Here is a 57671-nt window from a genome sequence, read left to right as displayed (position 1 = left end):
ACACAAACGAACGGATTCATATCAAGCTACTATGGATGCAATGCAGAGAGGGGTAGATATCATTTACCAAGCTCATTTGGAATTGGTACCGTTTAGAGGATATGCGGATTTTTTAGTTAAGGTTGAAGGGAAAAGCATTTTTGGGAATTATTGCTATGAAGTTTGGGATACCAAGTTAGCTAAATCTGTTAAACCCTATTTTCTGATACAACTATGTTGTTATGCCGAAATGCTTGAGGCAATGCAACTTACCAGCGCTGAACACATCACCATAGTCTTGGGCAACAAAGAACAAAAGCGGTTCAGGATTAATGATTATTTTTATTTCTACAAGAATCTTAAACATAAATTTTTAACTGAGCATCTACATTTTGAACCAACTAAATGTCCAGATCCAGCTTCATCAAGAAGTTGGGGAAGATGGAGCACATATGCCGAGAGTCTGCTATTAAAAGCCGATCACCTGATTCAAGTCGCTACCATTACTTCAGGCCAAATCAAAAAATTGAATAAAGCCGGTATCAATACTATGACTGCTTTAGCTGAAGCAAATGGTAACACTGCAAAAGGCATAAAGCCTGAAATATTCGATCGGCTAAAAGCTCAAGCCAAAATCCAAAAAGAAAGTATTGGGAAAGAAATACCAGCTTACCAATTAATCAATAATGATGATGGAAAAAAGCAGGGATTGGCTTTACTACCCCCACTATCCAAAAATGATATCTTTTTTGATATTGAAGGATTCCCGCTGGAAGACGGAGGTTTGGAGTATCTTTGGGGTGTTACTTATTTTGACGATAATAACCAGCGTCAGTACATGGATTTTTGGGCGCATAACAGAGATCAAGAACAAGAGAGTTTCAGAGCATTTATTGAATGGACTTATCAACGATGGCAACAAGATCCATCCATGCACATCTACCACTATGCCAGTTATGAAATTACAGCTTGTCGTAAACTAATGGGCAGATATGGTGTGTGTGAATATGAAGTTGACCAGTTGCTACGCAATGAAGTATTTGTTGATTTATATAAAATTGTAAAAGGTGCCTTGTTAATAGGCGAACCACGTTATTCGATTAAAAATGTTGAGCATTTATACCGTGCCAAACGAGATACGGAGGTAGGTTCTGGAGGAGACTCGGTTGTTGTTTACGAACGGTGGCGAGAAAATCCTGACGGTGATACTTGGCAAACCTCCAAGGTATTAAATGATATCCGTTCTTATAATATTGATGATTGTAATTCTACTCAAGAGTTAGTGGTCTGGTTACGAGACAAACAGAAATCCAGCGGCATTTGCTTCCTTGGTAAAACAGAATTAGTTGAGCCTGAAATTAAAGAAGAAATTAATGAGGGTATTAAGCTTCGCAATAACTTGCTGGCACGAGTCTCGCAATTAAAAGATGAGGGTAAGGAACAATTATCTAAAATTAATACTGTGATGGCATGGTCAATCGAGTTTCATAGACGTGAATCAAAACCCGTGTTTTGGCGTCTGTTTGATCGATTAGGGTTAAGTGAAGAAGAATTATTAGATGATATTGATTGTCTGGCCTTTTGTCATAGAACTGAAAAAATACCTTACAAGCCAACTCCCAAAGCTCGTAATTTAGTCTATGAATATTCATTTGATCCAACTCAGGAATTCAAGGGTAATGCAAAAGATTACTATTTGTTAGGCAATGAGACTCCAGATGGTAAAAACATTAAAGCGGCTTACCATGCAGAAGGCAGTGACTTGGATCATGGGATTATTGCATTGCAGATAAAAGATGAGCCTGATAGCCCAATTACTTTAATTCCATATGAATATGTAAAGCCTGATCCGATACCTCAAGCAATTACAAAACAGGCGGAAGCGTTTGCAAAAGGGGAGCTTGCGCAAACAGCTATAGTTGATTTTCTGAGTAAATCTATCCCCAGAATCAAGGGACATAATCCAGGTCAGCCAATCGCTCCTAGCCACGATCCGAAACAACGATTGAATGAAATCATTCAGGCAGTTATTAATCTGGATAACAGTTATCTGACGATACAAGGACCACCAGGAGCTGGTAAGACATACACGGGTAAACATTTAATTGCTGAATTGATTAAACGAGGTAAGAGAGTAGGCATATCTTCCAATAGCCATAAAGCGATCAATAATTTATTGATTAGCACTGCCCAATACTGCCATAAAGAGGGAATTACGGGATATTTTGCTTGTGCAAGTAATACTGACCCAGCTATTGATGATTTGAAGATTAGTGTGCTGGAAAATAAAGATATTGCTGGCTTTTTGCAGGCTGGCTGTGTTGTAGGAACTACCGCTTGGGGTTTTTCCAGAGATGATCTTGAAAATGCCTTTGATTATCTGTTTATTGATGAAGCAGGACAAGTTAGTGTTGCCAATTTAATTGCTATGAGTCAATCAACCTCCAATATCATCTTAATGGGGGATCAGATGCAATTAGGTCAGCCTTCACAAGGAAGCCATCCAGAGGGCAGTGGCTTATCGATTTTGGATTATCTGTTACATTCGACCCCAACTATACCTGATTCCATGGGTGTATTTTTGGGAACAACATACCGTATGCATTCGGCTGTAAACCACTTCATTAGCGAAGCTATATATGAGGGTAAATTGGAAACCGCTCCAGAGAACAATGAGCAATTAATAACTGTACCTGCAGGGTATCATGGTGTATTAAACAAGGAAGCTGGAATAATCACTGTACCCGTGATGCATGAAGGTAATACGCAAGCTAGTGACGAAGAAATTGAACAAGTTGTTGTTTTGGCCCAAGAATTGTTGGGAAGGACTTTTAATGCTAAAAACGGTCAACAAAGAATAATTGGTTGGAACGATATATTGTTTGTTGCTCCATATAATTATCAGGTCAATAAACTCAAAGCGGCTCTTGGAGATAAGGCTAGGGTAGGGAGTGTAGATAAATTCCAAGGGCAAGAAGCGCCTGTTGTGTTTCTAAGCATGTGCGCAAGCAGTGCTAATGAGTCTCCTCGCGGGTTAAATTTTCTTTTTGATAAAAATCGTATTAATGTTGCGGTATCAAGAGCACAATGTATGGCAATTGTGGTTTATTCTCCAGCGTTGCTGGATTCCATACCAAATAACGTCGATCAAATCACTATGATGAATTTGTTTTGCCAATTAGTGAAAGAGTAACAATTTGTTTGATCTAAATACAAACAAAATACGAGATAAATAATCATTTTGTGGGTTTATATGGATCATAGTGTAAAAAAACACGCCGCAATATTATTGTTTTGGTGAAATAATAAAATTATAATCCGAATCTGTTATTCAAGGATATTAATAAGGAGATGTTATGAACGTATATTATTCTAATAGAATTGATGCCGATGAAGATAAGGATGAATATATGCCTTGGTAAATAAAGGAGATGCTTATATCTCCTTTCATAATTTTATATTGATATGAAATTAGTTTTAAACAATGATGTTCTTGCTGTAATTGATGATTTCTTAGAGCTATCAGCTTTTGAAAAAATTTGGAATTTTATTCAAACTGAAAAATTCAAGTTTGTTCACTCTTCTAAATGGGTAAATGCTTTTAGTCTTGAGGATGGATCTCCTTTATGGGGCAGCGTTACTATTTCTCATCCTAGGCCTGAAGCCTGCACAACAGAGCAAATTTACCCTACAAACACAACCATTGATTTATTTATAAATGAATTAATTGCAAGATCCTCTGATTATTCTCATTTAATTGGTTTCAAAGATAGAGATTGGGATTTTTTCTATGCTAGACCTTATCTATATCCTAGAGGCTCAGGTCTTTCCTGGCATACTGATGGTAAGTACAAAATTTCAGGTGCCTATGTATATTACTGCCATCCCATTTGGGACATAAATTGGGGAGCTGAATTATTGATTAATCCTACACCTCAACTTGACTTCGATTATCCTGAAGTGACGTTAATCAATAATAAGAAGAAAAAGGTAGGATACCATCTTAATAGCGCTGAATTGAATAAGTATGCTGATGACGGAATTGGATATTATATTGTTCCCAAACCCAATAGATTGGTTATTTTTAAAAATAATATTCTGCACTGCATAAAAAAAGTAGAAAATGCAGCAGGAAATCATGTAAGGGCATCGATAACAGGGTTTTTTATGAGTAATGACAAAATACATGAAACGAAAGAGGCAGAAAAAGAACATTCAATCTGACAATTATTTGAATTAGTCTAGTCCCGCCAGATTATAGATAACTATCAATCTTAATATATATGATTGGAATTAATTAATGAATTTAGTGCATGAAATCACACCTACACTAGCTCAAGAAAAGGTAAATTTTGTTATTTTGGTACCCAATACTGATGAGGCAGTTTTATCTAACTTTATACTTAGAGTAGAGGATATTCCTTATAATGAACAACCTGGTCATTATCAATTTAAAAAATGGTCTGCTTGGTGTTCTGCTCATTTCTCTTCTTATTACTACTATATTAAGTATAAAAATGCTCTCTTAAGATGTAAGCAATTTTTGTATGACTTTGGGCCTTTATCAACATTAGATCACGCCGCTCTATACGATCATTGGATTTGGGAAATGAAACCCCACGTATTGAATCAGGAAAATATTTGTTGGATTGGCTATGACTATTCAAAATCGAGAACATTAAGTTTTTTATCCCATGGGACTAATATTGAACTCCGTCTACTTGAAGGCAACTTGAACGATGAAGAGTTCTTGGAACTGTGTAAATTTTTTTCTCCTCTTCCATCATCAAATGAAATCTTTAAAAAGAATTTTTTTGAACTATCCTATTGGTCTCGTTACAACAACTGCCTAGAAAATGCATGTATTAATAGAAATGAATATAAACCACCTTCAAGTATATGGAATTTAAGATGGCCATTACATAATATCCTTAGAGGTAGCAAACCGGATCTCAATATAAAGTATTTAAACCTGCTTAACTTAGATTTTAATCTGGATAGTCAAATTATTTATGGTAATGGAAATCAAATAGAAGAGATTCAACTTGTTATGTTTCCGAAAAATGGAAAGAAAAACCAAATTGCGTGGTTTCGTGTTTTTAATAAAGCCTCCTTTCCAATAAAGAAACCAGCACTTTCTAGATTGCCTAATATGAACTCATTTAGTGGATATAGTAATTTTAATTTAACAGTCCTAAACCCGAAGAGTGGTTTGATTTCGAGCAATATATACATTGCAAGTTTTAATAATTGTTATGGACCACATGATGCTCTTTGGTGGGATAATGAAAATGCTTATCTACTGCAACTAAGCGCTAATGCTAATAATTCTATAGAGTATTTTAAGGGAGTTTTTTGTCAACTTATAGATGACAAATGATTATTCTATGGATAGCAACTTAGGAGCAATGGATTATGTGCCCCTCAATGCTAAAATAAGAAATTGATTTTATTATAATTGTAATCGCAGGAATCCACTACAATTATCCTACGATATATAACAATGTCTTACTCAAATACTCAAAATCTTCACAGTCGATTGGGATCCCAAATTATATACTATTGGTGTTAATCCTGAACTTTCCTTGATAATGAAATTTAACTTTTCATTTTTTGCTTTGTTTGCCTCCATTCGTGAATGAAAAGATGTATATTTTTGAATGGGTTACTCATTTTATTAATTTCTTCCAACGTATATTCTTTATCTTCTGTAAATCCAATATAAACAGGCTTTAAAATTTTATTTATTTCCTTGTTATTTTCCAAATAAGTTACTTTTGCGCCATTAAATAAAGTTAAGAATTGCAAAATGCACCCTAATGTATTGGGGGAAATATAAGAAAAATTATTGAATGCTTCTTCTTGAATCTGCTTAGTACCTTTACTTGCATAATCTTTTACACCATAGAAGAACAGGTAATTATCTATTTTTTCAAGAGTTTCATATAGTCTAGTTATGTATGATTCCAGCTTTGCAATATAACATTTCCGAAGGGTTTTATTTTTGATATTTATCGATAAATTATGAAAGGAAGAAAGTTGTTCAGCAGCGGTATTCCAAACTAATGACTTGTTTTTATGATGACTGTCTATATTTTCTATAGACTCTATGGCTGAATGTATGTTTGATGATGCAATGTTAAATAAAATTTCATCTTGTTTTTCCTTGGAGCTTTTCCTGATCAGATATAAATTTATAATGCCCAGTATAATTGCAATCAAAACAGAGAAAGTTGTTATATTTTCCATATTGTATAGTTGTTTCATATTTTGAATGGAAGTGAAAATAAATTTATCCATATATTTACCCTATTAATATTTCTAGATTTTAGTCGTTCTCTATACTAATTCTTCCATATGTCACACCTGATTTTGAATTAGGTGGCGCTCACTTTAATGCCTAGTAATTATTTACGAGGCTTTTTCACCTTGATCGTCTCAACAACCGCAGTAGTTTTACGGCGTTCAGCGACAGCAACTGGGAGAAATCTCCCATTTTTTGCGTCTCGACCAATTTTAAAGGTATAAGTCATACTTATCTCCTCTATGGTGGATAGGTAAAAGCCTATCTTCTCGACAAAGCTGATTTGCCTGCCTGCATCAATCAGGTCAAACTCAAACCTTGTTGTAGAAGTGACCGCCACAATATAATTATAGAGTTAAAAGTTGGTCCCAAAAAAAAGCCCCACAAAAGGGGCCTTAATAAATTGAAAAAACATGAGCTTGTCCATCAAATTCTACCGAACAGTAATCATTGATAAAAAGATCCCGAGCAAATGCCTCAAAATCAAAGTAGCAGATCAAACTATCCGGCATTTGATGAGCATAACAGTCATCAAATAACTGCCTGGCAAAATCAATCTCTGAATCATAACTACCTTGGTAGTGCTCCTCCAACATAGTTTGTGCATCATCTACCGGATAATCACAGAGAAGGGCTAAGCCTAGCTCTCCGTATTCTTGAATAAATGAGGCATACTCCACAATATTGCTTATTCCTTCGTACTCATGGATTTTGATGCTGCCGAATCCTTCATAATCATGTATGGCGTATTCTTCAGCATTGGGTTCAGGGCTGTTATCCAGCATTTCCCATATTTCTTCCATGATGTCATCTTCGCTTTGTGTGGCATCTATCCAGACACCATGTAGAATGGCGTTGTTGTAAGAAGCTAAACAGGCGACGTAGATTGAAGGGGTGTTCATGAGATTATCTCCTTATGTAAATGGAGCAATCCCATACGGGAGCTTGCTCCCGTGGTAGGGTATGATTAAAACGGAATTTCTTCTGAATCGGGTTGCAACATTTCACGCATTTGAGCCATGTGCTGTTCTGCGGTTTTGTTGCTCGATTCATCAGCTGATTTAGGCGAGCTGAGTAGCTGAATATGACTGACAACAATGCTTAATGCTTGACGAATTTTGCCTTCGTTGTCTGTCCATTGATTAGAACGCAGTTTACCTTCTAGGTATACTTGCGAACCTTTCTGTAAATACTCTGCGACTTTGGTTAGCTTTCCAAATAGTATCAGCTGATGCCATTCCACTCTGGTTTGCCATTCATCATGTTGTTTGAATGACTCATTGGTAGCTAAAGTGGCTGTGACAAAAGATTGTCCATCTTTTCCGGTGATGCTTTTAGGATCAGCACCGAGATTACCGATTAATTGAACGCGGTTTAAAGATGCAGTCATTGTATTCTCCTGTTTTTGTTAAATGTGAGCCGCATAACAGAAAAATATCCACATAAGCAGATGGTTTTCTGTTATGCGGATAAGACTTAATTTGTTTCAATTAACAAGCAATCCGTTGAGTATCGAACTGTTTGACAAAAGAAATCAGAGTCTCCAGTTTGTGCAAACTTAACTCTGCTTGCTGAATGTCATAGACATTGATTTGCAGTCGGTGACGACTTAAATCATTGACACAACAATTCAGCTCAAAGAGCAAATGTTCAATCTCAAATTGTGCTGGTTCCAGTTGTTGCATGGTATGCTCCTTAGGGGTAGGGAGGATTAGCCCCAAAAGGACTATTAATCCCAATTGGGTTATGCAAAAAAGATCACCGAAACATCAGTTGATTTACCTGGTTATTAATGATGACGTGCTTAAAGCACTCCTCGGGCGTAAAGCCTTAAAGATATCTCCTAATGGGTTTCCCTGCTAAACGCTTTGCCATGGAATTAGGGAACAAGATGGCATATCACAAGACCTAGGTTTCGTCAGAATTGCACTGACTCATCAGTTGTGTTGATTTCAGATTATCAAGCCAGTATGGGAAATCAAGAACTTTTTCCTGTTGATATTAAATGAACGTAATTGAATCATGATTAACTTTAATGTATTAGATATAAAATATTTATTCAGAGGAAATAATGAACCAACTTTACATATTAACTGGACCTCCAGGCAGCGGTAAAACATCAATTTTAGCTGAATTATCAAAGCGAGGTTTCCCCATTATTGATGAGCCTGCCAGGTTGGTTTTAGCACAGCAAAGGCTCATTGATGGAGATGGTGTTTATGACAAAAATCCCTTTTTGTTTAAAGAGTTGATGTTATCGCGGATGCTTTATGATTATGGGAGTGCTCCCAAACATGATTTGGTATTTTTTGACAGAGGCCTTCCTGATCTGATTGCGTATAGTAAATGCTTTAATTTAGATATCGGTTCTGAGCTAAAAGCTAGCCATGCTCATCGATATAATCCAACAGTGTTTTTTGCTCCGGCATGGGAGAAGATTTATATCAACGATGCGGAGCGAAGACTTACTTTTGATGCGGCTCAGGTATTTGAAAATGACTTGAGACAGGCATATGCAGAACTGGGATATCAATTAATAGATATTCCTCTGTTGTCGGTTTCTGAGAGAGTGAATTTTATCTTGAATATTATTCAAAGTGTTTGAATAACAATTTATCATCGGGTTTTTTTTAATAATATCATGTTACGTATTACCTCCAACAAGGTCTCATTTTAACAAGGCCAATCGATACTTTCCAATTTCATGAAAACCAAGGGCAAGGTATGCGCATATAGCGGAATTATCATTAGTGAACAAAATTGCTCTTTTAACTTGTTGTGTGGCTGCTTGCTTTAAACAGAGATACACAGCAACTCTGGCAAAACCTTTATTTCTTAAAGAGGGAGGGGTATAAACGGGACCGAGCTGTACAATATCAGGTAGATTGGCATTAAATCCACATAAGGAAACAGGAGTGTTATTTACAAACAAAACCCATCGATTTTGGCTAAGCTGTGTATCTTCAATTTCATCAATAATGGATTGTTCAAGTTTGGGATTATTCGCATCGTCCCCAAGTGCTTCTATATGATAAGCGATAAGCCATTCTTTGATGACATCGATGTCACACTCTTGCACTGTTTTGAGTGTGTGGCTGTATGAATGAATTGCTTGAGGTATTATCATTTTTTCAAGATTAAGGGAGAATAATTTTTCCTGATAATTAATAGCAAACAGTGCTGATTGTAAGCCCAGCTTTTCGATGACAAAATTGGCTTGAGAGTCTTCACCCAGTATTCCAGCAATTGGTCTTGACCTTTTAAGTTTAAATTCATCTATTAATGATGATGATAATGCAGAAAAATTTTCAGCTTGCATCATCACATTACCATTCCAATAATGAGCTAAAACGCCATTAAGCTGTTTGTTCTCAAAGGAGCCATAATATTCTCCGTGAAATGGTGCATCTTGGTAGGTAATTCCCGAGTGGTATAAATTATTCCTAATGAACATGGTCGTTTCTTGATAATGATTGAGATAGGATGACAATTCATCTACATGCAATTCGTCTAGTTTTTTTATCGCAATCATTTTTTCCTCGGTATGATGAATATTTTTAATACACTTTTAAGACCTATGTTAAGATAGCCCACTATTGATTATTATTAAATACAAAATCTTAGAATATGATTACCTTAGAGCCTCATAATCCTGCATGGAAAGCTGCATTTGAAGTTGAAAAAGAACAGCTATTACAATTGGGTATCAGGAATATAACCCAAATTGAGCATATTGGCAGTACAGCTATACCTGGCATTTGTGCAAAACCAGTGATTGATATTTTAATTGGTGTTAAGTGTTTGAGTGAATTTACTTCCGAATATATCCAAAAAATTGAATCATTGGATTATCGTTATAACCCAGTTTTCGAAACAGTTTTTCCACATCGGCGTTATTTCCAAAAAGACAATGAACAGGGTGAGCGAACGCATCAGATTCATTTGGTTACTTATCCCTCTTCTTGGTATGCGAAGCATCTGTTGTTTCGCGATTATTTGTGTCTTTATCCCAATGTTGCTAACGAATATGAAGTACTTAAGCTCAATTTGAGCAAAATATATGATAATACGATTGATTATGCCAATGCCAAGAATGAATTTTGTCAGCTTATAGATAAGAAAGCCTTTTTACATTTTGGCGTTAATAAACCATTCATTGAAACAGCCCGTCTTATTGCATTTATTCCCCAAGTAGCTTGTCACAAAGACTATGCAATAATGCTTTCAAATCCTGAGTTTATTCAATGTTATGGTGTTTCATACAATGAGGACCAGGCTTTAAATCGTTTGGAATCGGATATGACGCATTACAACCAATATGGTTTTGCTCCCTGGATGTGGTATGACAAAGAAACCCACAACTACGTTGGGAGAGGGGGATTAAAGACTTTTATATCTGAGGGAAAAGAGGAAGTTGAGTTAACTTATCAAATAGCTCAAAGCTATTGGGGAAAAGGTTTAGCATTTGAAATAGGGCAAGCATCCTTGGAGTATGCCGAAGAGCACTTGGATTTGGCTAGCACTATTTGTTTTACCGCATACAATAATTATCCATCATTGCGCGTTATGGAAAAATTAGGTTTTAAATTTGAGTTTGATTTTGAGCATGCAGGTATTACGCACAAGTTTCATAGAAAATCTACAATAAAGAAACTATAGAGGGCTTAATGGATAAAATAAAAATTGACACAAATTTAGTCCAAAAGCTCATTGCCGAGCAATTTCCACAATGGAAATCACTACCAATACATCCAGTTGCGCAAAGTGGTTGGGATAATCGAACGTTTCATTTAGGTGAAGAAATGGTGATTCGGTTGCCTAGTGATAAGGAGTATGAGCCACAAATTGATAAAGAATATCGATGGTTGCCATGGCTCTCCAAACAGCTTTCATTCCAGATTACACAACCTATTGCACTAGGAAAACCATCACCAGCTTATCCTTGGCATTGGAGTATCAATCGTTGGATTGAAGGGGAGTCTGCTTCAAGAGAGAATATTCATGATATAAAATGTTTTGCAGAAGAATTAGGGAAAAGTTTAAAAGAATTTCAATCTGTAGATGCTACAGATGGGCCTTTGGCTGGCGCACATAATTTTTATCGGGGCGGTTCATTAAAGGCCTATGATCATGAAATGCAACTTGCAATTCCTAAAATTAAAAACGTCCATGAACAAAGAGCTGCAGAATCTTTATGGAAACAGGCGCTTTCTTCTGAATGGCGTTTAAAGCCAGTTTGGGTTCACGGAGACATTGCTGTTGGAAATATTTTAGTTCGTAGCGGAAGACTATGCGCTATTATTGATTTCGGCCAGCTTGCTGTAGGTGATCCTGCGTGTGATTTGGTAATAGCATGGAATTTTTTTTCCAGCGAAGAACGAGAAGTATTTAAAAATGCAGTTCAAGTGGATAATGATACCTGGATACGAGCTTTAGGATGGGCATTTTGGAAAACCTTATGTTGGCCAATTAAGGGTACTGATGTAAGAAGGGTTTTGCATGAAATTTATTCGGATTATGATACGATTAAATAACCCTGTCGGAAGTATTCAGTATTTAAAATGTGGGTATACAAATACAAACCAATCTTTTATCCAAGCTATATGAGTTATTCAATTATGAACATGAATATTGAGAGCAGATTTCATTTTAAACCAGTGAATAAAACACAAGAAGACCTTGTTCTTGACTGGATTAGTCAGCCACATATTAATGAATGGCTTCATGGTGATGGTTTAAGTAATACAATAAAAGACATTCATGAATTTTTGAATGATGGAGAATCTTGGGCTACTCATTGGATAGCATATGATCAGGAAATCCCCTTCGCTTATTTAATTACTTCTGAAATAGAGAAATCAGGAGAATATCCTGATGGTGCGGTTACATTAGATTTATTTATTTGCAGGTTGGATTATATTGGGAAGGGATTATCAGTACAGATGATACATGAATTTATCTTAAGTCAATTTTCTGATTCTAAAATCGTACTTATCGATCCTGAAATTTCTAATGAGCGTGCGGTCCATGTTTATAAAAAGGCTGGATTTAATATCATTGGGGAATTTATAGCTTCATGGCATCTCGTACCGCATTATAAAATGCAATTGTGTATTGATGACTTAAAAAAGCAAAGATTGTCAGCCTAAGTAGATCTAATGAAAAGCTTTTCATTAAAGTTATTTAGGAAAGTAAGTTGTTATGTAAAGTTTCAGATAAAACCTCATTAAAATCAAAATACGATCTCCCAAAATACTTTACATAATATCTCCGATAATTAACTCAGGCGGCCACAAAGGTCGTCACTCATTAACGGAGGATTATGTATGATTACTCGAAAACCTAAATCAAAAGGGTTAACACTAGAAGAGCTGGTATTTGCTGCTTTAAGTCAGTTGCAAGTGCTTCATTATGATGAACGTTCAATACGTCGTTATCAAACTGTGTGGCGAAAATTAATCGATTTTGCTAAGCAAAACAATTATAAAGGTAAATTGACCGAAAAACTCATGATGGATTTTCTAGCTTACTACGACATTAAGCATGAGTTGCCAACCTATACCTACAAAGACTGGCGAAGACATGCGGAATATGGTCTTACTATTTTGTGGCACTATGCACGGTTTGGCTATTTTGAACGATGTAAAATCGTTTTAAGTAAACTTAACATGCCAAAATCGATGCAGAAATACTTGGAAATATATAAAGAGTATTGTGAAAAAAAGCGGTACTTACGTCCTTATACTGTACAGGAGTGCTTGCGACAACTGGGTCTGCTTTTTGATTTTTTAGGGAAACGTAACATAAGCACCTTTGATCAAATACGGCCACAGGATTTATCGGATTATGTATGCTCTTTATCTCGCTTTAGCCAAAAAACAGTGGCAAGCATCGTTTCGCACTTACGTGTGTTTTTCCGATTTCTTCTTTATAAGGGTAAATTGGAAATCGATTTAAGTGAAAAGATGCCTAGCGTGAGTTTTTGTCAACAAGCAAAAATCCCATCAGTATGGGATCGAGGATTAGTCACGCAGTTATTAAATACAATTGACAGGGGTTCACCAAGAGGTAAACGAGATTATGCGATTTTATTGCTGGCTTACCGATTAGGATTGCGCCTAGGTGATATTCGTACATTGAAGTTTGATGATATTGACTGGGAATCTGAGTCAATTTCTATCATACAATCCAAAACTCAAACACCTTTGGTACTGCCTTTAACGAATGAGGTAGGAAACGCACTTATTGATTACATAAAGCATGCACGTCCTAAAGCACAGTATCGTGAAGTATTTTTACGATTAAGACCGCCGGTTAAACCATTTAATCAAAATTCTCATCTTTACCATATCGTTGCCCAATGGCGACACATGGCTGGTATTGAGTTTAGAAGCCAACAGAAGCAGGGTTTGCATTCACTGCGGCATACCTTAGCTACTCATTTGTTAGAAGACAATACGCCGTTTTCATTGATTGCTAATATTTTAGGTCATGCTTCAATGAATTCAACTATGATCTATGCAAAAGCGAGTGTCGAAACTTTACGACAAGTAGCATTATCTATAAAGGAGATGGATCATGTTCGCTAATCACAAGCTGTTTCAGTATGAAAGTCCACTTGCTCCATTGATAAAACGGTTAATTAGAGAAAAACGTACCGCTGGGCATAAATATGATACGTCTGCTCTAGTATTAAAAGATTTTGATCACTTTCTCTGTCAGACGAGTATCAACCCAAACGAATTGCCTAAAAATCTTGTGCTACAATGGTTGGATCAACAGCCTAATGAAAAATCTTCAACTAGGCAACGGCGCATTGTATTGATACGCCAGTTAGCCCGATTGATGATCAGATTAGGTTATTCAGCATTTCTGCCACCTTATGGTATTGCTCCTAAAAGATCATTCGTGTTCTCACCACGCATTCTAACGCATGAAGAAGTTCGTAAAATTATTCAAGCTGCCGATCAACTTAAACCAAACGCTAAGTCCCCCTGGCGAAACATCGTCATACCAGAAGTCTTTCGTTTGCTCTATAGCTGTGGTTTTCGTGTTAGTGAGGTCTTAAATTTACGTATCCGTGACATTGATTTAAAACAGGGCGTTATTATTGTCAGAAGAGGCAAATTTGGCAAAGATCGACTTGTGCCTCCGGCATTGGATATGGTTGAGAGACTTCGGGTTTATGCACAACGCATGGAAAAAGAGTCCCTAGAAAAGCGTACAGAAGAAGCTTTTTTCTTTCCATCAAGTCGCAAGCAAGGAGGCTTGAGTGGGTCAGGAATTTATAGCTTATTTCGTCAGCTATTGTATCAGTGTGGGATATCACATGGTGGTAGGGGTAAAGGGCCTAGAGTTCATGATCTACGCCATACTTTTGCTGTACATCGATTAATTCAGTGGTATGAAGAAGGGGCTGATCTAAATGCTAAATTACCTTTTCTAGTGGCATACCTTGGTCATAAAGATTTTACAGGTACACAAAAATACCTGCATCTGACTGCTGAATTATTTCCTAATATAACTAAACGTATGAATGAACAATTTGGCGGTGTGATACCGCAAGGGAGATAGTTATGAAACCTACTAATTTCTCTATTCACTTAAGTTATTATTTGACTCATTACTTAGCAGGAAAACGTCACTTAAGTCCCAATACTATCAAGGCTTATCGTGATGTTTTTATAGTACTGCTTGGTTTTTGCCGCGACGTTAAAGGCATAGTGATTGAAAAGTTAGAGCTTGAGCAAATTAATGTTACTCTAGTAGATGACTTTCTTACTTATCTTGAAAAAGAACGGCATTGTTCTCATCACACATTAAATCATAGACTGACCACGTTGCATGCTTTCTTTCGTTACATCCAGATAGAAGAGCCTGAACTTTTATTACAATGCCAACAGATTTTAGCTATTCCATTGCGCCGTTGTGTTCGATCTGAAGTTGGTTATTTGTCAAAAGAATATTTAGAAATACTTCTGGCTCAGCCTAATCTTGAAAAACCTGATGGTCGGCGAGATGCCGTATTATTGAGCGTACTTTACGATACAGGCTCACGTGTTCAGGAGTTGATTGATCTTACCGTTGGTGATGTGCGATTAGAATCACCTGCTCAGGTTAGAATATTAGGTAAAGGTAGAAAAATACGAACAGTACCTTTGATGGATAATACTGTTAAGTTACTAAGAAATTATTTACATGAACATGGCCTAACCTCTTCTGAACAATTTGATTACCCATTATTTCAAAACCGTCAAGGCAATAAATTCACACGAGTTGGTGTGAATTATATTTTGCAAAAATATGCGCGTATGGTTCAGAAGCATCATCCTCAATTCAAACAGAAAATTAGTCCGCATACATTGAGACATACAAAAGGAATGCATTTATTACAAGGCGGAGTTTCTTTGGATATTATCCGCGACTTCTTAGGTCATGTTGATATTAAAACCACAGAAATTTATGCTAGAGCTAACCTTGAAATGAAACGCGCAGCTATCGAAAAAGTAAGTACTGCACCGACACCCAAAATCCCCACATGGAAAGAAAATAAATCTCTGTTGAAATGGCTCCAATCGTTATAAGGGACACATTTATGAACTACTACTCTAATAGAAGTCCACCGAAATAGTAAGAATATTATGTAAAGTATTTTGGAGATCATATTTTGATTTTAATGAGGTTTTATCTGAAACTTTACATAACAACTTACTTTCCTAAATAGATTTTTGTAATACTCAATCTCGAATGCCCAAGGGACTGGCTAATAATTTCCCTTGCGGTTCTATCCCAATATTTTTCAAGGGGATTCAGTTCTTTATATATTCTGCCTCCTTGAATTGGACATATAAGTCCATTGCCAGTTTTGTCATAGGATTTTGTAATTTCGTGATATCTTCTCTGGGCATAAGCATGACGAAGCCCATGGCATTTACTTAAACCCATTTTTTCTATGACTTCATGGTACTGAGCTAGATGATTTTTATAGGTTTTTTCTTTAGGGATAAGCGATTGTCCAGCAGGAACTTGCTTTATAGCATCAAGTAGCCATTGCCGTTGTTGCTCATTCGTTAGTTTAATATCGCGCCCGATCCCACCTTTTGTCCAGCTGGACTTTATAACCAATTTATTTCCTTGCCAGGCATCACTAAGTACAATCTTCATTGATTCTTCACGGCGGAGACCAAAAAGGGATTGAGCTTCCAAGGATAAACGGATCATTGGGTCTGAGCATTTGGAAAAATCGATGTTGTTGATTGCTTTATTATATTGAGGAACGTAATTACGTTTATTGATTTGATAGCTGTCGTTGCCTTGTTTAACCAGTTCTGGCTTGTTTAGCACCGAAGCTACTTTTCGCAGTTTAGCCATGTAATTTTTTATTGTTGCAGGATTTTTATTCTGGGCTTTCCAGTGATCAACCAGGATGTGAATGTGCTTTGGCTTTAATCCTTTAATGTGCGTGACCATGTAACCTAATTCGTGTAAATCTTTAACGCATCGATTCAACATGTGTTTCATATCTGCTCGGCTGGCGTGGGAGTAGTTTTGGATTTTCTTAATACATTCATTGATTGAATACTGGGCATTTTTAAGTTTGGACTTACTCATTAAGATACCTCCATAATGAATCACGGGATTTGATGCCCATTTCGCTGCGAATAACCCAAAAGGCTTCGTATTTCCCCAACAGTGGTAAAAGATACTGAGCCATCTGTTTTGCGTAGAGATAACGGTAGGCTTTGTTAATTGGTAGGGCATGTTTTTTTAAAGTCTTTCGCCAGGCAATTTTGGTGTCTTCATAATCATTAAATTCAGCAATGGATTTACCGTCAGTCAGCTCTTTGATTTCATCGAGGATTGCTTTTTGCATTTCAAATCTGATAGGAATTGTTCTATCTAAGGAATTAAATGCAATATTCCTGGTTATCCAGATGCTGTCATCTTGGATGTTAATTTCAGGTTTGATATAAATGGCCTCTTTGAAGGTCAGACCAAATTCTGTTTGTAATGCCATGATGAGACGTTGTATTGGATTGTCCCATGAGTGCCAGTGGTCGTGCTGGATTTTGAGTTTTCTTTTACGTTTCTTGGTAACTTTGCTGAGTTGCAGGGATTTATTGTCTATATTGGGAATGGGGCAATCTATGCTGGTTAGATAATGCCTGACTATAGTCATGTGATTCATTATAGTGCTGGTACGTATTTTACTCTTTTTCCAATGAGCTACCAGTTGGTGAATATGATGCGATTGGATGCTCTTCCAGGAAGATGGCACATCACCAATGCTATAGAGATCATCGATCATTTTACGAATAACATATGCCCGTTGTTTTTTGACTTTGTAGCTGCCTTGATTGCCGAGCTTTAAGTATTGATTGGCAGTTTGTCTTAAGCTGTATTTTCTCATCATCCCATCCGATAAAAATTTATTTGCCCTGTCTTTGGTTTAGTGTTGAACGAGCGGCTCACTCAAAGATGAAACCTGGCCAAAGCCATTAAGCTCGAAGTGGGGGGCAAATCAATCGTTATAAGGCAAACGATCTCGCCGATTTACAACAGTTTTTGGGTGCTTATTTTCTCCTTGTTTTGATGATTAATAAAAACGACAAGACAATGGCTCTTGTCATACAAGTCCATGGTCAAATTGAAATAAATTGACTTAAACTCCCGAGGGAGTTGCCCTGTCGGATGACAGAGATTCCTAGATGGTTTTCCCTACTGAACGTCCAGCCACGGGGTTAGGGAATGAAGTGGCTTAGCATAAGACGTCGGTTGACGTTTCGCCGGAATTTCACAAGCTCATCAGTCATGCTTGATTCCAAATTAGCAAAGCGGTGCTTGCTTCGCAAGGTATTTTGGAAAGAATTTTGTCCAATCCCGATTGGCGGGATCGGACAAAATGCTGAAATGTGTTGATTTTACGCGGTAAAATCAAGGTGATTTTTCTGCGTCACTGCTGGGAAATTGCAGTGACGCAGCTAGGTACAGCAAATATTTATATTTAGTCCTTGCTTTTGATAAATGTATCCTGTGAGATGAATTGAGATCCTGGGCCTTCAGTAATGCTAGACATTTGGTGTGCAATAATTGCAATTGTATCAATTTTATCTTTATTCGAATTAATATGCCCTGTCAGGGTAACCACGGAACCACATGTTGGGTAGTTAACACTGAAGGTTATGGCAGTCCCATCAATATAACCAATGATTGGTCTTGCTAAACCAATTACATCCTGACATTCCTTGGAGGCAACAGCAGTTGTAAAGGCCCCTGTTAGAGTATTTTGTTTATTAAAATTCAGTTCTAGTATTGAACCACGCGTATTTTGATAAGTTATAGTGTTTTCTGCAAATGCTATATGGCTTGCTAATGATAAACTCATCATGACTGCATAAGTTCTAATGTTTAATTTCATAGTCCTTAACTCCCATTTTTTTTATTAATAAATTTATAACCTAGTGTTGTAGGCAGAGTAATTTTAAGGAGTGGTGAAATAATTTTAACTTCGTGAAATCACGGATACACACGTGAAAATTGAGCTATTAATTCCGCACGCGTTTTAACACCTAATTTTTGTTTCGAATTATTAATATGAGCTTCAACAGTTCTTGGAGAAATACTTAATTTCTTTGCTATTTGTTTATCAGTATAACCATCAGATAGTACCGATAATATCTCGTACTCCCTGGGAGTTACGACCTTTATAATGTTCGATTGAGGTAATTCAATACTAAAGCCAACAAGGCCAATTATATTGAGTCCTTTATCAAATAGAGGACTCTTCTTACTGATTATATTAACAATCCTTCCATCATGACGTAATATTTGTTCATAAGCACTTAAACTCTCACCATTTTCAAACAGCATTTGATCATTCTTTCTAAGTTGATCTGCATAATGGTGCCATACAAAATGATGGTCTTGCTTATAATAAATTTCGCTAAGCGATTGAAATCCAGCTGATTTGCTAATAAAAAAACCATTTCCCCAGAGATAAGATCCGTTCAAATTTTTTACGAAAATTGCGAAATTTAAATCTTGGTAGGCATGAACTGGCAATGATTCTAAATACAATATCTGTTGCGTCATGGAAATTACCCTACCTACCAAATTATAATTTTATTCAATTAAAAGAGGCAAATAATAGCACAATTCATAGGTTGTACCCAAATTTCAGGGGATTAAAAACTGATTAATGGGGGTCAGGTAACTCGTTTTTATCGTGCCGTTTCGGTAAGCATGCGCATGCTTGCTTATCCGGTGGGTCAGGATAAATGGCTTTTTGAGGCTCGGTAGGGAAGGCCCAAAGATGTTGGATATTCCTACGTCACTGCTGGGAAATTTGCAGTGACGCAGAAAACATCAGAGGCACACTAGCTATTTGCTTGCCTGCTGCAAGAAGCTTCTTAAACAACCTGCTATCGAGCCAGGATGTTCGTCTTGGACGGTTTTTGATTGGTTGGCCGTTGCCTCATACATGAACTTGTACCCTAAGGCAGCGAAAACACCCAAAAGCTCATTGGCGATGTTAAAAGCCGTTATCAGATCGCGTTTTTCATGGTTGCCTAACCAGGGCGAAATGCAGATTTGTTGCAGTGCTTGATACTGCATGTCATCTTGCTTCATATTGTGGAAATAAGTCAGATTCCATAAGCAAGTATTAAGCGAGAAAAATGGGTGGCTAATCACAGTTTCTCCCCAATCGATGATGCTTATCTCGTCGCTGTCGCGAAATGATTTGCTTACAAAATAATCGATAAATCCTAATTTAACGCATTAACGCCTGGCTAAAATCAGAGTGAACCCATCCATCTCAATCATGCCAATTGCATGCTCATTTTTTCGATAATATTTGCATTATTTGCTGCAATATTATTCACTACATCAACTTTTGGACGTACCTCGCCTGCAAGACAACGAGTAAGCTGCCTTAAATTGAATCCAAATACAGCGGCGTAACCAGCGCTTTTAGTGGTTGCATCAGATTTCATGCGGCTTCTGCCCAATTGGCCGCCCTGTTTCGTGTGACCAATCAAAGGCTCAATACCAGCACGTCGATGATGCAATAACTGCCTGATTGTCCATGGCGTTGTTTCACGAGCCGCATTGAGCGTCCTATCAGGACGGGGTAATTGAATATCAAGGACGCCTTTTTCAATCAATAGTTGTTCGTTGTTCAATGAATAATATCCTTTATCTGTCGCAACCGATGCCAGCAACCCCTTTCCAAAAAGATACTCATGAGTATTGAGCATCATCGGTAAAGACTGGGCATCTGGCATATAAGTAGACGTGCATTCGCCAACAAAAAGAAAATTACCCCCAATACGTCCTAATTGATAAGCGCGACCAAACTGCACTCCTTTATTTAATTTACCTTTGTTAAAACAGCCGACTTCATAAGCATGCAATGAAGAAATCGATGTATTGATAATGCCTTCAAAAAGATAACCATGTACATTCTGTAATAACATAGTCCCGCGCCAGCTCAGCGTCTCGACAGAGCGGCGAAGCGACCAATATTTACCCGATGCCAACTGATTACCAAACAAATAGATATCATTTAAGATAGGCAGTACATCGGCATACGTTTCACGCCATAACCGCTGAAGCACCACGGATAATATACCCTCACCAACATCCTTACGTTTCAAATTAAAATAATACAGTGCGATTTGTTTTAAATTGCTTAGCCCAACATGGTAACGCTTTATGCCACCACAGCACAATTGATTCAGTCCTTTTCCAACCTTTGACGCAAGAACAGCAACCTTGACCAATAAATTGGCAATTGCGGGATAGGCTATATTAGCTTCTTGCACGGTAGAGTCAATATCAAGCACCTGGGGATTAGCGTAATTTAGTTTAACGGCTTGTTGTGTTATCAAATTGGCAAGTCGGCGCTGCGTTTCAGGGCTTAATCGAGAACGAAATGCCTCAATTTTGGTATGGTCTGGCGCATGCCATTTCTTGATGAGGCCATAACCACAAAACAATTGAAAGGCGGCATTATCTCGTACTTGTTGTTCTGTTGCACGGTCAGTGAGATTAAACATCTGTTGTAAAATATAAACACCAAGATGAATGCGTATGCGCAAGGGCCTACCCATCCACCAATGTTTTCTATCCGTACGTTGTAAATCGGGCAATACTAATTTCAGCATCTCCTCCCAGGGAAGTTTCTGGGCCAGCTTCATCAGGCGATGGTCATTGCTGATTGCAATGGTGACGCTGTCACCTGCGACCGGTTCATCGAAGCCATCTACATCTAAACTCATTGTTTACTTATATCCTCTTTATCGTGCCGTTCTTTGTTTAGCCACCAACTTGGCGCATCCGCCACTGAAAAACATCAAATTCCACCACCAAATGGATAAGTGCTTTTTGAGCATGCCTTTTCTTAGGCGATACGTCTGGTAATGACTTAAAATCCCAAGATAAGAGTTGATAGAACATAAAAAGGCCATTTGCTCCTCTTTCGTGGGTTTATGGTCTTTAGCTACTGCATTATGCTTTGTAATGGCGTCATAAAAGTTTCCTTTGATGCGACGACCGGCATAGATGCAGTGTGGTTTGAGAATCACCCCAAGAAAAGGAATGCCTTTGCAATAATGCTGCAGGTATCGCTTGCGCGGATGAAGCTCGAGTTCGAGCTCTTCTTGCAAAAACCGCTCCATTTGAGGTATGAGTGATTTTAAAAACATTTTATCTTCGTGCACCAGAAGAAAATCATCGACGTAACGGCCATAGAAACGCACACCCAAATCGTGTTTGATATAATGGTCAAAAGGATTTAAATAAAAATTGGCAAACACCTGGCTTGTGAGGTTTCCAATCGGCAGTCCGCAGTAGTGTCTGGCATAAAAAAGGCTCTTGTCTTTGGGGAAATCCTGCCAATCACGCCGTTTCCCCTTGATAAAACAGTGGCTTGTTGGCTCATTTTCAACGATTTTTCTGGCTACCTCCAGGATTAATTTCTTATCGGATTGGTTATAATGCCTCTCGATAAAGCAGCGAAGGCCTTCCCAGAGAATACGTCGATTAATGCGGATGAAAAAACTCATGATATCGAGTTTTAGCACGTAGCAGTCTCTTTGGTAATTTAAGGAGCATTTGCGGATAAATTGTGCGGCACGTGCAATCCCCAGATGCGCGCCTCGTCCTTTGCGGCTCGCATAGCTGTCATAAATAAAGGTTTTCTCAAACAGCGGATTCAATTGATTAATTAACCAGTGATGCACCACACGGTCACGAAAGTCTGCTGCAAAGATTTCGCGTTTCACCGGTTTATCAATCACAAAAGCAATGGAGCGTCCAGGATGCCAGGTGCCGGAATTGAGCTCCTCTCGCAAAGCGATGATATTGCTTTCATAATCCGTTTCAAAGCGGAGCGCATTCATGGTATTGCGTTTGTTCTTGCGGCAATCAAAATAGGCCTGGAACAAGGATTCCGGTGTCGCGCCGTGCTCCCTATGGTTATGCTCTTTTTCTCCCATAGCTTATCCCAATAAAGTGGTGTGGGCCTGTTAATGCCCACACCGATTGTGACTTTGCTTTGTTTAAAACCCCGGACACACCTAACCCGAAGATTGTTGTTCTTATTGTCGTCGTTCTGGTTGCCATTGTTGAAGTTCTGGTTCCAGGCGTTATTCGTAGGGTTGCCGGAAAACTCGGTAGAACTCCAGTAGTTGTCATTGGAAAAACCGCCCTAAACAATCAATAAAGGCGTTTTGGTCAGCACAAGGCTCCTTGTACTGACGCGAATCAACTGCCGAGGCAGTCCCTTTATCGCTTTTAAACAAAAGCATGCTCGCTCATGAATGCCATAACACCCATGATTCCGGCTTATCGACTGGCATTACGCCAGCCGGTCACCTGTTTGCCTATGCGTGTCAAGAGTTCACTTAACAGGGCTTGCCTTTTAAGTGATATCAGTTTCATCTCAACACAGAGGCGAATTTCCAGTTTCAATAACTCCAACTCATCTAAAAACGCCTCCAAATGCTCTACTCTGTTTTGATGCTTGTTGGCCCGGTAAATACAACGAAGCAAATGAAGGGCATCGCGCTTCATGTCCTGGCCCAGGGTGTATTTGTATTCCCTTGGGAAATTCTTTGTTTCTTCAAACACCTTTAACACCAGCTGGTAACTGTCCTTGTAAACCGGTAACTCCGTATAGAAAGCCATTCACAAAATCCAACTCATTCATCTTTTAAAAAATCATGAGGCAGCTAAGCTGCCTCAAAAGAAAAGGGATAAAGGGTTTAAGGGGTAAAAGCCCGGACACACCTAACCCGAAGATCGAAGAACTTAACGTCGTCGAGCTGGAAGCCACTGTCGAAGAACTGGTCCCAGGCGAAGAACGTAGGGTTGCCGGAAAACTCGGTAGAACTCCAGTAGCCGACATCGGAAAAACCGCCAATGGCATTTCTGTTAAACCACAAACAGTCTAGCTGGGATGTTGGGTTTGCCGGAATACCAGATACAGCCGGTGATGCTGGCAAAAACCAATCGTCATAGCAGGTGTTTCCTGCCTGACAAGGGGTATTGCCTTGAGAATCCACTTCAAAGTTACTGCAAATTCCCGCAGCGTAAGTGTTGGCATTAATATTCATTGGACAGCCTGCGCCACCTCCAGGCCCTGTTAAGCAGGCAACAATGGCTGCGGTATTACTGGCACCGTCGGTATTGCTTTGCGCCACAGCACCAACAGCCACACCAAATCCTCCCCATTGAATAGCTGTGCTGTTATCGGCAGTGGCGGCAATCAGATTGTTCAATCCCCCGTTCAGGCAAGCAATCGTGCCACCAAAAGCCGACTGTCCGACTGCGGTGGCCATATAAGTATAGCCATTAGCCAGTGTGGCACCACCCGCCGGCGTATTAATCACGACATCGACAGCTCCTGCAACATGGGCAGGCGTGACCCCGGTTACCGTCGTAGAGTCGACGACATTAACACTGGTTGCTGCTACTCCATCAAAGGTGACACTCGTGGCACCTGTTAAACCAGTCCCCGTTAAGGTAAAACCCGTTCCCCCTGATGCCGTTCCTGAGTTTGGGTTGATGGCGGTCAGCGTACTGCCTGATTGAATGGCAATGGCTGCTGCCAGTGCATTGGTATTGGTGCCCTGGATGGTGAAATTCGTTTGCGGTACCACCGTGTTGCCTGGCGTGTAAGTCAGTGTACAACTGCCTCCTGGCGGCACATTCGCACAGGTATTGCCTGTTTCGGTGACATTGCCATCCAACGCTGTCCCTGTGAAATTGGAGGTGATGTTGGTGGCTGCCACCTCAAGGGTCGTGTTGGTAATCGTGAGCTGCCCCATTGGACCATTTACCGTGAGTGTTAAAGGAGACCCTATGACGGTAATCACCGCATCCGTTATCGGTGGCGCCTGGGTGATGCGCAAAATATTGGCGCTACCTGGCCGATAACACTGATTGGGGTTTCCTTGCTGGCAAACCACGGGACCACCCGTAATGGGGCCATTTAACTGACTGCCATTTATCTGTAAAGACAGTACGCAGGAATTCTTGCCTCTGAGCACAAAAGGATTGCCGCACACATTGAGCCCTGTAGTGATTTGCGCAATGCCCCGAATGGGCTGCATGCTTAAGGTGTGTGGCTTGCTGGATTGATTGGTGACTCGATATTGCACCATGGCGGTACCATTGGCAGGCACTGCAATCGTGGTGGCTGTCAGTGGCTCAAAGGTCCACAATGGGGTCCCTGCATAAGCCGTTGTCATCATGAGTCCTAACCACAAGAAAGCCAGTATCCTATTCATTAAAGTATTTTTGATAGTTTTTTGCATGGTTTCTATCCTTAAGCCACATAAGTGAGGTTAAACAATACGCCATTAGTGTAGAGGTGATTGAGCGCTAATCCTGAATTCATGGTCTGCCCAAAAGCACGTCCCAGTTCGCTTTTACCCCAGTCGGCAAACTCATAACCAACCCCCAATTGCCAATGTTCGCTGATGGGTTTTTGCACGCCAGCACCCAGCGTGTAGGTGAAGGCTGTTTTCGTGTGGTCTTCAAAGTTATTATTAGGCAGCGCCTCAAAAATCAAAGGCGTATTCGTAAAATCATGGACACGGTTAAAGCCAACACCTAGGCTTGCGCTCACCCAGGGCATAACCCAATAGCCTTTATCAAGTAACAGCTTGCCTTTTACTGCCACGCGAGAGTTTCGGACTTTGTAAAGGTAGCTGTAATTATCAAATTGAGGGTCGGCATCATCCCATATCACACCCTGCAGTTTGGCATTGCCAGTAGCGGCGGCCGCCAATCCCAATTGCCCTAACCATTGAGAAGTCAATGATTTTTGTATGCCTACAAACAGCTCGCCCGAGGCAATAGCATTGGTGGATTTTCTAGCCGCATACGTCTTTTCAATTTCTGGGGCCAGAAAAAAAGTCTGCGTCTCACCGCCTCTTGCCCAAACGGGCCCCGCGCTCACAGAACCAACCCAGGTCCAGTCCCTGGAAGACATAACAGGCCCCATGGTGCCCGCAAAGGCTGTACTTCCCAACACACTGGCTGTTGCTATAGAAAGAAATAAACGATACTTCATAAGCGCTCCTTGCAAAGTAAAAACGATTTATTATGTGAAAATAGGAAGCAGTCAGCGGCAATCGATTGGCATAACATGGGAGTGAATGCACGAACGCGTAGCATAGGATAAAAACTGAGCAAAGAGATGAGACAAGTCCCTGGGTAAAGGAAAGAAACACAGTAAAATATAATGGAGCAAAATGAAAATAAGGGAAAATCTAGTGCTGATTGCTGATTGCTGATTGCTGATTGCTGGCAATGGTCCAGTCATTTGTAGTAGTTCCAACTTGATCTGACAGTTACCGGTTTTTAAGAAGTGTCTGTCAGGTCAAATTTAGTTTATAAATTTTTCCATCCAGATTTGTTTAGCCTCTATCAAAGTTTGCATTGGAGTACGTCCACAACACATTTTACCCTGATGAGTACGTTGATTATTATAGTAATCCATCCATTCGTCCAGATCTTTTTGCAATTCATCGATTGATTCGTAAATTTTCTTTCGGAATGTTACTTGATAAAACTCCTGTAAAATCGTTTTATGAAAACGTTCACAAATCCCATTTGTTTGGGGTGAATTTGCTTTTGTCTTTGTATGGTCAATGTTATTAATTGCCAAATAAAGCTGATAATCATGCTGTTCTACCTTGCCACAATATTCAGTACCCCTATCTGTTAAAATACGCAGTATAGGTAAATCGTGTTGTTCGAAGAAGGGTAAAACCTTATCGTTCAGTAAATCTGCTGAAGTAATTGGCGTTTTAGTCGTATAAAGCTTGGCAAATGCCACTTTACTATAGGTATCAACAAAAGTTTGCTGATAAATGCGACCGACTCCTTTAAGCGTACCCACATAAAAAGTATCTTGCGAGCCGAGGTAACCAGGATGTGCTGTTTCGATTTCACCACATGCCTCATCATCAAATTTCTTTTTCTCCAAAGCTACGACCTGCGCTTCCGTCAATATAATTCCTTCAGAAGCTACTTTAGCCTCTAATGCTTTTAAGCGGTCTTTAAAATTGGCAAGCTCATATCGCAGCCAAATGCTACGAACTCCACTTGGAGAAACAAAAATACCCCGTTTACGAAGCTCATTGCTCGTACGAAGCTGACCATGGGCTGGAAATGCGATCGCATACTCCCTTACCGAGAGTTCAATTGCTTCTTCTACTCTATTTTTTAGATTAGGTTTTCTTCGGCTTTGATCGAATAAAGCATCAACTCCTCCCGATTCTACTGCCGACTTATAGCGATAAAATGTATCTCTGGATAAGCCCATTACTTTACATGCCTTAGATACATTCCCTAATTCTTCAGCAAGGTTTAATAAGCCAACTTTATGTTTAATAATTTTAACTGTATTATCTATCATGAGAGTTTTCCTTTTGGTTTTGTTTCAAGTTCGCACTTCTATCAAAACCGGAAACTCTCTCTTTTTCAAGTACTTGTGTCAGATTAAGTCGAAACTAATTCAAGTCATTGGACGTTATGAGCAAGTCTTGTTTGATAGCTAACAAATAGTTCATTCCCTGCACCAGCATCCTTTATGTTATTTAATATTGAAAAACCATTTCAAATTATGATACTTTGTTAATGATTGAAAATCAAAAAATTCAGTCGATTTTTATCCATCAAACGCACCCCAAACATTTAGCGACACCGACTATCTCTCCTGATATTTTGGAAAGCAGCATATTGTTATCGTGAAAATCACAATGGTTGATGGTTTCAGGGATCTTGTACTTTGATAGCCGTTCACATTGTTCTACACAAAAATCATAAGCATGATTAAGGGCTGTGATTTCTTCAGACGTTAGACCATCAGCAATCAAATGATCGGTTTCTTGTATAAGCGAGCGGTATAACAAAGGAAATTTATCAAGACGCCAATCGGGGTGGCCAAAGGTGATTAGCTTAGGTGCATCATTCTCTAAATTTCTTTGAATAGATGTATAATGACTGATGCCTTGTCCCAATAAATCAGTATCAACGCCGCTTTTTGAAAACAGTGCACGTAAAGTGAGATCGCCACATGCGGTTGTCAAAAAGCAATGATAGCGGTCATTTTTTGCAATGACGGTTGGGATATGTTGACATCCGTGAGCTTGAAACAGGGATATTGTATCAGGCTCAAGAAATAGCGCGGGTGGCGTTTGCTTCAAGTAGAAGACGCCTTGGGATGTGTTTATTTTACTCACTATCGAATGAGCTGGTTCAACTATTTTTTGAATAGCAATCAATCTGCAATGATGAGACTCCAGATAATCTACTGCCCATTGAATAGCTGCGTTATCGTTCTTCAAGTGCTTATACCATTTCAACAGTCAAGTCGTTAGTATATTGTGGATCATCCATCATTGCTGCAATCCTTCATCGAAAATGAATATTCATTGTTTAGTTGAAAATAATGTTTCTAACAATGACTTTAGAAACGCTTCTTCTGACCGAATATATTTTATACAAGGTATCATTTTTTCTTCGAGAATTTCGCGTCCTTTTAATATTTCAGCTTCATCAGAAGAAACCTCGCCAAGCATGCGATGTATGTTAAATTCAGTCCATGCTAATACACAATGTCCTAGCCATCCTGTAAATGCTTGATGGGAAGATGTTATCCATGTTTTAGAAATATGTTGATGGTATGTGGTGAGCAATTTCTTCAAAAAGGGGGTATTTACTTTCTGATATAAAATAATGCCACTCCATTCCATATCCTATTATTTCTAACATGGGATTCATTAAGCCAGCACTTTCCCAGTCTATGATATGTGGTTTACTGTGACTATCCCATAGCACATTCTGAATGTGCATGTCTCTATGTGTAATAACTGACTCTTGTTTGAGGATTGGGATGGCCTGAAAATAGGTTTGATTCCAATCTAAAATGACTGGCAATAACGCCATCAAATCAGAATGTTTGGAGCGTTCAATCAGTTTTACCCAGTGTGCATCGTCTAAGTAATCGTACTGGGCTTCATCTGTTTCAGCATGGTGGATATTTGCTGAATGAATTAACGAATACAATTCGCCAATAGAACGTGCATGCTCAAGCGTTAACTTGGACTCATCCAGTAAATGACCGTCGATATACGGATATATTATATAATGATCTTTATCGACGTTAATAACATACTCATTATTAAAAGATAAAGCCTTAACCGCAGGTATGTCATTTTTAGCCATTTCATTAGCAATCTGCTCGGAGCGCTCATAGGCGTTTTTAAAATGACTTTTAGCGGTAATATGCGGATTTAATCGTTTAATCGTTTAATCGCAAAAGCGCCGTTGTTGGTTTCTATTTTAATCATAGTATGCAGCGCACCGCCTGTGAGTAATTCAGGCTGTGCTTTTAATTCACCAAGTTGCAGATTTTCTATCAACAGTTGCATATTCATTTTTATTCTTCAATCAGGTCGATGCAATTTGTTATCAAGTGGGTGACTTCACTAATAGAAAAATTGGGGCAATATCTAGGGTACGTTCTATTCAAACCACCTGAGTATTTTTCTAATAGTTGCAGGTCATATTCGCGCATATCTACTATATCAAATTTGTCTTTATCCCACCTATCATCTGAATGAACACCAAGACCACCGTCAAAAAGTAACCCATTTGGTAATCTAATTAATACATGCCAACATTCATCAGAATTTTTTACCATAATAAAGGCAATATTTACTTTTTCAGTAAATTTTTGATTCCAAATCGTATAAAAAGCATTAGCAAAAGGGCCACATGGACCGGAGTTTATTGCCGGTTCTCCAAAGTTTTCACCAGCAATTTTGACAAAGCCATATAAGCTATTGATTTTTTCTGATAGTTCATTTAACAGAATCAAGGTGTTATGTTCATCCATACTTAAACCCTCTTGACCTATGCGTGAGACAACAGTGGAAACATCAACTGATTTTCATCGAATAAAGCGGTCTTGTCTGCCTCAAGAAAAAGCATTTCATCCTTTTCTTTTTCATCGATAGGAATTATCTCATAGGATGAACAATCCGTGGGAACAAAACCAAGTCGCACAGTATCTATGGTTTCATCACTCAAAGCATGGATAACATCGTTTAAATTTTGCTCTTTTATGCTAAACACGTCTAATAAATGCAGTTGTCGTCCATTCATTTCGGCAATGACGATGGCATCCAATTCAGGGAGATAGAAGACATTATCTTTATATACCGTGATGCAGTAAAACATGACCAAATCGGCGTTTGCTTGCATGGAAATCTTGCTAAATGGGTGGGTGTTTTTGGCATAATCAAAGAGTTTTTCCCTATTTTCTGTTTTATCCATATTCAATTTGATGAAGTTAGCTTTCATTGTTGGGATTATTGTTCGCTGGTATTGGTACTCTTTAACTGACTTAAATCCAAGTTTAGGATAGAAGCCCCATACGGTTGAATTAGCAAAAAGATAAATCAGATGGCTATTTGCTTTCCAATCTTCAAAGACCTTTTCCATGAGCCTTCTACTTAAGCCTTGATTTCTGTAGGCTTCCTCTGTCATCACAGTGCCAATCTGGATGGTTCTTTGTTGATGGCCAAAGATGCTAAAATCCATAATATTTACTGAAACATTGGCAACGGCTTGCTCCCCATCAAACAAGGTGTAGGGGATGTATTTATCTCGCCAATAGCCGGATTGGTACCATTCTTCAAACGATAAATCAAAGGTTTTAACTGCAAGGTGATTAAACGCGGCGCGCTTTTGCTCATCTTGTTGATAACCCTTAAAAAAAGTAAGTTCCTTCATTCGCTCACCTTGTAGGCTATTTTGTTTGGATTTATGGATAATTTGATTGTGTTAATTTCCTGTAGCATCCAATCTGCACAAGGTTTTAACGATGCTTTGATATCTTCCCAATATTCATTTTCATCGCCTATGCAGATGGATTTTGCTCTATTCATCACGGCTTGGTAAGTTTTTGGCAACCGTTCTATTACCCAATCCGCTGCATCTGGTTTGGAGCAAATTGTATTGGTTTCTAAAGTGCACCAAATTCGTGCCAGGGTGAGTAGCACATTTCGAGTATCATCCTTGATATCGGCTGCAAGTCTATCCAGATCTTGAAGCATCGCTTTAATAAAATCAGCGTAGGGAACTGGCGCTAAAATTTTTTCTGGCTGCTCCCCAAATAAGGTCTGGCTCTTCAATAAAACCTGAGTGATAATCAAAGCAAGATCGGGCATTTCATAATTCTGTGGTTCAATATCACCGATCTCAAAAGAAGCTCTTAACCATTCTCCATATTGAAAATCAAAACGAGGGGGATAATGCCAGGGGTTAACTGCTCTTTTTTCAACAACCGTCATTTCTATAGGCCGTTTTGCGCTTCTCATATAAAGGCCTGATATGTGAAGCAGGTGTTTCGTTAATACGTTTTTTTCACTTGAGGTTGTGGCATTATGGGTTACAACCAATAAGTCAATATCACTGTATTTTTGTAAACCACCGACAAGGGCTGAACCATAGAGATAAACGCCTAAAAGATTGTCACCTAAAATTTTGGTGGCTAAATTAAGACATTCATTGATTTGTTGTGCATCAGGATTGTTTTCTATTTGTTCATTATGATAATTCATGGCAATAGCCCTATTAAACGCATAGGTGCTTCAGTCGCTCGCCTGATTTTTAGTGGGAAGGCCGCCATGACAAAACTACCAGTAGAGGGTAATGTATGGGTTAATTCAATGAGTTGGTAAGGAAATTTCAAAGGTTCCATGTTTATTTCATCTTTGCTACAGTTAAAATATTCAGACTCTTATCAGGTATAAATTTATAGCCATCCATATCATACTGGTTGAGAACTTCAAATCCATTTTTTTCGAGTAAATTCTGTAATTCTTGTGCAGTGTATATTTGCAGACTAAATGTGTTTGTATGGTATTCCTCTTTGCTGCCTTCTTTTGTAATCGTATATTTATCATGAGAAATAAGCAGGCCATTTTCCCTGTCTATTTCTGAGTTTTGCTGATTGCGAAATGTAACACCATCAATAACACTATTGATATTCATAACAAAATTTTTAATGACCTCATCCGTAAGGGCTTGTAAGTTAAAGATATCAAAGATGTATATACCTCCATCATTTAAATTATGGCGTATGTTTTGAAGCGTTATTTCAAAATCTGATTTGTTAAGATGTCCTATAGCGCTGAATATTGTTATAACCGCATCGAATTTTCCTACATTAATAGTTCGCATATCTCCTACAAGGAACGGAATACTCAGATTCATTTTCTTGGCTTTATTTCGGGCTGAATCAATTAAAGCAGGGCTTAGATCGCTCCCTGTAATTTTATATCCATGTTGAGCTAAATAGAGTACTTGTGAACCGGTACCACAGGTCATGTCCAGAATTGTCTTGGATCCTTGCGTTTTTAACAGCTTTTCGATCAACGCATTTTTAACTTCAGTTTCATCATTAATATTATGCGCATCAAAAAACTGGGGTAATTGTTGGTATTCAATTGGTAACCCAAAATTGGTCGTGTTCTTGCTCACTATCGATACCTCTTGTATTTGTCCAGTAATTTGTCTCAAAAACGTTAATATACCATGTTTCAGGTGAGAGGATTGTTTATGTTTATTTTTAGACAATTAGTGCGGGAAGGCATTTCTCTCAGGTTTATAGACTTCATATCGCCAAATCATAGGTAATAGCAGTCCGAATCCGATCTACATTGGGGCGTATCATTGACCATCAGAAGTAACAAGCAACTTTTTAATATATTCCAGATTTTTGTTATGAATTAAAGAGTCCATACTATTCCAAGTTCCCTTTTTGATAGTATAACCAATGATAGCAATAGACCTCGCCATAAGCAAAAGTGGCATTAATTGAGTATAATTTGGTATTGGCCTTATGCTGGCGTACCCATCTAAAAAACTAGCTTTTATTTTAGAATTTGAGGACCATTCATTAAGCTCTAAAGCACAAAAATCTTCCTCAGCAAAACTTGAACGAGCAGAAGCCCAATCAATGATTCCTAATAATTTTTTGTTCTTTACAAGGATATTCCCTGGACGAAAATCACGATGAATAATACATGGGCCATCTACATAATTTATAATATTCTCATGAGAATCATAATACCCTTGTATTTGATCTATAATTCCTTGAGAAAGATGCCCTCTGCATTCAGATAAGCCTTCTTTAAATTTAATTCTCAATGGCGTTTTTGGATCACAAGTTAAATGGTATGGTTGGGTTAAATCGCCATAACTACTAGTCCTATTTAGATGGATGCAGGCAAGCATCGCTCCAATCTCAAATGCAAGATTTTCAGTCAATTCATTGTGAGTAAGCACACTTCCTGGTAGATACTCCATTAATATACCACCATAGATTCCTTTGAATGGAGGTTCTATTTTAATGATTTTAGGAACTCGTATTAACTTTGAGAAAAACTGTAAAAAATATACCTCACGATGATAATCCTCATCACGAGGACATATTTTTAAAATACTTCGGCTTCCATCGGGCAAAACCACTTTATAAACTACTGCTACCATAGCATCTTTGTGCTCAATGTGGGTGAAAATAGCATTGTGTAAATTAAACTTGAAACTATAGTGAGAAATTAAATTTTCCATGATAATTTACGAATCAATCTGCTTGGTAAACCATAATATCAAATCATCGTCCAAAGAAACCATTTTTCCTGGATCAACTGGTTTATAGTCATAAGTGACCCCCAGTCCATCAGGAATATAGCCGCGTTTGATGTAAAGCCGTTGCGCTTGTCCATATCCCCCATCTTGTCCGCCATATAAACCAACGCCAAGACCTACATGTGAGTGCTGACTAGCTGCTTTTTCTTCAGCGGCTGTTAGTAAAGTACTTCCTATTCCGAATTTTCGAAAAGAAGGTAAGACATTTAAGTCCATAATTTCTGGGATTTGTTTTTGCGCAAAAGGTTTATAGAGTGATGTCCATTTTAGCGTAACATAGCCGGCAATTTGATCTTGAAAATAAGCCAACCATACGACTCGTTCAGCCTGTTGTTGTTCTTGGTAATACTTTTCAAATAACGACGCAGGTTTTTGCCAATTTGCTTTTTGAAAGGCATCGACCAGAAAGGGGATATCAGATAACGTCAGTGTTTTGATAGCAATTGCCTGTTGGTTTATTGCTAAAGGTTCAAGCTGTTTCATCATATATGCCATATTCCACTCATATCCGGCGGGTTTTAAATCAAAAAGAGCTTTAAAACCAACCGACTGATAGAACAGATACGTTTTAAGATAATTCTCTTCTGACTCGGAAGGGCTTAGAGTTTCAACGGTTATAGTTTTAGCACCTTGCGTTATAGCAAAATGACAAGCCTCATCTATTAATTGCTTTCCAACACCTTGACGGTGAAAATCACGTCTCACAGCCATCCAATAAATATTGGCATTATTAGGATAAGGAAAATCAATTGAAATGAGACCAATATAGTTATCATTCTTTTTCGCAGCGAAATTTATATGTTTTGTAACACCTATAGCGTAATGCTCATTTGCTTCAGGTAATCCGAAGTACTCAGGTAACTCCGCTGTAATTTTTTGACACAAGGCTTTAACTAGTTCACCCGTTATTTTTTCAATTTGAATCATAAAATTTTTCCTGCCGCACTGTTTCGAGCATCCTATTCATATGATTTGATGGAAACGGAGTTGACTTATCTTTCTGGATTTCTTTATAAAATGTATGCATTTTTTCTGCAATAGGGGCATTTTTAGATAGTATTTCATTTATTTTATCGGGCAGTTTAATTGAAAGTTTATTTGCTAAGTAATCACTTAATGTCTTGTCCCAATGTTCCTTTCCTGCATAGGTTGTTAGGACACCATGTAGCAAATTGACTGAATAACTACATCTATCATAATTTTCATGGTCTTTTACAAAATTATGTTCAGTCATTGATAAATCAAATTTCTTTGACAGTGCTAAACCAAAATCACTGAGATAAATGTCATCCTCATCAGCTAAAATGTTATGAAAATGAGCATCCATATGAAGAAAACCATTTTCACGCATAAATTCTAAAACCGTTTCAAATGATTTATTCAATTTTTCTACATGGTTAATTGAATCTAATTCAGCGATACTTGATGACAAAACTTCTTTTAAATGTTGGTGTAAATTTTTCGGGAAATGCTCAAGAAATAATAAAACACTGGTGTTGGAACTATTCAGACCATGTACACGCTCTTTGATATTTTCGTTGTTTTCCCAATAATCTAAATATTTTTCAGTAGATCCCCAATAGGAAAGATCTGTTTTATTTAAAGAATTCGGGATTATTCGCCAGCTATACATCATTGGGAAATTGGGGCATTTACCACCGATCACCCAGTTGGTTGTCATGATGTGTGCTGCAAGTTCACGCCAAGCGCTAAAGCCAGCCGAGCCAATACCATATTGATAGCACATCGGTAAATTAAATATATTAGCTGTCGACATGAAGTTATCTGGTTTTAGTTCTAATTCAGTAATTGGGACCTTTTTTACAAACACAGGGATATTTTCGATCTCTATTTGAACAGAAGTGCCTCCAATTCCAGTATGCATCTCTTTTCCAGCGGACAGGATTTGTTGTAATTGTTGATTGCTCATACACGCTAATGTATTAGAGACAATAGTATATTTTTCAGTTCGCTTAGACAAAGTATTCATTTTTGAACATTCCGGTTATACCTTTAGAACTAATCCTCATTAGATGATTGGCATAGAGTGATTTGAATAAAATAAATTGTATCATACTGTGCGATTGAAGCAGGTGTTGAATATTGGCATAGGTGTTTTAGCCTTTTTATTGCAGCCTAAAGGTAGAGGAATTCGAATTTTGTATAGTTCTCCACCATTTACTATCATAAAAGCCTGTCCTTTAGGTAAAGAAATAATATCATCCACTCCAATCATCGGCACAGAAGACGTTTGTACTCTATCTTCATTAGTCGTATTAAAATAAACCCCGTCATCCCCATGTGGTGTGTCGTTAACCATCGAAACTTGAGTCTGTCCGACAACACCGACTTGCGGTAGGACTTTAACCAGTAAATTAGCTGTTTCTTCATTTTTAACACGCAACATAATCAAGGTATTAAAATTTCCTTCAGATACTTCTGCTTTAGCTCTGGAACCAAGTGCAACTTCCATATCTTGAATGGTTTGAGCATAAGCAGTGACCTGAAATCCAGCACCGCCTGCTTTATTGAGAATCTTCACAAAAGAATCTTGGATAATTTCTGATAACTCATCGCAGTGTAGATTTAAAGTGTATCGTGCGTTGGGTTCTTTATAGATTTTACCAGCTGTAGACACCAGATCAGACAAAAAAGCTTTTCCTACTGCTTGGGCAATATTGGGATTGGTTAGGCTATCTAAGCCGATATAAAGCACTTTCTTATTTTTAATTACATCCATCAATTCAATTTCACCTGGTTGAGCTTTTGACGATAAGATTTTTAAGGCATTGCTTTTATTGATTTCAGAAAGTACAGGACCAACACTGGCCGTTATTTTGTCGTAATAATGCTTATCCATAATGGCTGCATCGTAGAGGTCTATTAAAATTTGGTCGTGTAGAGCTTCGGCATTGTTGTTTTTGATGGTTTTGTTGATGTGGTCTTTGACATACTGAACGACAGCCTGGTGGCGTTCCATTGGGGATTTTGTCTTATTATTTTTTCCTATTTTACTATCATGCTCCTCGATGATTTCATCTATCTCTTGATGATAATTAGGATAGTGGTTAGGAAGAATGTTGTCAGCATAGGACATTAACAGCTGTTCTAATCGGCTGATATAGAAGGCAATTGTTTGGTAGGTAATGGGTTGATTCATTTCTTCCAGACATATGGCAACGATATTGACGTATTTCCAGGCGAAGGCTGCGAACTGTTTTCCTTCACCTTCTGCGGAGATTGCATCAGTGATGCGTGTTGCAACTTCGCTGATTTGGTCGAAGTTCTTTAAGGGGTTGTATTGTGCGGATTGTTCTGGGAATCCTAAGTGTACGATTTTGAAGTCTTCTGTCCGTCCTGATACTTTACAGGCTGCCATCATATCTCTAACCAGCTCTTGATCGCCTTTGGGATCTACAACGATAACAGCATCCCCATTTCGGATGTCTTGGTTAATTAGAATACTGGCCAAACGTGTTTTTCCTACCCTGGTTGTACCGACTACGAAGGTATGACCTACACGTACATCTTGAGGGATGTATACAGGTTTATCTTCTTCGCCTACGCCATGCAAGAATGGACTACCGCCAACAGGTGGGTCAGGTCTAAAAGGGTTTAGTTTTGAATTGGTATTTAGCCATTTGGCTAACTTCGTGTGTTCATGGTTTTGGCAGAATCTTCTGGCAAGCTGGTAGCAATTGTTTCGTTGCATAAACTTTTCATTTTTGACCTGTTTAATTTGATGCAGCTTTTGAGTGTGGCTTGGTCGCCAGCGAAAGCCTTTGCCCAGGAACAACCAGTTTTTGGATAAAGGTATTTCTGTGGTGGATAGGGCATAAGTGGGCATGGCTAATAATCTTTGGTGATAGCGTTTTATTTTAATTGCTTGCCGGGCTCTATAAATTCCAGGGATTAATAATGCGAGTGCAGCATATAATCCCATGGTTTGTGTTAGTAAAAACAAATGCGGTTGGGTATATGCCAGTAAGGAGAGAGATAAACAGGTAATGGCTGACCAGGCTTCTGTTGGTTCTCTTAATAGGTTATTCATGGGGTAATTGCTCATAGTCGACTCCCAATCATCAAAGCATCAATGAATACAAAAATAGCCAGCAGATACCAGCGAGCTTTTAAGGCAGTGCTCAGTTGTTCTGCGGTAAGTTGGTGTTGATTCTGTAGGCGTGAAATTAGCTTTGGCCATAATAGGACAAGGGCTAAATAGAGCACTCCATGCAGGACGAGAAATAATGGTTGAATGATGGTGAAGGTGTTTTGCCAGCGAGTAAGCAGATTGCTATTAATGAACCAGGGAGCAATCGCTAATAAGGCAATGATTGGTAAAACGGTTTGAATTAATACTATAATGGATGAACGGATGTAATGTTTAATCATAGGGATAGCTCCAAATGAGAAAGGTATTTCGGTTGTTGGCGGTTGTTCTTGATGCCATTGTCGGAGTGGCAGAGCATAAACCTGCCAAACGCTACATGTCTGTTTATGAGGCTCAAGATAAACTTGATAATGGCTTGATCACTATTCGTGAATACAATGAAGCCTTCGAACGTAAAGATGTGCTTTAACATATTCATCGAATTCCTTTTGAAATAATTTTTACTCCTGTCTTGGCTACCTGCATACCTGATTGCGCCATGCTTTCGCTCTGCCTATCTGAACCATTGACCAAATCCATAAGACCCGCCCCAGCGTCACCGCCAAAATGACTTGATAATCTCAGCAATAAAACTGGTGCAACAAAGTAAAACATCACCGCCATATTCTTCATGGCCGAAATTGCATCGTTTTCACCTAATGGGTCAAGCACTGAACGTTCAAGAAATCCTACTAAATGCCAGAGGTATTGAAGAAAAATAGCCATGACAAATAAGGCGCACAAGCTGCCTAATGCTCTGGTGCTGTAGCAACTCAATGACAGAACCATTGGGGTGAGAATGATTAAAAAGAACATGAAAAATGCCTGCATAACGGGCAGAGTTTGCATGATGGCTTCTCTTTTTAATGGGGTGGATGTCCAGGATTTTGTCCATTGCCCGACATTGACCAAGCTATGGGTTATCGCAGATGCAACTTTGCCATTGTTATTGTCCATGAGGTTTTGTACTGAGCTTGCCTGCATGTCCTTACTTTCTTGCAAGAGCATCTTGGCAATAAAATCTTCTGCACTGATGTCTGCTTTCCAGGCTCTAGGATGTTTTACTTTATACTGCCTAACCCTATCCAACATGGCGTAGTAATTTAGGTGCTTGTTAAAAACACTGGCTTGATTAGAAACATCAACCAGATCTGCTTTGATTTTATGCCACCATTGCTGACAGCTGGGATAACCGTCTTCTGGCAACTGTTCTGGTGGAATATCCCCACGATTAGCTGCCTTTTCAAGGTTGCGATTAGGAGCTTGGTGGAACGTAAAACCAGGAACAGGTTGGCGTGCATGGAGTTTGCTGTAATACATTTTTTGTAGGATTTTAGAACCCATCCAGTTTAAATCATCTTCACCGCCATAGCGTTTTAGCATGGGGTCTAATTCACTGGCTTCATGCTTTTCACTATTGAATTGTGTTCTTGCTTCAATAAAACATTGTCTATGAAAATCCAGGGCTTGCTTGCGAATATTCTGTGGCAGATAGGTTGATACCAAATCGCCTTGAATGGACTGTAAACTGTCGGTGCAACCCGTTACTTTCATGAGACTGTAAGTAAAGCTCGACATGAAGTTCTGAATGATGGCAAAGCCTATGGGAATTTTGACCTGGTTAGTTAGCAGATCTGCAAAGGCTTCATCATAAGTTGTTCCGCTGTCGCCAATAACCGCAGTAGTTGGATTCTTCAATCCACATAAGGGTTTAAATTGCAGGGCTTTGGTTTCCAGTGGTACGCAGGGGTAGACGAATAAGCTGCATATCAGGAAAGTGGTGGCCAATTCATAAAGAAAATTATTTAATGCATGTTCAACTGCATAGAACGCTCCAGCTGGATTAAGCACGTTCTTAAGAAAGCGATAACCAATGGCCAAAAAGCCAAGATACAACAGCCCTGTTTGCCACAGGGCGTTGAATAGAACCTCATACTGTTGCCAGCCTAGATAGGTGGTGTAGAGAGATAAAGGGTTAAAGACAATCATGATTAAGCTCCTTTATTTTCTTTAACGTAGATTGCACCGTTTTTAACAGCAGGCTGTTCGTGATCCTGACCTGGGATGTTTTGGCTTTGGGCTTGATGTCTAATATCCATGATGGTTCCCAAGGTTTCGGTCATCATTTTTTTACGGACATCGTTTTCAAAGGACAAGGAGTGAATGTCATCATCCAATTTTTTTAGGGCAAACAAGACCATATTCATAGCTGGTTTTAAATTCTGTACTTCTTGCACTTGTAAGCCTGCCTGCAAGATGCGGCGCATCATCAACGCTTTATCCAACATATTTTGAACAGCGATTTCCTCAGCTAGTTTGGAGACAGTGAGCATTTGTTCTTCACGGGTCAGGTGCTGAATAGTGGTAATGACTTCATCAGTAATCAGTAAATTGGAGGCGCTGACTTTATGTAGATTTTCTTCAGTCAGAGTCCAAGTACCATTGACCAAATTCCATAAGGCTTTGGCAATGTTCTGACTACAGGTATTAGCGTTCGCACAGCTTTGCAATAAAGCTGATAAACCAATTCCTGCTTTAGCATCATGGTTTTGTTTGTTCTCACTGCTGCTGACCTGAATATCACCAAGAACCTTAACTGCCCAATTAGCTGCATCGGTAGGTGTCGGCCAGCTTTGTACCATAGGTATTTTGGTACTTGGTTTCTCCAAAGAATCTAAGGGTTTTCTCTCTAAAAGGATGTTGTAGCCAGCAATAACCACATCATTAATGACCTTAATAGGACGTTGAAACTTACCGCCAGCATTGCCTTTATCGTGGCCTATCCAGGGAAGCCCATATTCATCACGTTTTTGAGCAATACTTTTCGATGTCTCAGTCACATCAACATTTTCCTTTTTAGCTCGTTTGGCAGCATCAAGCCATCCCTGACTATCGGACACTGATAATATGCCCTCCATTGGAGATTGGTTTTGTTCCAATGCTTGTTTGACTTCCTGACAATCTTTAACTTTGAGAGTAAATTCATTTTGCGCGCTGGATGCTGCATTTTGCAGAACATTGTATAAAGCAGGCATGGACTGTTGTAGCTTATAAAGAGGGAATCCTGCGACTGAACCTTTTAAGTTATCAATGACACCTCCAGGGATGTTTAACGCTGATTTTTTCAAATCCTGAAAAGTATTGGTAATGGATACGACAGGATTAAAACCGCTACAGGAGAATCCCATACGGCCATCAATATCTGCACCAATAACCAGCGTTTGGTCTTTATTAACAGGTGGAATAAATAAATTGGAGGTTCCGCCTAATTCATAATAGTAATCCGATTGGCTAGGCATAAAGCTGCCAGCATGAGTCAGTGTTGGAACGAGTAAAGCTAGTAATAGATATTTTTTCATGATGATGTCCTATCGTTTTTGAGGTTGCCCAACCTTGGGAAAAGTAAGAAAGTTCACGAGCTTGCCTTTATTCTGAATACAGCCACGGTATTTGCGCCAAAGAATAAACACGTAATTGCCATTTCCGGCTTTTTCGTCTTCAATGCCGAAATCCTGTGCGTCACCTGGGTGGATATTGCGATTTAACGGATAGATTTCCTGCCAGATGACTTTCGTGTTTTGTGGGTCGTAAATGGCATTAGACACCACACAGTTTTTACCGCAGGAATTAGCGGTTGACTTAGTGACATGTAAAGGGTTTTTATTAGTCACAATATCTACAGCGTGCATGGCTGCAACGACTGAGGCTCTATAGTTGTAAGGCTGAGTGACGCGCATTAACCTAGGAATTTCAGAACCCCAATGCTGAGTGAATGTGCCTATTTCATGATTGATTAACAGGTGAGGATGAGTTCCCATATACAACAATTCAGCTGCTTCTGTTCTATCCATGACTGCATCAGCTTCGGCGAGATAATAAGGAACACCAAATCCAGTTTCTGGTTTGTGTGATAGATAGGGGATACGGTAAAACGCAGCAGGGCTGCCAATTACATCAACAATGCGAGTCCGCTCATCATTGATATGAAGATCTGTGGTTTGACCGCTGTCATTGCCAAATCCTAACGCTGAGCCAGTCGCAGCTTTATAGGCTTGTTGGTACATCGTTCTTGCTGCTTTGTTTTCATAAAGCGTTCGAGCTTCAAGCCAGGGATTTTCTTCAGGTTTATTGCTGACGGTAATTACTAAATCAGGCAAAAACTGCTCAACCGCAGGAGTGACTTCAAGCCTTGGCGGTAAACGTCCCACCGTCCAAGTGCAAGAGCCAATGACTTTGTAATGGCTATTTTGAAACAACTTTTGCAAAACTCGTGTAGCAATTGTGAAGGTATTCACTGGATGCGGTGGGCTTGTGCTTTCTATAGCAAAGGCAGTATTAGTCATAAAAATAAGCCCTGCTATGAGTAGTTGCTTTTGGTTGTTCGAGTTTTTTAGCCATGATTTCAGCTGCTTCAAGGACATCATGTTCTTTCTCCAGGAGGTGGCGTTGTGCTTTTTCTGATTTTTCAGTCATTAAGAGGGCAAGCAGGTAGCGAGGTGGAATGACACGAAACAATCCTTGATAGCGTGAGCCTAATAAAACTGCTTCTGCATACAAACCTTTTTGTGAATCAATATCTCTGATTAAGGTTTCTTGTTGCGGTGTTAAGGATTTAAAGCGTTTCACATCAGTGATTTCTTTTTCATCCAGTCCCAATAAAATCCAGGTTTCAATTAGCGATAAAATCTTTGCAGCCTTTTCAGAATTCATGTCAGTGACGTTTTGAGTAATCGCAACCAGCCAAAGCCCTAGTTTTCTGGCTACTTTGGCCACTAATAGGCACACCGTTACCACAGAAGGAATTTGAAATTGCAGATGGGATTCATCAATAAAAAGAAAGGTTGGCCTATTGTCGTTTTGAGTAGCCTCCGCCATGGCCAGTATTCTTGGCAACAAAGACACCATGACCAAAGCCAGTTTTCCGGTGTCATCTTTAATGGCAGAAATATCAATATGAAAGATATCAAAATCACCTAAAGGTTCTGTTGGCACATTAAAGAAGCGTGATTTGGCGCTGTTAATGACATAACTGTTTAATCGGTCGTGCATATCCAGAATCCGGTCTTTCTTACGCGTCACCGTTTCTTTATCCAATCGTCGTTGAAATGCACTCACAATATGTTCAGTCAGCATTTGTGGTATGCCATCGTTAAATGAAGTTAGAATGGCATCAATTAATACTTCGATTAGCAGCGTTTCATCAGCTAGGGTAAATTGTTCTTCTTCCATGGAATTGGCTTCGGTAATCATGGTACGCAAAGCTAAAGCAAGCTCTGCAAGGTATGCACGAGAACCATCACCACAAGCTAAATCTTCTGAGTGAGCAGGATCTTTAAGATCTATGATTTTTTGAGCTATTAAAGCAGCTTGTTCTGCGCTTAAATTATCTGTTATTTCTGGAATTGCTTTATACGCTTCACAAAATGGATTTAATGGAACAGCTTCTTCTTTTTTATTGCTTAATAATAATTGCTTGGTTTTCTTACCATGGGCTTTGGCATGAACGAGCATCCGATCAAACGAGTTCCCCATTTCAAAAAGTACTACACGAGCGTTTTTCATGGCGAGTAGTGATTGAATCATCCAACCTGTTAAAACTGACTTGCCACCACCAGAGTTGGCGAAAATCGCGCAATGCGAATTTTGGCTGATAAAATCATGGTGAAGTAAGTCAAAGAAAACAGGTTCGCCTAAGCGGTTGAAAAAAGGAAAGCAGGGTAGATGCCTTGCCCCTTGGTTTCGGCCATAGACTGGAAGCAATGCTGCAAGTTCCGTGGCATACATTAGACGGTCAAAGCATAAGTACTTACGGGCATAGCGGGGATCGAAATTAAACGGCAAGGCATTGAGCCAGGAATTTAAAGGGTGAATATCATAGCTGGAATGAATTAAGGGCATCTTGGCATCATTGAAAATGGTATGCAGGTTTTTTTCTATGGCTTGGGCTTGTTGTTCATCTTCGACTTGATAAAAAACAGCCTGATTAACCCAGAACAGACGATTGCCAGTGCTTAACTCATTACGGGCAGTTTTAATATCATCTCTTACTTCTTGTGGTTTTAAGCTGGTTCCCACAATTCCCTTTTCTAATCGTGTGAGATGAGAGTCCAGATTCTCATCATGGCTAAAGACGACTTGAATGGTGTAGATACTTCCTTCTGGCAAGGTATCCAAAAGCGCATAGCGGTGTTTCGGATTGGCTTGTTGTCTTTCTCGGGAGACTAAACCAATAATGGGCGCTTCCTTTAAACCATCAACATACAGAACTTTTTGTTTACATCCTTCAAAGATAAATCCATGTTCATCGCTTTCTGGTGGCGAAAAGAATATATTTTGCGCCAGATTAAAACCTGCGGGTATGAGATTGGGGTAGGGATAGTGTTCCAAGATCTCATCGGCTGATTTCGGATTAAACCAGCGTATCCACCACTGATAATAATCCTGACCTTTAAGGCGTTTGATTTCTAAACCTGGTGAGCGTAGTTTGGTTTCAATCTGACTGATGACTTCTTGATGTTCGATAAGAATTTGTTCTCTGGTTAAAGTGGTTTGATGTAGTTGCCTATAAAACAATACTCTGATTCGTCGTCTTCGTCCTCGATAAGGCGCACCTGTTTTAGGATCGAGAAATAAACCTTCTGGCCTGGTCATTTTATTGTAGAGATCGTGCAGACGTTGTAAGTAATCTTGCGTTAATGGGCTGTCAATAAACTGTTGTGGAATTTGGGCTTTAATATGGTCGATAACCGGATCAAGGCAATATTCGTCTTGAACAAACATTTGCATAACCCAAGGGTCTATTGCATGGAGTGGAACCACTGTTGCAAAGGTATCGCGAATTTTATTAAAGAGAGCTTGCAAGTATTCATGGGAAGCAGCTTCGGCTTGAATATCGCCTAGCTCAAACCCTGATCCCAAACTTTTTCCATCGGCAAATAAAAACACCTGTTCTTGTTCATCGAAATCAACAATAGCCAGTCTGTCAGCAAAAGAGGGCAACGGATTGGCGTATTGCTTTTTAATCGTTTGTTCTTTGATGGCTTGGGAATTCATTTCCCCAAGCAACCAGTTAGTTAATCGTTTCATCATGCCTCCTTAATACAGTTCTGATGCCAGGGCATATTGATTTTGCTTATAAAGAAAAAAGCGTGTGGTATAGGCTGGTTTGATAATTTGTTCATCCCCGAGCTGAGCCACATGCGCAAAAATATGGATAGGCACTTCGGGATTAGGCAGTTGCTTAAACTCTTCGCTTGAATCCTCAAACCGCACCTGTTGAACAACAGCTTTTTGTATAGGTTGTTGCATGCTTTGCTGATAGAGCTGGCTAACAGTTAAGCCCTGCTCAGGAATGGCGCTTTGCGATATATTGGCGGTTGAACAAGCGCTCAAAGCCAGACTAGCGCAAAGCATTGTCAAAGTTCTTTTGTTGATGGTAACCATAATCTAATACCCTCCCTTGGTGTTCTTTATCAATAGCTATGGTTTGACTGAAATGAAGACTGAATTGGTTTGGTATAAAGCCTGAATGACTGCGGATGCTGGCAGGAACAAAAACCATATCGAAGCTGCCTTGTATCCTTTTCTCAAGCCAATCAGTAATTTTTTGGCTGCCCTCGTTGATAGCGCCGCCAGCGGCAAAATGCGCTAAATCACCCGTAGGCGTGGCAATCGCAGAACCGCCTTCGGCTTGATAACTCATTTGCCATTTGGATAAAGCATTGCCTGCCCCCTGAATACCGCCAGCAGCCATGAAAGCAGCTAAAACTCTGGGGGCATTAGTGATGTACTGTCCTTTAATGCAAGGATTGCCGAATTGAGTAGTCAGATAACCAATGCTGTCATTGTTCACCAGCTCCGCAGAGCTTTTCATTTGCTCTTGGCCGATACTGACAAAATGCCCATCCTCAAAGACAAATAAAGCGGCAGTGACATACGCGCGAACGCAGCTGATGTTATCGAGAAAAGAACCTACGCCAATGGAGTAACCACTGATTTTCATTCCGATAATTTCTTCCGGCAATTGCATCCCATTGGCTGTCATTAAGTCTCCACGGCTGACCATTGCGGTAAAGGGAAACAAAGGTTGCATCAGTTTGCCTTCAACAGGTACTTCACCCATCAAGGCAGACAACAGCGTGACTTTACTGAAATCACTGCCTGCTGGAATGGTATAGAAGGGTGTTTTGGTTGGGGCTTCTTCTTTGGCTGAGGTGTCTTGTTCTGCAAAGACTTTGCCCTCAATAGGAGCTTTATCCAGTAATCCATCCAGATCTTTGATTTGGCCAGATATAGGAGCCTGGTTGCCTTCCATGGGATAGGATTGAGTCTGATGATCAGTAAGGGCTGAGAGCTTTTCTTTCAGCGTTTGCAATTCATCTTGTAGCGTATGGCTTGCTTCTTGTATCGGTTGCTTTAATTGTTTTTGCAGCGATTTATTCTCCTTGTGCATTTGTTCCAGTTTCTTTTCTGTTTCCAGAAGTCTTGCAGACACATCACGTATGTTGTCGTTGAATTGGCTGGTAATGGCTTCATGAAAATTATTGGGATTGGGTGTATCATCATGGACAGGCGTACTATGACGGCTATTGATAAGAATCATGATGACTGCGAGCACTACCGATCCAGCTAAGATTTTAATGCCTTTATTTTTGTTCATCGGCTGTACCTCGCATGTTGAGTAAGCCCTGCGGCAAAGGGTTGATCTGAAACCAAAAAGACGGTGGTGCTCTCATGTTGATTTCGTGGAGGTAATTCTCCTTTGGGATAGAAACTTGCAGTTTGCCAATGCCCCATCAGTTTTGAAAATTGCAGTTTCACAGGTTGATTCAACAGGTTTTTCAAATCGACCGCAGTCACATAGAGGCTACCGCCACGCCATGAAGCCAGAGGGTGCGCTTCAATGCTTGCACCATAAAATAAGGGAATGGTTTTGTTGGTTTGCATGGGCGAGCGATAAATACCCTCTGGAATATTTCTAACCCGTTCAGGCGAATACAAGGCTTGAATAGCAAATCGGGTAAGCTGGATGGCGTTGTATTCGTATTGGCTTGCAGCTGACTGATGCGTGGTTTTGGGATCATCAATCAGGATTTCAATAGGCGTGGTATTGGCGGCTTTTTCATTGGCTTTAAGATTCAGTATTATGACTTCACCTTCGGGTAAGAGCTGCACAATCAAACGTGCATCGTTGAAAGTGTCTTTGGCCTTTAAATACAAACTGCCTTTAACTTTTAGAATATCGAGGTTGGTACTGAGTTGTTGATCAATGATTTTGATGGCCTGGGGAAATTGAACCAGCCTTTCTTTATTGATAGGTAATTCAATCGTTAAAGGGACTTTTTCCCAAACCAGATGTTCGCTTTGCAGGGCGTAGCTCACTTGCGTGAGCATGAAGCCAAGCATTAATACAATGTGTTTAATGCGTTTCATGGGATTCCTCCGTGTCGACCAATAAATCTTGTAAACGTTCTTCAGGACGGGTATAGCCATCGAGAGCAAGTTGGAAAGGGTTGTGTAAACGAGACAAATTGAGTTTGACTACACGCAGGTGATAGGCCGCTACTTTGTCAGCAATCACCATGCCGCTGTTGTCTTTCAGTCTTTGAGTAATGCGCAGGATTAATTTTACCTCCCAAGTATCAGGAGCAATTTTTCTAATATCCTGGGGTTCCATGAAACGATAGAGGCTTGCTACTTGACTGCGGTCAAAAAGCTGCGCGTTTTTATATGCACCCAGCGTATCTCTAAGTAATTGTTCATGACGAGGGGTAAAATAATAGTGAAAGGATTTGATGTTTTGGTTAAATTCTTCTTTGCCTTTATTAGACCAGGTATATAGCGTTGGTATTAATGAGGACACAAATCCTTGTACATATTCATTAGGGATATCGCTTGCTTTCATTAAGCCGCCATTGGCTGCCATATTAGGGCTTAGCCAAAACTCATAGCGTTTGGGCATGGTCATGAGGTTAATGATTAAGGCCAAAACGATGACTGATAAAAGGCCGATAAAAGCCAGTAATAAACGGTTATGGTGTTGTAGGTTGTCGATTTTTTTCCAATATTCAAACATTAGGCTCTCCAACAGATTTATTCTTTTGCCACTGTCCTTGATAATGAATCCAGGGCGAGTGTTTGAGCCTTAATCGCACCATCCATTGAATGGTTTTCTTCATCACATAACCGTAAGGTTTGCCTGCTTTGATACGGGCGACGCCTTTAGGCCACACAGTAATAGATAGGATGAATCCAATCACAAAACCGATGCAGCCAGCGGCCAGCGGATACCCTGCCATTATTCCTAAAAGAATAAAAAACAGGGTGGATACTGGCGTTGTAGTGATGACAATCCAAAACAATTCACGCAGACTTAAGCCTTTCCAGGCAGGAAAGTCATGTGACAGATGGCGCGAAGAAGGCTGACTCATAATTTCACCTCCTATATTTTGAACTTGGTAATCATGGTGTAACCCACGTAACCAGAAGCGATGCTAATGGCTAAATAGGTGATGCCCATTACGGCAAAAGTACCAAAGGCCACCATGGAGCCTTCGTTCTTTTTGGACTCTTCAATACCGTGCTGCACAGTGGTAATGAACTTGATAAAGGTCACGACTGCGGTGATGAACAGCAATAGGCCAAGACCTTGTTTGACGTAATTGCCTGTTACCGACATCATGCTTTTTGAACCATCGCCGATGTTGTCCGCATCGGAAATTTTAGGGAACCAGTTATCTGCCAATAACACAGGGGCATAAAAAAGATTGACAGCTCCCAGGTAGAGCGTGCGAAGCGTTGTTTTCATGTTGTCTCCTTAACGAATAACACTAAAATGAAAATCATCAGACCAATGACCAGCCTGACCATTCGAGAGCCGAAGTTCAGCAAGTATCCTTGTTGCTGTTTCTCCTCGGCTCCCATCATGTGGTTGACGCACCACATCACCGCTAAAATCACCAGAGATATGGCAATAAAGCGAATACTGCTGGAAAAGACATGTGCTGAGATGTTGTTGCTGGCTTGTTTGAATGTTGAAGCAAACATTCTCGCTATTTCGTCTTTACTCATTAGGGTTTCCTCACAAAATCCATTTCTAAGGGTTTAATTTTTCGAGGGGCAATAATGGGCTGGTTAATGTAGTCAATCAGACCATTGCGAATATTTAGCAAGTCCTCTCTCAATCCTGCGTGATGCTGGCCTTGGAGATCTTCAAATCCTTCTATTTGCAATTGGATACGGGCATTGGGCGTTATTTGTGTTTGCGCTTCATCAAGTAAAGGCATGATGGCGTTAATCTGATTAATGATGCGTACCAGCGTTTCATTTAAATCAGGGTTATTCCCCGAGCATTGCAGGCTTATTATCATTAAGGTGAGGCATAGTATTCGTTTCATGGTTTCTCCCTATAAGTATTTCTTAAAGCGGCTGGCCGTCATGGCTACCATTAATCCCATCAATAAACTGACAGGTATAAAGACATAAGCAGGGGTGATGCTGACGGGCAGGGCAAGCCACAGCATGAGTAAAATCACCAATCCCTTTTTCAAATAGTGATTAAGCCTGTGGAACACATAAGAGGATTCTCGGCCTAAACAAGCAGTGCGTATCGCTCTTTGATTAAGACCGTCAACCAGGCCTGCAATCATGGTTAAAGCAAATAAGGGCAGGGCAGCGAATAGGATAATGAGTTTGATTAAAAGGCACTGGCTGCTTAATAAAAGGATCTGCAAGAATTGTTGAGATTTTTCGATTAAGTCTTTGGCAAGATCATTGATGGCCAATTTGTTTAGATAGGGAATGGCGAATGCCCAATCTGGTTTGGCATTTAAAGGTAGAACTGCCAGAAGCGAGCCTTGATAAACAGGCGTAATGGCTTCTCTTTGAGTGTTTACAAGGACACTCACTTTTTCAAAAGCAAGGGCGTAGCCGTGTAGCATCCATTGGCTCAATGCCCAGATAATAATCGCTAACCAACCTAAAAAAAGCACTATAGTTAATTGCATGGTCAGTTGCCTTGAATATTGCTTTACTGCCATACAGCCCCCTCAGCAATGATTAAGGGGTAATGTTGTTCGTGGATATATGCCAGCAATGGATCAACATTGACGGGCAGTAACGGTAATTTGAATTTTTCTTGCAAAGCAACAATGGTTTCAAAATCATTGACGTTGGTAATGAATCCGGTGGCCTGCATGGATTTTAATTCTTTTTGATGTTGCTCCAACCATTGAATGGATGCTTTATCTGCACCTATGACAAACAGAGGCATGTTTAATAACGTGGTATCTAATGTTTTGCGGCTGACTTTGCCTGCTGTAGCTTGGCTTTTGGCTGGTACGCCTATAGGGCTAGACAGATTTAATTTCAAAGAAGTATCACTTTGTGACAGGGTTAAAGGGATGACGTTCATGCTATGAACATTCAACGCGACCAAGACTAAGAGCAAAATCCTAATCATTAAAATCTCCCCAAATCGACAACTTGCGAGGTTTTACCGTTGGCTATTAACAGCAATGGGGTTTGTTTCTTGGCAACTGCTAAGCCTTCAAATTGTTGGTTGCCTGGAGTTAGCGTGATTTGTTGACTGGTCACTAATTGAATGGGGATTTGATGTCGATTCGCCCACAACTGTATGGCGTTATTGTCCATGTCCAGAAACAGTAGGTTAAGTTTTGTATTGGGGGTGCGATTAATCGCGTCAATGAGTTGCAGTACAATGGTGGTAACAGCATCATCAGGTCTTATAAATAAATAGAGTGTTTCTCCCGCTTTTAGTTGAATAGGTTGATGGGCATAGGGTGAGTAAGGGGAGGGATCAAAATCACCAACCACGGGTACATCTTTAAATAGTTCGTTATACGCTTTGTAAAAGGCATTATTCCAAGCGATATTTTGCGCTACCTTTTGTGCTTCCTGGCGAGCAGCCAGGCTGGCAAAGTGTTCACGTTCCACATCATCTCTGGCGTTGAGTCCCAGGATATCAACCGGTGTCATGCGTAAGTCTTTGTAATACAGACTGCTTCGGCTTTGCATTAATTGCAGATAGCGTTTTTCCTCCTTTTCATTCAATCCCCATACTTTCGCTTCTTGCATTTGATCATCACTGAGTTGAAAATCCTTTTCCTCGATGACTTCATCATGAAATTCAGCAAGGCCTGCTTTTGCCAGAGCATTGTCAGCTTGCTGCATGGATGAGGTAGCAATGCCAGGAATATACAAGCCAGCAATGGCTTGTTGCCCAAGAACCAATCCCATGGCTAGGACAGATAGCTTAAGCATGGCTCACCTCATGTTGATTTAAGCGAACCAGCGCATGTGTTTTATCAGCGTTTTCAAATTCTATGATTTGCTTGGCAAAGTCGATTTCAAAAACTGTCCAACCAGCTAAAGCATCTCCTTTTTCCAATGCTTGGGTTTTGTAATGGTAAGCAATGGATGCAACGGGTATTTCCTGGATGCTGTCTATGCTTAATACTTTAAAGGGCAGCTGGTTTGCTGAGAGCATTTTTACAGGTTGCTTTTTCTCATCCAAATGGCGTAATAAATCCGTAATGCCTTCGAGTTGTTTTTTAATTGCTCCTTGTTCTGTTGTGAACATCTCACCTAATTGATGTTCATCTTTGTTTTGCAGTTGCTGAACGAATTTATTTAACTGGTTGAGGTTTTGGGTGATTGGCGATAAATCAGGTTGTTCTACAGGTTGTTTTAATTGCGTTTGAATGGATGCGAGTTGTTTGCCAAGGGTATTTAACTCTTTATGATTTGCAGGCGATTGATTTTTTACACATACAAAAATAATTAATAAAACATTTAAAACAAGCAGGCTAAGCCATTTAACATCCAGATACTTTCTCATCGTGCACTCCTTGTAACCAGACTAAAATTGATTTCCCTTAACAAATCATCTTGTTTGAGAAGGAATAACTGTTGTCCTACTAATACCGTCAGCCCTCGCTCAATTGTTAATGGACCGAGATTTCTACTGACTTGCGGTAAAGGTTGTTGAAAGACCTGTTGCAGGCTTTCACTTTGTTTTTCCTTGGGTGCAAGGTGATAACCGGAATAACGTAACCAGTAATTCACTGCTTCCCCTATGGTTTGAATGGAGGCAGGAAAATGAATCTGTTGCACAGTTTTTAATGGATTAATTTGAGCGGCTAGTGGTTGATTGCTAACCGTGGCATAGCGGTTTACTTGGGTGATATTAGCTGCATGAACTTGCAGACCACATAACACCAGACTGAATAGCATAGTTTTTTTAAGCATCATCGCCTCCTGATTGATTTCTAAGTGCCTGCGCTTGCTCATGTTGTGCCACGGCTTTACGGACAAAGACCTCCTTACGTTCAATATCAACATGCTTAGGCGCTTCTATACCTAGCCTGATTAGCCCCTCGTTTTCAGAGATCAAATGCACTTTGATTTTGCCTTTATCAATGTAAATTGCTTCACCGATACGGCGGATTAAGGTCAGCATGGTGTTTTCTCCTTAGCTTTTTTAAAGAGGTAGTCTTTCATTTGGTTGATATGAATTTGGACGACTTGGGGATCTGAACGGACATGCGGTTCAGTTTTTTGTTTGATCGCTTCTTGACGGGCTTGGATGCCTTTTTGAATGTTTGTGCAGTACTCATAAAAAATCGGCAGACAAGGAGGAACCGCTAGCTTCTTTTTTATTTGTTCTAAAGCAAGTTTCAGAACTTGATTGTCAAACTCGTTTAAGCCCTCTGACCATTCACGCTTTGAGAGTTCGAGAAAACTAGGGTTGCTATAAGTCGAGACCCACAGATAGCCATAAATTGCTGCAAGTCGCATAAACAGCGTATCCATTCGCTTATCGTACTCTGGTGTGGTCGAATGAGAGAATGTTGTTTCCTGTGTCTGATGATTCATCAAAGTCGAAATCGAAGTTTGCATCTTTGCAGGATTCAGTAAGGATATCTGTTGCTGATTTTTTCCGAGAACGTGCTTGATTGGCTTCATTCTGCTGCTCCTCTTGGGTTTTTAAGGTAAGTAATTCATCGTTCCAACATTTGCGTGAAAGCCAGGTAGCTGGGTATTTCCAGTTCGGCAGCCACTCGCCGATAAACTCCATTTCTTCACGGTTATTAATTTGGGCTTGTAGACCTGTTAGTATTTGGTCAACCATCTGTTCATCTGGTTGCAGATAACCAAACTCACGCCAGGCTTTAGTTCGGTCTTGTTTTAAAGGATAAAGAGACCAAAATTTTTCAAATTGCTGCTTTAAAAAAATAAAACGATCTTTGGAGTTATGAGGTGTGTCGGGTTTTGTGTTTTGCGCTGTGCTGGGTTTTTGATATTTTTTATCGTAACTTGATGATTTAATATTATTTTTATCGTTCTGGTTTGTGTCGGGTTGATGTGTCGGGTTTGTGACGGGTTTATTTTGAGCAGACAAATCCGAATTGGCTAATAAGCATTTTAAAATGAGTTGTTTGCCAATAGATTTGATCTCCACTAACCCAGCGCGTTCAAGCGCATAAATGATACGGCGTAATTGAGGACGGCTAGGACTACCTGAATGTTCAAAACCTTGATGGGGTTCAACGTAGAGAGCCTCCGCAAGCTGTTGATAGCTGATTTTACGTTTAACACCTACTAGGAAGGTATTACGATCCATATATGGACGAATCCCCAGCAAATAGGCTGATTGCTGAATGTAAGGCAATCCCATCAGTGCGGATAATTCATCGGTATTAACAAATAAAAATCCCATTTCGTTATTTCATCCTTAATAAGCACCGCTAAAAACAGCACTTGAACTATCAAATGATTTCAATTAGTATCAATCAATAACACGAAATGTGTTGTTGATAACCCATTGTAAATAGGCGCTTTTTAGAGTCAATGGGGTATTTCTGTTTGATAGCAAATGAACCTAAATGAACATGAAAAAAATTATTGGTAGTAGGATTACGCAGGCTAGAAAGGCGAATGGCTTGACGATTAAAGTTTTGGCTGAGAGGACGGGATTAGGGGCTGCTAGGATTGGAAATTGGGAGCAAGGTACTAGGAGCCCTGGTCCAGAGGAGGCAAAGATTTTGTCGAGAGAGTTGCAGGTTGCTGCTTCTTGGTTGCTTTGTTTAACGGATGACCCAAGAGGTGAGTTTATGAAAAACCAAATTATAGAGTTAAATCATGCAAAGCCAAATTAAAATAGATGAGATTTGTGATAAAAATATTAATTTTTTAATTGGTTCTGGAGCATCTTATGGGTTATTCCCAACTTTACAATTATCAATACATGATGAGCATTCTGGAAGACAACATACTATTGAAACTTTGGCTGAGTACTTTGAGAATGAAAGTAAGAATGGTTTAAAGACTCTACTTTTTATGTATTATTTTCAAAATTGCGTGAACCCTGTTATGCAATTTGATATCGATTCATTAGAGAATGAAACAAAAAATAAAGTGATCGATCAATACACAAATTTTTTGAGTACAATATTAGAGATTTTATATAAAAGACGTTCTCCTGAAAGAAGATGCAACATATTTACAACAAACTATGATGGATGTATCGTTTTTTCAGCAGATCAATTATTAAAAAAGGGGCTGTATGACTTTGCAATAAATGACGGAACAAGAGGCTTTAAAAAAAGATATTTACAAGTAAAAAATTTCAATTCATTTATATATCAATCGGGGATTTTTGAACAAAGTTATACTGATGTTCCTCAAATTAATTGTATTCATTTGCATGGTTCTGTTTATTGGCAAAAAGAAGGAGATAAAATTGCAGTTGATTATAAAAAAACAAATGATTTTAACGAAATAAAGGAAAAAATACTTTTATTAAACTCTTTCACTCAATTTACTGAGATTGTTAGCTCACCCAAAGCGAAATTAAGTAATTTCGATGAACTGGACTTATCTGAATTAACTGATGATTTAAAAACGGAGTTTTGGGAATTGTATAAGAAACTTCCCATTGTCAACCCTGAAAAATGGAAGTTTCATGAAACAGTTTTTGAAGAACATTATTATCAAATGCTCAGAGCACTAAGTTATGAATTAGAAAAACCTAACACTGTATTTATTTCTTTTGGATTTTCATTTGCTGATGAACATATTCTTAATTTGGTAAAGAGATCATTATCAAATCCAACGCTACAGTTATTTATTTGTTGTTTTAATGCGCTGGAGCTTGAAATAATGAAGGAGCGATTCAGTGGATTTAATAACGTTCAGCTTATTAGTTTAGATTCAAATATTAACTTTGAACTATTTAATAATAAGGTTTTACGCTTATACAATGATGAATCGGATGGAGAGAAATAATTATGGCCATCCAAGTCGGCGAAGTTATTGCGGTTCATGGAGTAAAAATAATTTTAAAAATTTTTGATGAGTCGAGTAAAGATACAATATTTTATGATGGAAATAAATTTAAAGGAGTGTCTATTCGTGAACATATAACTATTCAGCGAGGATTTAAAGATATCGTTTGCATCATTGAGGGCGAATACTTGGATGAATCTCGATACGAGAAAGATAGCAATAAGGTAATTTATATTCGCAAAGTTGAGGCGAAGCCACTTGGTTATTTTCATGAAGGAAGATTTGTAGAGGGTATAAAATTTTTACCCATGATAAAGGATCCTGTGTTTCTAATTTCTGAAACTCAGGTGGCAAAAATTTATCATGGTGATCGTTTAGTTAATTCCCTTGTGATAGGTAATCTCTTAAAGGAAAACATACCGCTCTCATTGCCATGGAGTAAATTGTTTAATACTCACATCGGTATTTTTGGGAATACTGGAAGCGGAAAATCTAATACATTAGCTAAGTTATACAAGACTCTATTTGACTTAAAAAAAGACTCTATTAAAGGAGTAAGTAAGTTTATTTTGCTTGACTTCAATGGTGAGTATACAGCGGATCAGCTCTTAGATAATCAAGACAAAAAGGTTTATCTTCTTTCCACTCGCGAAGAAAGCCCTAATAAATTTCCGATAGGCTTTGAAGAATTGTTGGATTCTGAAACTCTCGGATTGCTATTTAAAGCAACACCCAATACCCAACTTCCATTTATAAAACGAGTAGTTAAGGGGTGGAAAAAATACATAGCTAACCAAGAAAGTCTCAGTAATTATGTAAAGTATACATTTCAACAAATTTTTATGTGTAAATCTCAGAAAAAGGAAGCAATAGATTTAATGCGTCAAGTATTGAAAATAATTAGGAGAAATGAGCTAGATCAAAGAATAAGGCAAATATCTTGGCATAACAAAAATCTTCAATTTTTTGAAGCACCTGACACCTATTTTGATGGTACCGAGGAGCCGTATAATAAGGTTTTTAAAGCTTTAGTGGACGAAATTACTATAGATTCTCTGACATTTTTCGAAGAGCTTCTTGTTCGTTTTCATTTGCAATTAATAAATGATTTGAATGCAGGATATGTTCAGTTCGATCACATTCAACCCTTGCTAAAACGAATTGAATCATCTGTAGCAAATCTACAACGAGTTATTGAAATAAACGGTGAGTTTTCTGACGAAAAAATACTAACAATAGTTTCATTGCGTAAATGTAATCAAGAAATAAAAAAAATATTACCGCTTCTATTAGCAAAGCATCTGTATGAAAAACACAAACAGGAAATAACAACGCCACCAGATAAAACTCTCCATTTAATTATTGATGAAGCACACAATATTTTGTCACTACAGTCCATGAGGGAACAAGAAAGTTGGAAGGATTATCGTTTAGAACTATTTGAAGAAATTATTAAAGAGGGGCGTAAATTTGGCGTATTTTTGACTTTATCTAGCCAAAGACCAGCAGATATCTCGCCAACGATCATGTCCCAAATCCATAATTTTTTTATTCATCGGCTTGTCAACGATAAAGACCTATTTTTACTTGATAATACTATTAGTACACTGGATTCACTATCAAAAGGTATGATTCCCAACTTATCAAAGGGATGTTGTATTATAACAGGGACTTCTTTTGATTTACCTCTGGTACTTCAGGTTCATAAGTTAGAAAGACGTCATCAGCCAGATAGTGAAGATGTGGATTTAGATGCTATATGGTCATAGATAAATAGGTAGGCTTAGAATATATCTTCTCTAGTGGCCTAATTTGGTCTCTAGCAACCTTAGTTAAAACTTTATTTATCGGATTGAGTAAAATCTTCTCATAATTAATAACTCGATAACAGAACATGCTATCCCTGAAAAAGCGAAACGTCAAAAATATTCTATACTGATCAATATGATAAAGGATTATTGTAGGGGTCTACATGGAGTGTATTATTCAACCAAGCTTTATTCATCATCGTTCTAAAGCTCGCATTAAGGATTTAGGAGAGGTTTTTACTCCTGACGACAATGTTAATGCTATGCTTAAACTTCTGGAGCAAGACAATAATTTTTCTTGGTCTGATGAAGACATCGCATTCTTTGAGCCTTGCTGTGGACATGGAAATATTGTTGTAGCAATTTTTTTTAAACGGCTAGAAGCATTTTTTTGTAGGGCAGTTACTTACCAATCCCCCGAATATGCTGCTTACTATGCGATTGCAAACGCAATTAATACACTTTGGGCAATTGATATTGATAGAGACAACATAGCTGACTGCCGTACTCGGTTGCTCAAAACCTCTTTGCAATTCTTGGTTGAGAAGTTAAACATTAAAGATTATGCGCCCCTTATCAATAAGGATAGAGAATATATTGCCCATTTATTATGTACAATTAAATGGCAGATTCACGAAAATGAAATGTTGTCAGCAATGATAAATAATAAAAAATCCTCAAGGGTGAATGCTCAAAAAACCAAAATAAGCAATCAATGGATAGTTGAAAACGGTCATAACCCTATTAATTTCAAAAGAACTTGGGCTGAATACTTTAGAAAATACCAATACAAGAATTCCACCCCGATCCTTTTTAAACAGGCTTTAAATTTTATTAATGCAGAATATAGTTCTAAAAACGATATATTTGATTTTGCACGAAACGA

The 57671-nt window shown here is 39.0% G+C and carries 65 protein-coding genes and 1 pseudogene (2 of these 66 cut by a window edge); 16 read left to right on the top strand and 50 right to left on the bottom strand.

Annotated features, from left to right (window positions below):
• The 3 genes from EL203_RS12395 to EL203_RS12385 form a co-directional block, all read left to right on the top strand.
• Positions 1-3172: the 3' portion of a TM0106 family RecB-like putative nuclease gene (locus EL203_RS12395; RefSeq protein WP_058472266.1), read on the top strand. Its footprint begins 227 nt before the window's first position; only the last 3172 of its 3399 coding nucleotides appear in the window; the start codon falls outside the window, past its left edge; it ends in the stop codon at positions 3170-3172.
• 272 nt (positions 3173-3444) lie between these two features.
• On the top strand, positions 3445-4203 hold the full coding sequence (locus EL203_RS12390) for a 2OG-Fe(II) oxygenase (RefSeq protein WP_058471919.1): 759 nt from the start codon (positions 3445-3447) through the stop codon (positions 4201-4203).
• A 76-nt stretch (positions 4204-4279) separates the two neighbouring features.
• Complete coding sequence (locus EL203_RS12385; protein WP_058471920.1) at positions 4280-5359, top strand: hypothetical protein; 1080 nt, start codon at positions 4280-4282, stop codon at positions 5357-5359.
• Positions 5360-5577: 218 nt separating this feature from the next.
• Here the strand turns inward: EL203_RS12385 and EL203_RS12380 are convergent, their stop codons facing one another.
• The 5 genes from EL203_RS12380 to EL203_RS12365 all read right to left on the bottom strand — a co-directional run bounded on the left by EL203_RS12380 (position 5578) and on the right by EL203_RS12365 (position 7968).
• On the bottom strand, positions 5578-6279 hold the full coding sequence (locus EL203_RS12380; protein WP_058471921.1) for a hypothetical protein: 702 nt from the start codon (positions 6277-6279) through the stop codon (positions 5578-5580).
• A 107-nt stretch (positions 6280-6386) separates the two neighbouring features.
• Positions 6387-6512: a hypothetical protein gene (locus tag EL203_RS14695; RefSeq protein ID WP_259637629.1), complete on the bottom strand. Its 126-nt coding sequence runs from the start codon at positions 6510-6512 to the stop codon at positions 6387-6389.
• Positions 6513-6678: 166 nt separating this feature from the next.
• Complete coding sequence (locus EL203_RS12375; RefSeq protein ID WP_058471922.1) at positions 6679-7185, bottom strand: antirestriction protein ArdA; 507 nt, start codon at positions 7183-7185, stop codon at positions 6679-6681.
• A 65-nt stretch (positions 7186-7250) separates the two neighbouring features.
• The gene (locus tag EL203_RS12370; RefSeq protein WP_058471923.1) at positions 7251-7673 is read right to left on the bottom strand and encodes a single-stranded DNA-binding protein; all 423 of its coding nucleotides are present in this window, start codon (positions 7671-7673) and stop codon (positions 7251-7253) included.
• Positions 7674-7773: 100 nt separating this feature from the next.
• Entirely contained in the window at positions 7774-7968 is a 195-nt protein-coding gene (locus EL203_RS12365) for a hypothetical protein (RefSeq protein ID WP_058471924.1), read from the bottom strand.
• Positions 7969-8354: 386 nt separating this feature from the next.
• Here EL203_RS12365 and EL203_RS12360 point away from each other — a divergent pair, with 386 nt between their 5' ends.
• Positions 8355-8888 carry an AAA family ATPase gene (locus EL203_RS12360; RefSeq protein ID WP_058471925.1) on the top strand — a complete coding sequence of 178 codons (534 nt, stop codon included), beginning with the start codon at positions 8355-8357 and terminating at the stop codon, positions 8886-8888.
• A gap of 63 nt (positions 8889-8951) precedes the next feature.
• Here EL203_RS12360 and EL203_RS12355 read toward each other — a convergent pair whose 3' ends face one another.
• On the bottom strand, positions 8952-9815 hold the full coding sequence (locus EL203_RS12355) for a GNAT family N-acetyltransferase (RefSeq protein WP_058471926.1): 864 nt from the start codon (positions 9813-9815) through the stop codon (positions 8952-8954).
• Between the two features lie 95 nt (positions 9816-9910).
• On the opposite strand from EL203_RS12355, the gene EL203_RS12350 reads away from it, so the two are divergent.
• The 6 genes from EL203_RS12350 (at position 9911) to EL203_RS12325 (ending at position 15867) form a co-directional block, all read left to right on the top strand.
• On the top strand, positions 9911-10942 hold the full coding sequence (locus EL203_RS12350; protein WP_058471927.1) for a bifunctional GrpB family protein/GNAT family N-acetyltransferase: 1032 nt from the start codon (positions 9911-9913) through the stop codon (positions 10940-10942).
• A gap of 8 nt (positions 10943-10950) precedes the next feature.
• Positions 10951-11817 carry an aminoglycoside phosphotransferase family protein gene (locus tag EL203_RS12345; protein ID WP_058471928.1) on the top strand — a complete coding sequence of 289 codons (867 nt, stop codon included), beginning with the start codon at positions 10951-10953 and terminating at the stop codon, positions 11815-11817.
• 84 nt (positions 11818-11901) lie between these two features.
• Positions 11902-12432 (top strand): GNAT family N-acetyltransferase, encoded by a 531-nt coding sequence (locus tag EL203_RS12340; RefSeq protein ID WP_058471929.1) that lies wholly within the window; start codon positions 11902-11904, stop codon positions 12430-12432.
• A gap of 177 nt (positions 12433-12609) precedes the next feature.
• Positions 12610-13872, top strand: a complete 1263-nt coding sequence (locus EL203_RS12335; RefSeq protein WP_058471940.1) for a site-specific integrase — start codon at positions 12610-12612, stop codon at positions 13870-13872.
• Entirely contained in the window at positions 13862-14857 is a 996-nt protein-coding gene (locus EL203_RS12330) for a tyrosine-type recombinase/integrase (RefSeq protein ID WP_058471941.1), read from the top strand. Before EL203_RS12335 ends, EL203_RS12330 begins: the two co-directional genes overlap by 11 nt.
• Positions 14858-14859: 2 nt before the next feature.
• Complete coding sequence (locus tag EL203_RS12325; RefSeq protein ID WP_058471942.1) at positions 14860-15867, top strand: tyrosine-type recombinase/integrase; 1008 nt, start codon at positions 14860-14862, stop codon at positions 15865-15867.
• A 124-nt stretch (positions 15868-15991) separates the two neighbouring features.
• Here the strand turns inward: EL203_RS12325 and EL203_RS12320 are convergent, their stop codons facing one another.
• From EL203_RS12320 to EL203_RS12280, 7 genes are all read right to left on the bottom strand, one after another.
• The gene (locus tag EL203_RS12320) at positions 15992-16894 is read right to left on the bottom strand and encodes a phage integrase N-terminal domain-containing protein (RefSeq protein WP_058469925.1); all 903 of its coding nucleotides are present in this window, start codon (positions 16892-16894) and stop codon (positions 15992-15994) included.
• The gene (locus EL203_RS12315) at positions 16887-17693 is read right to left on the bottom strand and encodes a phage integrase N-terminal domain-containing protein (protein WP_058469926.1); all 807 of its coding nucleotides are present in this window, start codon (positions 17691-17693) and stop codon (positions 16887-16889) included. Before EL203_RS12315 ends, EL203_RS12320 begins: the two co-directional genes overlap by 8 nt.
• Positions 17694-18287: 594 nt before the next feature.
• Positions 18288-18701, bottom strand: coding sequence for an avidin/streptavidin family protein (locus EL203_RS12300; protein WP_232003954.1), 414 nt, complete (start codon positions 18699-18701; stop codon positions 18288-18290).
• Between the two features lie 98 nt (positions 18702-18799).
• A complete protein-coding gene (locus tag EL203_RS12295) occupies positions 18800-19375 on the bottom strand; it encodes a LuxR C-terminal-related transcriptional regulator (protein ID WP_058469927.1) in 576 nt (191 codons plus the stop codon).
• Between the two features lie 288 nt (positions 19376-19663).
• A complete protein-coding gene (locus EL203_RS12290) occupies positions 19664-19897 on the bottom strand; it encodes a hypothetical protein (protein WP_232003953.1) in 234 nt (77 codons plus the stop codon).
• A 206-nt stretch (positions 19898-20103) separates the two neighbouring features.
• Entirely contained in the window at positions 20104-21564 is a 1461-nt protein-coding gene (locus tag EL203_RS12285; RefSeq protein ID WP_058470753.1) for a transposase, read from the bottom strand.
• 18 nt (positions 21565-21582) lie between these two features.
• Complete coding sequence (locus EL203_RS12280; protein ID WP_058470752.1) at positions 21583-22782, bottom strand: reverse transcriptase domain-containing protein; 1200 nt, start codon at positions 22780-22782, stop codon at positions 21583-21585.
• A 59-nt stretch (positions 22783-22841) separates the two neighbouring features.
• On the opposite strand from EL203_RS12280, the gene EL203_RS14455 reads away from it, so the two are divergent.
• The gene (locus tag EL203_RS14455; RefSeq protein WP_162262735.1) at positions 22842-23009 is read left to right on the top strand and encodes a hypothetical protein; all 168 of its coding nucleotides are present in this window, start codon (positions 22842-22844) and stop codon (positions 23007-23009) included.
• Between the two features lie 122 nt (positions 23010-23131).
• Here EL203_RS14455 and EL203_RS12270 read toward each other — a convergent pair whose 3' ends face one another.
• From EL203_RS12270 to EL203_RS12195, 17 genes and pseudogenes are all read right to left on the bottom strand, one after another.
• Positions 23132-23473: a four helix bundle protein gene (locus tag EL203_RS12270; RefSeq protein ID WP_058470751.1), complete on the bottom strand. Its 342-nt coding sequence runs from the start codon at positions 23471-23473 to the stop codon at positions 23132-23134.
• Between the two features lie 77 nt (positions 23474-23550).
• On the bottom strand, positions 23551-25104 hold the full coding sequence (locus tag EL203_RS12265; RefSeq protein WP_232003920.1) for an IPT/TIG domain-containing protein: 1554 nt from the start codon (positions 25102-25104) through the stop codon (positions 23551-23553).
• A gap of 11 nt (positions 25105-25115) precedes the next feature.
• Positions 25116-25865, bottom strand: coding sequence for an outer membrane protein (locus EL203_RS12260; RefSeq protein ID WP_058470750.1), 750 nt, complete (start codon positions 25863-25865; stop codon positions 25116-25118).
• 290 nt (positions 25866-26155) lie between these two features.
• Positions 26156-27215: pseudogene (locus tag EL203_RS12255) on the bottom strand (IS481 family transposase).
• 259 nt (positions 27216-27474) lie between these two features.
• A complete protein-coding gene (locus tag EL203_RS12250; protein WP_232003951.1) occupies positions 27475-28146 on the bottom strand; it encodes a hypothetical protein in 672 nt (223 codons plus the stop codon).
• A gap of 319 nt (positions 28147-28465) precedes the next feature.
• The gene (locus tag EL203_RS14620) at positions 28466-29026 is read right to left on the bottom strand and encodes a phosphotransferase (protein WP_058470747.1); all 561 of its coding nucleotides are present in this window, start codon (positions 29024-29026) and stop codon (positions 28466-28468) included.
• 68 nt (positions 29027-29094) lie between these two features.
• Entirely contained in the window at positions 29095-29238 is a 144-nt protein-coding gene (locus EL203_RS14615) for a hypothetical protein (protein ID WP_232003949.1), read from the bottom strand.
• A 2-nt stretch (positions 29239-29240) separates the two neighbouring features.
• Positions 29241-29699 (bottom strand): hypothetical protein, encoded by a 459-nt coding sequence (locus EL203_RS12240; protein WP_058470746.1) that lies wholly within the window; start codon positions 29697-29699, stop codon positions 29241-29243.
• 17 nt (positions 29700-29716) lie between these two features.
• Positions 29717-30598, bottom strand: coding sequence for a GNAT family N-acetyltransferase (locus EL203_RS12235; RefSeq protein ID WP_058470745.1), 882 nt, complete (start codon positions 30596-30598; stop codon positions 29717-29719).
• A complete protein-coding gene (locus EL203_RS12230; protein WP_058470744.1) occupies positions 30595-31428 on the bottom strand; it encodes an aminoglycoside adenylyltransferase family protein in 834 nt (277 codons plus the stop codon). Before EL203_RS12230 ends, EL203_RS12235 begins: the two co-directional genes overlap by 4 nt.
• Positions 31425-31568, bottom strand: a complete 144-nt coding sequence (locus tag EL203_RS12225) for a hypothetical protein (RefSeq protein WP_232003947.1) — start codon at positions 31566-31568, stop codon at positions 31425-31427. Before EL203_RS12225 ends, EL203_RS12230 begins: the two co-directional genes overlap by 4 nt.
• Before the next feature lie 2 nt (positions 31569-31570).
• On the bottom strand, positions 31571-32350 hold the full coding sequence (locus tag EL203_RS12220; RefSeq protein ID WP_058470743.1) for a class I SAM-dependent methyltransferase: 780 nt from the start codon (positions 32348-32350) through the stop codon (positions 31571-31573).
• A gap of 189 nt (positions 32351-32539) precedes the next feature.
• Positions 32540-33442, bottom strand: coding sequence for a phosphotransferase (locus EL203_RS12215; RefSeq protein ID WP_058470742.1), 903 nt, complete (start codon positions 33440-33442; stop codon positions 32540-32542).
• Positions 33443-33448: 6 nt separating this feature from the next.
• Positions 33449-34447, bottom strand: coding sequence for a GNAT family N-acetyltransferase (locus tag EL203_RS12210; protein ID WP_058470741.1), 999 nt, complete (start codon positions 34445-34447; stop codon positions 33449-33451).
• On the bottom strand, positions 34434-35510 hold the full coding sequence (locus tag EL203_RS12205; protein ID WP_058470740.1) for a hypothetical protein: 1077 nt from the start codon (positions 35508-35510) through the stop codon (positions 34434-34436). The genes EL203_RS12210 and EL203_RS12205 overlap by 14 nt, the downstream gene beginning before the upstream one ends.
• Before the next feature lie 81 nt (positions 35511-35591).
• Positions 35592-37586, bottom strand: a complete 1995-nt coding sequence (gene traD / locus EL203_RS12200; RefSeq protein ID WP_058470739.1) for a type IV conjugative transfer system coupling protein TraD — start codon at positions 37584-37586, stop codon at positions 35592-35594.
• The gene (locus EL203_RS12195; RefSeq protein ID WP_058470738.1) at positions 37583-37912 is read right to left on the bottom strand and encodes a hypothetical protein; all 330 of its coding nucleotides are present in this window, start codon (positions 37910-37912) and stop codon (positions 37583-37585) included. Before EL203_RS12195 ends, traD begins: the two co-directional genes overlap by 4 nt.
• 14 nt (positions 37913-37926) lie before the next feature.
• Between EL203_RS12195 and EL203_RS12190 the strand changes: the two genes are divergently transcribed.
• Positions 37927-38100: a hypothetical protein gene (locus EL203_RS12190; RefSeq protein ID WP_122224991.1), complete on the top strand. Its 174-nt coding sequence runs from the start codon at positions 37927-37929 to the stop codon at positions 38098-38100.
• Positions 38101-38105: 5 nt separating this feature from the next.
• On the opposite strand, the gene EL203_RS12185 is transcribed toward EL203_RS12190, so the two are convergent.
• From EL203_RS12185 to EL203_RS12090, 20 genes are read right to left on the bottom strand one after another with little or no spacing between them, the layout of a single operon-like run.
• Positions 38106-39659 carry a conjugal transfer protein TraG N-terminal domain-containing protein gene (locus tag EL203_RS12185; protein WP_058470737.1) on the bottom strand — a complete coding sequence of 518 codons (1554 nt, stop codon included), beginning with the start codon at positions 39657-39659 and terminating at the stop codon, positions 38106-38108.
• Between the two features lie 2 nt (positions 39660-39661).
• A complete protein-coding gene (locus EL203_RS12180; protein ID WP_058470736.1) occupies positions 39662-41029 on the bottom strand; it encodes an integrating conjugative element protein in 1368 nt (455 codons plus the stop codon).
• A 9-nt stretch (positions 41030-41038) separates the two neighbouring features.
• Complete coding sequence (locus tag EL203_RS12175) at positions 41039-42013, bottom strand: TIGR03756 family integrating conjugative element protein (RefSeq protein WP_058470735.1); 975 nt, start codon at positions 42011-42013, stop codon at positions 41039-41041.
• On the bottom strand, positions 42006-44756 hold the full coding sequence (locus tag EL203_RS12170) for a conjugative transfer ATPase (RefSeq protein WP_058470734.1): 2751 nt from the start codon (positions 44754-44756) through the stop codon (positions 42006-42008). The genes EL203_RS12175 and EL203_RS12170 overlap by 8 nt, the downstream gene beginning before the upstream one ends.
• Before the next feature lie 9 nt (positions 44757-44765).
• The gene (locus EL203_RS12165; RefSeq protein ID WP_058470733.1) at positions 44766-45113 is read right to left on the bottom strand and encodes a TIGR03751 family conjugal transfer lipoprotein; all 348 of its coding nucleotides are present in this window, start codon (positions 45111-45113) and stop codon (positions 44766-44768) included.
• Positions 45070-46329 (bottom strand): TIGR03752 family integrating conjugative element protein, encoded by a 1260-nt coding sequence (locus EL203_RS12160; RefSeq protein WP_058470732.1) that lies wholly within the window; start codon positions 46327-46329, stop codon positions 45070-45072. Before EL203_RS12160 ends, EL203_RS12165 begins: the two co-directional genes overlap by 44 nt.
• Positions 46326-47102 carry a TIGR03749 family integrating conjugative element protein gene (locus tag EL203_RS12155; RefSeq protein WP_058470731.1) on the bottom strand — a complete coding sequence of 259 codons (777 nt, stop codon included), beginning with the start codon at positions 47100-47102 and terminating at the stop codon, positions 46326-46328. Before EL203_RS12155 ends, EL203_RS12160 begins: the two co-directional genes overlap by 4 nt.
• Entirely contained in the window at positions 47089-47745 is a 657-nt protein-coding gene (locus tag EL203_RS12150; RefSeq protein ID WP_058470730.1) for a TIGR03746 family integrating conjugative element protein, read from the bottom strand. The genes EL203_RS12155 and EL203_RS12150 overlap by 14 nt, the downstream gene beginning before the upstream one ends.
• The gene (locus EL203_RS12145; RefSeq protein ID WP_058470729.1) at positions 47738-48100 is read right to left on the bottom strand and encodes a TIGR03750 family conjugal transfer protein; all 363 of its coding nucleotides are present in this window, start codon (positions 48098-48100) and stop codon (positions 47738-47740) included. Before EL203_RS12145 ends, EL203_RS12150 begins: the two co-directional genes overlap by 8 nt.
• Positions 48101-48111: 11 nt before the next feature.
• Positions 48112-48477, bottom strand: coding sequence for a hypothetical protein (locus EL203_RS12140; RefSeq protein ID WP_011213425.1), 366 nt, complete (start codon positions 48475-48477; stop codon positions 48112-48114).
• Complete coding sequence (locus EL203_RS12135) at positions 48474-48740, bottom strand: hypothetical protein (protein ID WP_058470728.1); 267 nt, start codon at positions 48738-48740, stop codon at positions 48474-48476. Before EL203_RS12135 ends, EL203_RS12140 begins: the two co-directional genes overlap by 4 nt.
• Positions 48740-49066 (bottom strand): RAQPRD family integrative conjugative element protein, encoded by a 327-nt coding sequence (locus EL203_RS12130; protein WP_058470727.1) that lies wholly within the window; start codon positions 49064-49066, stop codon positions 48740-48742. Before EL203_RS12130 ends, EL203_RS12135 begins: the two co-directional genes overlap by 1 nt.
• 9 nt (positions 49067-49075) lie before the next feature.
• Positions 49076-49708, bottom strand: a complete 633-nt coding sequence (locus EL203_RS12125; RefSeq protein WP_058470726.1) for a TIGR03747 family integrating conjugative element membrane protein — start codon at positions 49706-49708, stop codon at positions 49076-49078.
• Positions 49699-50130 carry an integrating conjugative element protein gene (locus EL203_RS12120; protein WP_058470725.1) on the bottom strand — a complete coding sequence of 144 codons (432 nt, stop codon included), beginning with the start codon at positions 50128-50130 and terminating at the stop codon, positions 49699-49701. The genes EL203_RS12125 and EL203_RS12120 overlap by 10 nt, the downstream gene beginning before the upstream one ends.
• Entirely contained in the window at positions 50130-50951 is an 822-nt protein-coding gene (locus EL203_RS12115) for a TIGR03759 family integrating conjugative element protein (RefSeq protein ID WP_058470724.1), read from the bottom strand. Before EL203_RS12115 ends, EL203_RS12120 begins: the two co-directional genes overlap by 1 nt.
• Entirely contained in the window at positions 50944-51528 is a 585-nt protein-coding gene (locus EL203_RS12110; RefSeq protein ID WP_058470723.1) for a hypothetical protein, read from the bottom strand. Before EL203_RS12110 ends, EL203_RS12115 begins: the two co-directional genes overlap by 8 nt.
• Positions 51525-51938 carry a PFGI-1 class ICE element type IV pilus protein PilL2 gene (gene pilL2, locus EL203_RS12105; protein ID WP_058470722.1) on the bottom strand — a complete coding sequence of 138 codons (414 nt, stop codon included), beginning with the start codon at positions 51936-51938 and terminating at the stop codon, positions 51525-51527. Before pilL2 ends, EL203_RS12110 begins: the two co-directional genes overlap by 4 nt.
• On the bottom strand, positions 51931-52149 hold the full coding sequence (locus EL203_RS12100; protein ID WP_058470721.1) for a carbon storage regulator: 219 nt from the start codon (positions 52147-52149) through the stop codon (positions 51931-51933). Before EL203_RS12100 ends, pilL2 begins: the two co-directional genes overlap by 8 nt.
• Positions 52143-52502 carry a hypothetical protein gene (locus EL203_RS12095; protein WP_058470720.1) on the bottom strand — a complete coding sequence of 120 codons (360 nt, stop codon included), beginning with the start codon at positions 52500-52502 and terminating at the stop codon, positions 52143-52145. Before EL203_RS12095 ends, EL203_RS12100 begins: the two co-directional genes overlap by 7 nt.
• 4 nt (positions 52503-52506) lie before the next feature.
• The gene (locus tag EL203_RS12090) at positions 52507-53409 is read right to left on the bottom strand and encodes a hypothetical protein (RefSeq protein ID WP_058470719.1); all 903 of its coding nucleotides are present in this window, start codon (positions 53407-53409) and stop codon (positions 52507-52509) included.
• A gap of 166 nt (positions 53410-53575) precedes the next feature.
• Between EL203_RS12090 and EL203_RS12085 the strand changes: the two genes are divergently transcribed.
• The 4 genes from EL203_RS12085 to EL203_RS12070 all read left to right on the top strand — a co-directional run.
• Positions 53576-53848: a helix-turn-helix domain-containing protein gene (locus tag EL203_RS12085; RefSeq protein WP_058470718.1), complete on the top strand. Its 273-nt coding sequence runs from the start codon at positions 53576-53578 to the stop codon at positions 53846-53848.
• A complete protein-coding gene (locus EL203_RS12080) occupies positions 53832-54977 on the top strand; it encodes an SIR2 family protein (RefSeq protein WP_058470717.1) in 1146 nt (381 codons plus the stop codon). Before EL203_RS12085 ends, EL203_RS12080 begins: the two co-directional genes overlap by 17 nt.
• A 2-nt stretch (positions 54978-54979) precedes the next feature.
• On the top strand, positions 54980-56746 hold the full coding sequence (locus EL203_RS12075) for an ATP-binding protein (protein WP_058470716.1): 1767 nt from the start codon (positions 54980-54982) through the stop codon (positions 56744-56746).
• A gap of 203 nt (positions 56747-56949) precedes the next feature.
• Positions 56950-57671: the 5' portion of a hypothetical protein gene (locus tag EL203_RS12070; RefSeq protein ID WP_058470715.1), read on the top strand. 64 nt of this gene lie beyond the right edge of the window; 722 of the gene's 786 nt are visible here — the first part of the coding sequence; the start codon lies at positions 56950-56952; its stop codon lies off the right edge, out of view.

This window comes from Legionella jordanis (assembly GCF_900637635.1).
GTDB classification, from domain to species: domain Bacteria; phylum Pseudomonadota; class Gammaproteobacteria; order Legionellales; family Legionellaceae; genus Tatlockia; species Tatlockia jordanis.
This window is presented reverse-complemented; position numbering and strand designations above follow the sequence as displayed.

Coding starts and splice junctions, on each gene's coding strand:
- EL203_RS12300 (WP_232003954.1), bottom strand. CDS start 18,701: ATGAAATTAAACATTAGAACTTATGCAGTCATGATGAGTTTATCATTA.
- EL203_RS12260 (WP_058470750.1), bottom strand. CDS start 25,865: ATGAAGTATCGTTTATTTCTTTCTATAGCAACAGCCAGTGTGTTGGGA.
- EL203_RS12320 (WP_058469925.1), bottom strand. CDS start 16,894: ATGAGTAAGTCCAAACTTAAAAATGCCCAGTATTCAATCAATGAATGT.
- EL203_RS12350 (WP_058471927.1), top strand. CDS start 9,911: ATGATTACCTTAGAGCCTCATAATCCTGCATGGAAAGCTGCATTTGAA.
- EL203_RS12285 (WP_058470753.1), bottom strand. CDS start 21,564: ATGAGTTTAGATGTAGATGGCTTCGATGAACCGGTCGCAGGTGACAGC.
- EL203_RS12380 (WP_058471921.1), bottom strand. CDS start 6,279: ATGGATAAATTTATTTTCACTTCCATTCAAAATATGAAACAACTATAC.
- EL203_RS12135 (WP_058470728.1), bottom strand. CDS start 48,740: ATGAGTAAAGACGAAATAGCGAGAATGTTTGCTTCAACATTCAAACAA.
- EL203_RS12290 (WP_232003953.1), bottom strand. CDS start 19,897: ATGCAGTATCAAGCACTGCAACAAATCTGCATTTCGCCCTGGTTAGGC.
- EL203_RS12080 (WP_058470717.1), top strand. CDS start 53,832: ATGCAAAGCCAAATTAAAATAGATGAGATTTGTGATAAAAATATTAAT.
- EL203_RS12160 (WP_058470732.1), bottom strand. CDS start 46,329: ATGAACAAAAATAAAGGCATTAAAATCTTAGCTGGATCGGTAGTGCTC.
- EL203_RS12155 (WP_058470731.1), bottom strand. CDS start 47,102: ATGAAACGCATTAAACACATTGTATTAATGCTTGGCTTCATGCTCACG.
- EL203_RS12125 (WP_058470726.1), bottom strand. CDS start 49,708: ATGGCAGTAAAGCAATATTCAAGGCAACTGACCATGCAATTAACTATA.
- EL203_RS12100 (WP_058470721.1), bottom strand. CDS start 52,149: ATGCTGACCTTAATCCGCCGTATCGGTGAAGCAATTTACATTGATAAA.
- EL203_RS12205 (WP_058470740.1), bottom strand. CDS start 35,510: ATGAATACTTTGTCTAAGCGAACTGAAAAATATACTATTGTCTCTAAT.
- EL203_RS14695 (WP_259637629.1), bottom strand. CDS start 6,512: ATGACTTATACCTTTAAAATTGGTCGAGACGCAAAAAATGGGAGATTT.
- EL203_RS12215 (WP_058470742.1), bottom strand. CDS start 33,442: ATGGAAAATTTAATTTCTCACTATAGTTTCAAGTTTAATTTACACAAT.
- EL203_RS12385 (WP_058471920.1), top strand. CDS start 4,280: ATGAATTTAGTGCATGAAATCACACCTACACTAGCTCAAGAAAAGGTA.
- pilL2 (WP_058470722.1), bottom strand. CDS start 51,938: ATGCTTAAAAAAACTATGCTATTCAGTCTGGTGTTATGTGGTCTGCAA.
- EL203_RS12180 (WP_058470736.1), bottom strand. CDS start 41,029: ATGAAAAAATATCTATTACTAGCTTTACTCGTTCCAACACTGACTCAT.
- EL203_RS12280 (WP_058470752.1), bottom strand. CDS start 22,782: ATGGGAGAAAAAGAGCATAACCATAGGGAGCACGGCGCGACACCGGAA.
- EL203_RS12265 (WP_232003920.1), bottom strand. CDS start 25,104: ATGCAAAAAACTATCAAAAATACTTTAATGAATAGGATACTGGCTTTC.
- EL203_RS12075 (WP_058470716.1), top strand. CDS start 54,980: ATGGCCATCCAAGTCGGCGAAGTTATTGCGGTTCATGGAGTAAAAATA.
- EL203_RS12130 (WP_058470727.1), bottom strand. CDS start 49,066: ATGAAACGAATACTATGCCTCACCTTAATGATAATAAGCCTGCAATGC.
- EL203_RS12325 (WP_058471942.1), top strand. CDS start 14,860: ATGAAACCTACTAATTTCTCTATTCACTTAAGTTATTATTTGACTCAT.
- EL203_RS12355 (WP_058471926.1), bottom strand. CDS start 9,815: ATGATTGCGATAAAAAAACTAGACGAATTGCATGTAGATGAATTGTCA.
- EL203_RS12170 (WP_058470734.1), bottom strand. CDS start 44,756: ATGAAACGATTAACTAACTGGTTGCTTGGGGAAATGAATTCCCAAGCC.
- EL203_RS12185 (WP_058470737.1), bottom strand. CDS start 39,659: ATGATTGTCTTTAACCCTTTATCTCTCTACACCACCTATCTAGGCTGG.
- EL203_RS12360 (WP_058471925.1), top strand. CDS start 8,355: ATGAACCAACTTTACATATTAACTGGACCTCCAGGCAGCGGTAAAACA.
- EL203_RS12120 (WP_058470725.1), bottom strand. CDS start 50,130: ATGATTAGGATTTTGCTCTTAGTCTTGGTCGCGTTGAATGTTCATAGC.
- EL203_RS12345 (WP_058471928.1), top strand. CDS start 10,951: ATGGATAAAATAAAAATTGACACAAATTTAGTCCAAAAGCTCATTGCC.
- EL203_RS12270 (WP_058470751.1), bottom strand. CDS start 23,473: ATGGCTTTCTATACGGAGTTACCGGTTTACAAGGACAGTTACCAGCTG.
- EL203_RS12335 (WP_058471940.1), top strand. CDS start 12,610: ATGATTACTCGAAAACCTAAATCAAAAGGGTTAACACTAGAAGAGCTG.
- EL203_RS12140 (WP_011213425.1), bottom strand. CDS start 48,477: ATGAAAACAACGCTTCGCACGCTCTACCTGGGAGCTGTCAATCTTTTT.
- traD (WP_058470739.1), bottom strand. CDS start 37,586: ATGAGCAATTACCCCATGAATAACCTATTAAGAGAACCAACAGAAGCC.
- EL203_RS14620 (WP_058470747.1), bottom strand. CDS start 29,026: ATGGCTAAAAATGACATACCTGCGGTTAAGGCTTTATCTTTTAATAAT.
- EL203_RS12115 (WP_058470724.1), bottom strand. CDS start 50,951: ATGCTTAAGCTATCTGTCCTAGCCATGGGATTGGTTCTTGGGCAACAA.
- EL203_RS12225 (WP_232003947.1), bottom strand. CDS start 31,568: ATGGAACCTTTGAAATTTCCTTACCAACTCATTGAATTAACCCATACA.
- EL203_RS12190 (WP_122224991.1), top strand. CDS start 37,927: ATGAGAAAGGTATTTCGGTTGTTGGCGGTTGTTCTTGATGCCATTGTC.
- EL203_RS12210 (WP_058470741.1), bottom strand. CDS start 34,447: ATGATTCAAATTGAAAAAATAACGGGTGAACTAGTTAAAGCCTTGTGT.
- EL203_RS12340 (WP_058471929.1), top strand. CDS start 11,902: ATGAACATGAATATTGAGAGCAGATTTCATTTTAAACCAGTGAATAAA.
- EL203_RS12085 (WP_058470718.1), top strand. CDS start 53,576: ATGAACATGAAAAAAATTATTGGTAGTAGGATTACGCAGGCTAGAAAG.
- EL203_RS12175 (WP_058470735.1), bottom strand. CDS start 42,013: ATGACTAATACTGCCTTTGCTATAGAAAGCACAAGCCCACCGCATCCA.
- EL203_RS12330 (WP_058471941.1), top strand. CDS start 13,862: ATGTTCGCTAATCACAAGCTGTTTCAGTATGAAAGTCCACTTGCTCCA.
- EL203_RS12230 (WP_058470744.1), bottom strand. CDS start 31,428: ATGAATTATCATAATGAACAAATAGAAAACAATCCTGATGCACAACAA.
- EL203_RS12165 (WP_058470733.1), bottom strand. CDS start 45,113: ATGGTTACCATCAACAAAAGAACTTTGACAATGCTTTGCGCTAGTCTG.
- EL203_RS12095 (WP_058470720.1), bottom strand. CDS start 52,502: ATGGATACGCTGTTTATGCGACTTGCAGCAATTTATGGCTATCTGTGG.
- EL203_RS12370 (WP_058471923.1), bottom strand. CDS start 7,673: ATGACTGCATCTTTAAACCGCGTTCAATTAATCGGTAATCTCGGTGCT.
- EL203_RS12375 (WP_058471922.1), bottom strand. CDS start 7,185: ATGAACACCCCTTCAATCTACGTCGCCTGTTTAGCTTCTTACAACAAC.
- EL203_RS12090 (WP_058470719.1), bottom strand. CDS start 53,409: ATGGGATTTTTATTTGTTAATACCGATGAATTATCCGCACTGATGGGA.
- EL203_RS12295 (WP_058469927.1), bottom strand. CDS start 19,375: ATGACGCAACAGATATTGTATTTAGAATCATTGCCAGTTCATGCCTAC.
- EL203_RS12145 (WP_058470729.1), bottom strand. CDS start 48,100: ATGAGTCAGCCTTCTTCGCGCCATCTGTCACATGACTTTCCTGCCTGG.
- EL203_RS12195 (WP_058470738.1), bottom strand. CDS start 37,912: ATGATTAAACATTACATCCGTTCATCCATTATAGTATTAATTCAAACC.
- EL203_RS12365 (WP_058471924.1), bottom strand. CDS start 7,968: ATGCAACAACTGGAACCAGCACAATTTGAGATTGAACATTTGCTCTTT.
- EL203_RS14615 (WP_232003949.1), bottom strand. CDS start 29,238: ATGAATATGCAACTGTTGATAGAAAATCTGCAACTTGGTGAATTAAAA.
- EL203_RS12240 (WP_058470746.1), bottom strand. CDS start 29,699: ATGGATGAACATAACACCTTGATTCTGTTAAATGAACTATCAGAAAAA.
- EL203_RS12390 (WP_058471919.1), top strand. CDS start 3,445: ATGAAATTAGTTTTAAACAATGATGTTCTTGCTGTAATTGATGATTTC.
- EL203_RS12150 (WP_058470730.1), bottom strand. CDS start 47,745: ATGTTTGAATATTGGAAAAAAATCGACAACCTACAACACCATAACCGT.
- EL203_RS12110 (WP_058470723.1), bottom strand. CDS start 51,528: ATGAGAAAGTATCTGGATGTTAAATGGCTTAGCCTGCTTGTTTTAAAT.
- EL203_RS12315 (WP_058469926.1), bottom strand. CDS start 17,693: ATGAGAAAATACAGCTTAAGACAAACTGCCAATCAATACTTAAAGCTC.
- EL203_RS12235 (WP_058470745.1), bottom strand. CDS start 30,598: ATGAAGGAACTTACTTTTTTTAAGGGTTATCAACAAGATGAGCAAAAG.